The 57,671-nt window shown below is 55.0% G+C and carries 41 protein-coding genes, 1 tRNA gene and 5 pseudogenes (1 of these 47 running past the window's edge); 20 read left to right on the forward strand and 27 right to left on the reverse strand.

Annotation, left to right across the window (positions count from 1 at the left end):
• Nucleotides 1-157 precede the first annotated feature (157 nt).
• The 4 genes from V8J81_RS10440 to V8J81_RS10455 form a co-directional block, all read right to left on the reverse strand.
• Complete coding sequence (locus V8J81_RS10440; RefSeq protein ID WP_368475692.1) at nucleotides 158-3,442, reverse strand: PAS domain-containing protein; 3,285 nt, start codon at nucleotides 3,440-3,442, stop codon at nucleotides 158-160.
• Between the two features lie 488 nt (nucleotides 3,443-3,930).
• Nucleotides 3,931-4,563 carry a tyrosine-type recombinase/integrase gene (locus tag V8J81_RS10445; protein ID WP_093037018.1) on the reverse strand — a complete coding sequence of 211 codons (633 nt, stop codon included), beginning with the start codon at nucleotides 4,561-4,563 and terminating at the stop codon, nucleotides 3,931-3,933.
• A 250-nt stretch (nucleotides 4,564-4,813) separates the two neighbouring features.
• Nucleotides 4,814-5,674, reverse strand: coding sequence for a CPBP family intramembrane glutamic endopeptidase (locus tag V8J81_RS10450; protein ID WP_368475693.1), 861 nt, complete (start codon nucleotides 5,672-5,674; stop codon nucleotides 4,814-4,816).
• Between the two features lie 254 nt (nucleotides 5,675-5,928).
• The gene (locus tag V8J81_RS10455; protein WP_368475694.1) at nucleotides 5,929-6,561 is read right to left on the reverse strand and encodes a tyrosine-type recombinase/integrase; all 633 of its coding nucleotides are present in this window, start codon (nucleotides 6,559-6,561) and stop codon (nucleotides 5,929-5,931) included.
• Nucleotides 6,562-7,136: 575 nt separating this feature from the next.
• On the opposite strand from V8J81_RS10455, the gene V8J81_RS10460 reads away from it, so the two are divergent.
• From V8J81_RS10460 to V8J81_RS10470, 3 genes are all read left to right on the forward strand, one after another.
• Nucleotides 7,137-7,496, forward strand: coding sequence for a YciI family protein (locus V8J81_RS10460; RefSeq protein WP_368475695.1), 360 nt, complete (start codon nucleotides 7,137-7,139; stop codon nucleotides 7,494-7,496).
• 93 nt (nucleotides 7,497-7,589) lie between these two features.
• Entirely contained in the window at nucleotides 7,590-7,976 is a 387-nt protein-coding gene (locus V8J81_RS10465; protein WP_368475696.1) for a YciI family protein, read from the forward strand.
• Nucleotides 7,976-9,205: an RNA polymerase sigma factor gene (locus V8J81_RS10470; RefSeq protein ID WP_368475697.1), complete on the forward strand. Its 1,230-nt coding sequence runs from the start codon at nucleotides 7,976-7,978 to the stop codon at nucleotides 9,203-9,205. The genes V8J81_RS10465 and V8J81_RS10470 overlap by 1 nt, the downstream gene beginning before the upstream one ends.
• Nucleotides 9,206-9,290: 85 nt before the next feature.
• On the opposite strand, the gene V8J81_RS10475 is transcribed toward V8J81_RS10470, so the two are convergent.
• Entirely contained in the window at nucleotides 9,291-9,926 is a 636-nt protein-coding gene (locus tag V8J81_RS10475) for a TetR/AcrR family transcriptional regulator (RefSeq protein ID WP_368475698.1), read from the reverse strand.
• Nucleotides 9,927-10,054: 128 nt separating this feature from the next.
• Between V8J81_RS10475 and V8J81_RS10480 the strand changes: the two genes are divergently transcribed.
• Nucleotides 10,055-11,638 (forward strand): FAD-dependent monooxygenase, encoded by a 1,584-nt coding sequence (locus V8J81_RS10480; RefSeq protein WP_368475699.1) that lies wholly within the window; start codon nucleotides 10,055-10,057, stop codon nucleotides 11,636-11,638.
• 43 nt (nucleotides 11,639-11,681) lie between these two features.
• Here the strand turns inward: V8J81_RS10480 and V8J81_RS10485 are convergent, their stop codons facing one another.
• On the reverse strand, nucleotides 11,682-12,137 hold the full coding sequence (locus tag V8J81_RS10485) for a MarR family winged helix-turn-helix transcriptional regulator (protein WP_368475700.1): 456 nt from the start codon (nucleotides 12,135-12,137) through the stop codon (nucleotides 11,682-11,684).
• Between the two features lie 89 nt (nucleotides 12,138-12,226).
• Between V8J81_RS10485 and V8J81_RS10490 the strand changes: the two genes are divergently transcribed.
• On the forward strand, nucleotides 12,227-12,826 hold the full coding sequence (locus V8J81_RS10490; protein ID WP_368475701.1) for an SRPBCC family protein: 600 nt from the start codon (nucleotides 12,227-12,229) through the stop codon (nucleotides 12,824-12,826).
• Between the two features lie 379 nt (nucleotides 12,827-13,205).
• Entirely contained in the window at nucleotides 13,206-14,561 is a 1,356-nt protein-coding gene (locus tag V8J81_RS10495; protein WP_368475702.1) for a two-component system sensor histidine kinase NtrB, read from the forward strand.
• Nucleotides 14,562-14,972: 411 nt separating this feature from the next.
• Here V8J81_RS10495 and V8J81_RS10500 read toward each other — a convergent pair whose 3' ends face one another.
• Nucleotides 14,973-15,992 carry an IS110 family RNA-guided transposase gene (locus V8J81_RS10500; protein ID WP_368475703.1) on the reverse strand — a complete coding sequence of 340 codons (1,020 nt, stop codon included), beginning with the start codon at nucleotides 15,990-15,992 and terminating at the stop codon, nucleotides 14,973-14,975.
• A gap of 219 nt (nucleotides 15,993-16,211) precedes the next feature.
• A pseudogene (locus tag V8J81_RS10505) lies at nucleotides 16,212-17,189 on the reverse strand (phytanoyl-CoA dioxygenase family protein); the annotation flags it as partial.
• Nucleotides 17,190-17,207: 18 nt separating this feature from the next.
• Between V8J81_RS10505 and V8J81_RS10510 the strand changes: the two are divergent.
• Nucleotides 17,208-17,732, forward strand: coding sequence for an enoyl-CoA hydratase (locus V8J81_RS10510; protein ID WP_368475704.1), 525 nt, complete (start codon nucleotides 17,208-17,210; stop codon nucleotides 17,730-17,732).
• A gap of 74 nt (nucleotides 17,733-17,806) precedes the next feature.
• Here the strand turns inward: V8J81_RS10510 and V8J81_RS10515 are convergent.
• Nucleotides 17,807-18,469 (reverse strand): annotated as a pseudogene (locus V8J81_RS10515) (IS6 family transposase).
• A gap of 235 nt (nucleotides 18,470-18,704) precedes the next feature.
• Here V8J81_RS10515 and V8J81_RS10520 point away from each other — a divergent pair.
• A complete protein-coding gene (locus V8J81_RS10520) occupies nucleotides 18,705-20,012 on the forward strand; it encodes a sensor histidine kinase (RefSeq protein WP_368475705.1) in 1,308 nt (435 codons plus the stop codon).
• A gap of 54 nt (nucleotides 20,013-20,066) precedes the next feature.
• Here the strand turns inward: V8J81_RS10520 and V8J81_RS10525 are convergent, their stop codons facing one another.
• Nucleotides 20,067-20,831, reverse strand: a complete 765-nt coding sequence (locus tag V8J81_RS10525; RefSeq protein ID WP_368475706.1) for an EAL domain-containing protein — start codon at nucleotides 20,829-20,831, stop codon at nucleotides 20,067-20,069.
• Nucleotides 20,832-20,993: 162 nt separating this feature from the next.
• On the opposite strand from V8J81_RS10525, the gene V8J81_RS10530 reads away from it, so the two are divergent.
• On the forward strand, nucleotides 20,994-21,908 hold the full coding sequence (locus tag V8J81_RS10530) for a LysR family transcriptional regulator (RefSeq protein WP_368475707.1): 915 nt from the start codon (nucleotides 20,994-20,996) through the stop codon (nucleotides 21,906-21,908).
• A gap of 109 nt (nucleotides 21,909-22,017) precedes the next feature.
• On the opposite strand, the pseudogene V8J81_RS20520 reads toward V8J81_RS10530, so the two are convergent.
• From V8J81_RS20520 to V8J81_RS10545, 3 genes and pseudogenes are all read right to left on the reverse strand, one after another.
• Nucleotides 22,018-22,627: pseudogene (locus V8J81_RS20520) on the reverse strand (IS6 family transposase); the annotation flags it as partial.
• Nucleotides 22,628-22,705: 78 nt separating this feature from the next.
• On the reverse strand, nucleotides 22,706-24,010 hold the full coding sequence (locus V8J81_RS10540) for an HlyD family type I secretion periplasmic adaptor subunit (protein WP_368475708.1): 1,305 nt from the start codon (nucleotides 24,008-24,010) through the stop codon (nucleotides 22,706-22,708).
• Nucleotides 24,007-25,767 (reverse strand): type I secretion system permease/ATPase, encoded by a 1,761-nt coding sequence (locus V8J81_RS10545; RefSeq protein WP_368475709.1) that lies wholly within the window; start codon nucleotides 25,765-25,767, stop codon nucleotides 24,007-24,009. Before V8J81_RS10545 ends, V8J81_RS10540 begins: the two co-directional genes overlap by 4 nt.
• A gap of 1,293 nt (nucleotides 25,768-27,060) precedes the next feature.
• Between V8J81_RS10545 and V8J81_RS10550 the strand changes: the two are divergent.
• Nucleotides 27,061-28,189 (forward strand): annotated as a pseudogene (locus V8J81_RS10550) (IS3 family transposase).
• Between the two features lie 455 nt (nucleotides 28,190-28,644).
• On the opposite strand, the gene V8J81_RS10555 reads toward V8J81_RS10550, so the two are convergent.
• Nucleotides 28,645-29,520, reverse strand: coding sequence for a calcium-binding protein (locus V8J81_RS10555; RefSeq protein ID WP_368475710.1), 876 nt, complete (start codon nucleotides 29,518-29,520; stop codon nucleotides 28,645-28,647).
• 1,608 nt (nucleotides 29,521-31,128) lie between these two features.
• Between V8J81_RS10555 and V8J81_RS10560 the strand changes: the two genes are divergently transcribed.
• A complete protein-coding gene (locus V8J81_RS10560; RefSeq protein ID WP_368475711.1) occupies nucleotides 31,129-31,797 on the forward strand; it encodes a hypothetical protein in 669 nt (222 codons plus the stop codon).
• A 119-nt stretch (nucleotides 31,798-31,916) separates the two neighbouring features.
• On the opposite strand, the gene V8J81_RS10565 is transcribed toward V8J81_RS10560, so the two are convergent.
• Nucleotides 31,917-34,301: a calcium-binding protein gene (locus V8J81_RS10565; RefSeq protein ID WP_368475712.1), complete on the reverse strand. Its 2,385-nt coding sequence runs from the start codon at nucleotides 34,299-34,301 to the stop codon at nucleotides 31,917-31,919.
• A 2,143-nt stretch (nucleotides 34,302-36,444) separates the two neighbouring features.
• On the opposite strand from V8J81_RS10565, the gene V8J81_RS10570 reads away from it, so the two are divergent.
• Nucleotides 36,445-36,717 carry a thermonuclease family protein gene (locus V8J81_RS10570; protein WP_368475713.1) on the forward strand — a complete coding sequence of 91 codons (273 nt, stop codon included), beginning with the start codon at nucleotides 36,445-36,447 and terminating at the stop codon, nucleotides 36,715-36,717.
• Between the two features lie 421 nt (nucleotides 36,718-37,138).
• Here V8J81_RS10570 and V8J81_RS10575 read toward each other — a convergent pair whose 3' ends face one another.
• Nucleotides 37,139-37,354 carry a hypothetical protein gene (locus tag V8J81_RS10575; protein ID WP_368475714.1) on the reverse strand — a complete coding sequence of 72 codons (216 nt, stop codon included), beginning with the start codon at nucleotides 37,352-37,354 and terminating at the stop codon, nucleotides 37,139-37,141.
• Nucleotides 37,355-37,768: 414 nt separating this feature from the next.
• Here V8J81_RS10575 and V8J81_RS10580 point away from each other — a divergent pair, with 414 nt between their 5' ends.
• The 5 genes from V8J81_RS10580 to V8J81_RS10600 all read left to right on the forward strand — a co-directional run bounded on the left by V8J81_RS10580 (nucleotide 37,769) and on the right by V8J81_RS10600 (nucleotide 44,295).
• The gene (locus V8J81_RS10580) at nucleotides 37,769-38,515 is read left to right on the forward strand and encodes a hypothetical protein (protein ID WP_439649885.1); all 747 of its coding nucleotides are present in this window, start codon (nucleotides 37,769-37,771) and stop codon (nucleotides 38,513-38,515) included.
• 76 nt (nucleotides 38,516-38,591) lie between these two features.
• Entirely contained in the window at nucleotides 38,592-39,737 is a 1,146-nt protein-coding gene (locus V8J81_RS10585; protein ID WP_368475716.1) for an MFS transporter, read from the forward strand.
• 114 nt (nucleotides 39,738-39,851) lie between these two features.
• Nucleotides 39,852-41,705 (forward strand): EAL domain-containing protein, encoded by a 1,854-nt coding sequence (locus V8J81_RS10590; RefSeq protein WP_368475717.1) that lies wholly within the window; start codon nucleotides 39,852-39,854, stop codon nucleotides 41,703-41,705.
• 469 nt (nucleotides 41,706-42,174) lie between these two features.
• Nucleotides 42,175-43,173 carry a Hint domain-containing protein gene (locus V8J81_RS10595; protein ID WP_368475718.1) on the forward strand — a complete coding sequence of 333 codons (999 nt, stop codon included), beginning with the start codon at nucleotides 42,175-42,177 and terminating at the stop codon, nucleotides 43,171-43,173.
• 789 nt (nucleotides 43,174-43,962) lie between these two features.
• A complete protein-coding gene (locus tag V8J81_RS10600) occupies nucleotides 43,963-44,295 on the forward strand; it encodes a hypothetical protein (RefSeq protein WP_368475719.1) in 333 nt (110 codons plus the stop codon).
• A gap of 1,032 nt (nucleotides 44,296-45,327) precedes the next feature.
• Here V8J81_RS10600 and V8J81_RS10605 read toward each other — a convergent pair.
• The 3 genes and pseudogenes from V8J81_RS10605 to V8J81_RS10615 form a co-directional block, all read right to left on the reverse strand.
• A pseudogene (locus V8J81_RS10605) lies at nucleotides 45,328-46,031 on the reverse strand (IS6 family transposase).
• 515 nt (nucleotides 46,032-46,546) lie between these two features.
• On the reverse strand, nucleotides 46,547-47,932 hold the full coding sequence (locus V8J81_RS10610; protein WP_368475720.1) for a transposase: 1,386 nt from the start codon (nucleotides 47,930-47,932) through the stop codon (nucleotides 46,547-46,549).
• Nucleotides 47,933-48,319: 387 nt separating this feature from the next.
• Nucleotides 48,320-48,404: transfer RNA gene (locus V8J81_RS10615), tRNA-Leu, on the reverse strand.
• A 276-nt stretch (nucleotides 48,405-48,680) separates the two neighbouring features.
• Between V8J81_RS10615 and V8J81_RS10620 the strand changes: the two genes are divergently transcribed.
• Nucleotides 48,681-49,175 (forward strand): Hint domain-containing protein, encoded by a 495-nt coding sequence (locus tag V8J81_RS10620; protein ID WP_368475721.1) that lies wholly within the window; start codon nucleotides 48,681-48,683, stop codon nucleotides 49,173-49,175.
• Nucleotides 49,176-49,336: 161 nt separating this feature from the next.
• Here the strand turns inward: V8J81_RS10620 and V8J81_RS10625 are convergent, their stop codons facing one another.
• Nucleotides 49,337-50,953 (reverse strand): NAD(P)H-hydrate dehydratase, encoded by a 1,617-nt coding sequence (locus V8J81_RS10625; protein ID WP_368475722.1) that lies wholly within the window; start codon nucleotides 50,951-50,953, stop codon nucleotides 49,337-49,339.
• Nucleotides 50,954-51,110: 157 nt separating this feature from the next.
• On the opposite strand from V8J81_RS10625, the gene V8J81_RS10630 reads away from it, so the two are divergent.
• Together V8J81_RS10630 and glnA are read left to right on the forward strand one after the other, a co-directional pair.
• Nucleotides 51,111-51,449, forward strand: a complete 339-nt coding sequence (locus V8J81_RS10630) for a P-II family nitrogen regulator (protein WP_368475723.1) — start codon at nucleotides 51,111-51,113, stop codon at nucleotides 51,447-51,449.
• A gap of 56 nt (nucleotides 51,450-51,505) precedes the next feature.
• Nucleotides 51,506-52,912 carry a type I glutamate--ammonia ligase gene (glnA, locus tag V8J81_RS10635; protein ID WP_368475724.1) on the forward strand — a complete coding sequence of 469 codons (1,407 nt, stop codon included), beginning with the start codon at nucleotides 51,506-51,508 and terminating at the stop codon, nucleotides 52,910-52,912.
• A 154-nt stretch (nucleotides 52,913-53,066) separates the two neighbouring features.
• Here the strand turns inward: glnA and V8J81_RS10640 are convergent, their stop codons facing one another.
• The 7 genes from V8J81_RS10640 to V8J81_RS10670 all read right to left on the reverse strand — a co-directional run.
• Entirely contained in the window at nucleotides 53,067-53,681 is a 615-nt protein-coding gene (locus V8J81_RS10640) for an MliC family protein (RefSeq protein ID WP_368475725.1), read from the reverse strand.
• A 105-nt stretch (nucleotides 53,682-53,786) separates the two neighbouring features.
• Nucleotides 53,787-53,978 (reverse strand): hypothetical protein, encoded by a 192-nt coding sequence (locus tag V8J81_RS10645; protein ID WP_368475726.1) that lies wholly within the window; start codon nucleotides 53,976-53,978, stop codon nucleotides 53,787-53,789.
• 144 nt (nucleotides 53,979-54,122) lie between these two features.
• On the reverse strand, nucleotides 54,123-55,100 hold the full coding sequence (locus tag V8J81_RS10650) for an SH3 domain-containing protein (protein ID WP_368475727.1): 978 nt from the start codon (nucleotides 55,098-55,100) through the stop codon (nucleotides 54,123-54,125).
• An 82-nt stretch (nucleotides 55,101-55,182) separates the two neighbouring features.
• Nucleotides 55,183-55,374, reverse strand: a complete 192-nt coding sequence (locus V8J81_RS10655; protein ID WP_368475728.1) for a hypothetical protein — start codon at nucleotides 55,372-55,374, stop codon at nucleotides 55,183-55,185.
• Between the two features lie 97 nt (nucleotides 55,375-55,471).
• Nucleotides 55,472-56,161: an SMC-Scp complex subunit ScpB gene (scpB, locus tag V8J81_RS10660; protein WP_368475729.1), complete on the reverse strand. Its 690-nt coding sequence runs from the start codon at nucleotides 56,159-56,161 to the stop codon at nucleotides 55,472-55,474.
• Nucleotides 56,158-56,952: a segregation and condensation protein A gene (locus V8J81_RS10665; RefSeq protein ID WP_368475730.1), complete on the reverse strand. Its 795-nt coding sequence runs from the start codon at nucleotides 56,950-56,952 to the stop codon at nucleotides 56,158-56,160. The genes scpB and V8J81_RS10665 overlap by 4 nt, the downstream gene beginning before the upstream one ends.
• A protein-coding gene (locus V8J81_RS10670; protein ID WP_368475731.1) for a glycoside hydrolase family 3 N-terminal domain-containing protein crosses the window boundary here: on the reverse strand, nucleotides 56,945-57,671 show its 3' portion. Its footprint extends 278 nt past the window's final position; only the last 727 of its 1,005 coding nucleotides appear in the window; its start codon lies off the right edge, out of view; its stop codon occupies nucleotides 56,945-56,947. Before V8J81_RS10670 ends, V8J81_RS10665 begins: the two co-directional genes overlap by 8 nt.

The following is a 57,671-nucleotide window of genomic DNA, read 5'->3' on the forward strand; positions in this document are numbered from 1 at the left end:
TACCTTGTGTTTGCGTCGGTCATAGAATCACTCGCCATAGTCGGCAGTGGAGAGCCCGCGATACCGCAACCAAGGTTCTGCCAACCTTTGCTTTGCGCTGACGTTTAGGTTTATTCGTCTCAAAAGAACACAGTTCTTTTGACTTTGATAGCACGCTTTAGGCGGCAAATGCCGCGACTTTAGGTCGTTCGATTGCGAACCCCTGCAAGTAGTCAATTCCAAGGCTTGTCAATGCCTCAATCATTTCCTCACTCTCGACGTGCTCTGCGACCGTTTGCAATCCGGCCACATGAGCCATTTTGATAAAGCATTCAAGGCTCGCGAAAGACACTGGGTCATGGTAGTTACGTATGAAGCTTCCGTCGATTTTTAGGTAGTCCGCAGGAAGATTACTGAAGTAACGAAATGATGACGCTCCTGCACCGAAGTCATCAATCGCTACTGACAAACCGTACTCCCGAAGTGTCGAAAGAAATGACGACATCTGCTCCATGTTCTCGACGATAGAAGTTTCAGTAACCTCGATGCAGACGCGGCCCAATTGATGAGAAGTGCCCGTTTGAAGGATAGCAAGAAAGTCCTTTTGGAAGCTTCGCGACGACAAAGAAGCGGGAGACAGATTTACGGAGTAAGTAACGCCTGGTTCTGCCGCCGCAGCAATTTCCAAGCATCGCCGGAACATCCAAAGGTCAATGTTGGGCATCAAGCCGTATCGCTCAGCCGCACCCAAGAATTGCTCGGGGGCTATGAGCTTTCCGTCCGGACCAGGGAGGCGGATGAGTAACTCACGCAACTCTCCTAAGCCTCCAACGCTGGCCACTGGTACAATTCTCTGTTCATGAATTTCCCAGCTGCCATTTTGGTTCGCTCGCTCAATAACATCGATCAGAGATAACTGCATAGCCACATCGCGCATAGCGTCGTCGTCGGTTGACCATACACATATTTGATTTCGACCAGCTGCTTTTGCTGAGTAGGCGGCGATGTCTGCTCTTCGCATATGCTCCGAACCATCAGGTGCAGGTATACTGATATCGGTTACGCCGATACTTGCTCCAATCCTTGCACAACCATCGGCAACATGAATTGAGTTTATCGCCGACAGCATCGTACCGGCGAACTCTTCGGCCTTAGCCGAAGTGGGGAAATGTCCAATGACAACAAATTCATCTCCACCTTGGCGTGCAGCATGGATTTTCGAGTCAGTGAACCCGCTTAGTACCTCAGCAATCTGACGAAGTAAGTGATCACCAGTATCGTGACCATGTGTGTCATTTACTCGTTTAAAGTGGTCGAGATCGATAAAGAATAGGAAACTAGAGTTTCTGGCGATCGGGTCGATCAAACATGCGTTTAACCTTTGCTGGAACTCGTTTCGATTGAGAAGACCTGTCAGGAGGTCATGTGTCGCCCGGTACTCAATGTCACGAGATAGTTTTCTTTGCTCAGTTACATCGCGGAATACGATAACAGCACCTGCTGTCCGACCATCTGGACCGATTATTGGCGCTGCTGAGTCGTCGACAGGGGTTTCCTCGCCCGAGCGTTGCCTTAGAACCGAATTTGGCTCCAAGGTCACCGTCTCGCCAACCTTGAGGCATTTTGCAATTGGGTCGGTGACGGGCGCACCGGTGGTTTCGTTGTAGACTGCGAAGACTTCGGAAGAAGGACGACCAATTGCTTCTTCAACAGTCCAACCGGACAGATCCGCAGCAACTTGGTTTAGCCAAGTTACTCGACTGTCGCGATCAGTGGTGATGACGCCATCGCCGATTGATGACATCGTAACGGAGAGTTTAGAGGTTTGTTCCTGCAACTCGACCAAAAGGCTTCGTTCCGGAGTAAGGTCGAAACACGCTCCGTGTATCCTGTCCAACTGGCCATCGTGGTCTTTGTAGGCCTCTCCCATGAGCTTCAAAGAGTGTGACAAGCCCTTACCGTCGTCGAAATCGATTTCTATATCGATCCTTGGACTCCCTGAAATTAGTCTTTTTACCTGGCTCTTGAATTTGGCAGCTTCTGCGTGCGGCAGAAGCGCCAACCATGCAGCCAGCGTGTGGGGCTTGCTTGCATCGGTCACCGCGAAGTGTTCGATCATGGTGTCGTCCCATGTGACGGTGCCGTCCACAATGTCCAGACTCCAAAGGCCTACTCCGCCGCTGCTGCTGGCAAGCTGCATCCAGTCTCTGGTTGCACGCAGCTCTTCATCTTTGACAACCCGCTCAGAAATATCCTGAAAGGCGCCAAAAAGCCTGGCCGGCTTGTTCCTTTCATCAAATTCCGCTTGACCGACCGCCCGCACCCAGATGCGTTCACCGTTCATCCGGTCAAATGGCAACTCGAGATCCCACGGCGTCCCATCGTCCATCGCTTGATTGACTGCGTCCGCAACGGTTTGGCGGGCCTCTGGTGCATAAAAGCTGATGCCATCTGCAACGCTTGGCAAAAAGTCTTCACTGACGCCATGAATGCGACGCGTTTCAGCAGTCCAAAAAAGTTCATTCGTTTGCAGATCCAGCTCCCAACCGCCAACTCCAGCCACTTGACCCGTGCGTTCAAAAAGCTGCTTAAGTCGATTTTCTGTTTCTTGTGATTGTTTAAGTTGATCTATTGCAAAATGGGTTCCATACATCCATTCCGGTGCGCCATCGGCCGTTCGTGTGAAAACGCGGCCACGATCGTGAACCCAAACCCAGTGGCCGTCCTTGTGCTTCATGCGCGCCTCAATGTCGTAGAACGCTGTTTCCCCAGACCAATGAGCGTTCAAAGCAGCCTCGGACTTTTCGAGGTCGTCAGGGTGCGCAAAATCCAGCCATGTTTGGATGGTGGTGGGCCCGAGCTCGTCCAAGGTATAGCCAACGATCTCAGCCCATCGCAGATTGAATCGTGTCTCGCCCGTCTGCACGTTCCATTCCCATGTGCCAGCGTTAGTACCTTCCAGGTAGGACTGTAGCCTGAACGACTTTTTTCGAAGCCGCTCGACAATAACGTTTTCGTCATCTGGCAGGGTGATGAAGGCAACAGCGCCAGCGTGCTCTCCGTCTTCATCGAAAAGCTTCGATGCCGAAAGGCAGCAGGAAACTATGGCACCGTCTTTTGCAACGAACTCTAGTCCAAGATCGTCGACATGGCCGGTTTTGAGTACCTCTTCGTATCGAGGGCGAACCTTTGTCTGCGCATCTTCCGCAAGAAAGTCAAAACTGCGGCGCCCGATCACTTCGTGACGTTCGTATCCAAACACTTGAAGCCAACGGTTGCTGACACGAACAATCAATCCGTGGGGATCCGAAACGTGGAAGATGGCCGGAAGATCTTCGGGCAGCTCAAATACGGAACCAAGTGGTTTCTGTTTAATCGCTTCCATTTCACAACCCTTCAAGCTCACGTTTAGTAAGATTTCGCCAAAGATTCTTAAGAAAGTGTTTCTCCGCTCATTAAACATGGATAGGTCCGCCGCTCCTTCGATGGAGCTCGGATAATCCGTCGCCCATCTAGGCTATGTTGTTCTGAGCTGAAGTGGCGTTTGGCCATGAAAACGGATTACTTCGAACCCTGGCACCAAAGCACGAAATCGGCGCTGCTACTGCGCTGGACTGCGAGTGAAACCTTCGCATTGAGCAACTCATTTCTTCGGCGGCAGTGCATCCCAGGCTGCATCGGATGGGCCGATTTTGAATAGACTGGTTCGCGTGACACATCAAAGCTCCCGATCCCACTACATGTACAGATCGAATTTGGTCACACGTCGACACATACAGGGCTAATTTGGAGCCAAGTATTCTCAAGCCAGTCGAAGGGCGCTCAATTCGGAGAAGTCACTGCAGCAAACTGAGTAAATCGGAACGGCGGCTTCGGGAACGCTGCAGTGCAGTACATGATCATATAGCCAACGACAGCTTTGGGCCGCTCCTTATAAACCGCCCAACTTCACTAGATTTCAATGGCTTCAGCTATGGCTAGGGCATCCTCGAGTTCGACGCCGAGGTATCTGACCGTACTGTCCATCTTGGTGTGGCCAAGAAGGAGCTGAACCGCCCGAAGGTTTCCTGTCTTCTTGTAGATCTGGGTGACCTTGGTTCTGCGCATTGAATGCGTGCCATAGGCGCTTGCCTCTAGACCAATCGACGTGACCCAGTCGCGGACGATCCGAGCATACTGACGGGTCGAAATGTGCAGCCGCTCATGAAAGCGGCCTGGCCAAAGGTACTCGGAGCCAACCATGAGCTCGTCTTCCATCCACTTCTCGACTGATGCGCGTGTGCCTTCGGATATCTCAAATCGCACTGGTTTCTGCGTTTTGCTTTGTAGGACGGAGGCGCGCTCCTTGATCTGACCTGATGCCATCACATCGACGACTTTCATCTTCACCAGGTCACAGCCGCGGAGCTTGCTGTCGATCGCCATATTGAACAGCGCCAGATCGCGATGGTTCTCGGCGAGTTCGAGCCTAACCCGGATCGCCCAGACGTGTTTTGGCTTCAGGGGGCGCTTTTGGCCAACAATACGTCCTTTGTTCCAGGCGGGGCGAAGCGCACGAATGGCAGGTAAGTTTGGTGTTTCCATGACTGATCCTCCGATCCGCCATGCCCTCCCACAACGACAACCCGACGTTGACGAGGCAACATATCACAGGATGCTGCGCCGCATTCGAGGTCTGGAACGAGCCCTCTCAAGACATTGATGGACTGGAAGTCCCAAAATAATTACCGAACTCTCAACCGCGTGAACTACAGATCAGGGTCAATATCAATTGCGCTGTAGCACCAAGCCTCTGAGCTGATCTTGCCCGACATTTATCAGGGCGGATTGCGGGCTAGACGGCTGACCGCCTTTTGTTCCACCACGCCCACAGTGCAAGTAAAATCAGGCCATAGATCGTCTCGGGCGAGAGCACGAGCGCAAGCAGTGGATCATAAGCGCTTTCGGCCCCTACAAGGGCTGTTTCCTCAGAAGCTACCTCGCCACCATTTGCGATGGTTATCGTTTGATCCAGTGTTACCGCCGCATCCCACAGTCCATGCATGATGATTGATGGCCACAGTGATCCCGTCCAAAGTACGAGCGCACCGAAGAAAACACCGCCGCCAATCGCGCCTGAAACCTGGAATAAGGTGATTTCGAATGGTTGCCCGCCCATCCAGTTCACAAAGTGGAACAGTCCAAAGATGACGGCGGCAACCAAGACAGCGGCAATGGCGGACAAATTTGACCGCAAACCGTGCAATAGCACTCCGCGAAACAACAGCTCTTCAAAGAAGCCGACGATGAGGGCTGCGAAACTTGCGACCCCTACTGTCCCCCATTGCGCGGGCGTTAGCGCAAAGTCATCATTCTCTAAAAGGGCGGCACCGTAGGTGACAAAAACCAGCGCAAGAACAAACGCAATGTAGGGCAAAGTGAAAAGCGTCGCGCGCCACTGGGGCATGCTGAGTAGTCCCGTCTCCCGACCCCAGCCGATCAGAAAAACGGCACCAACAAGAACGCTTGTCATTGCAGCCTCGGTCCAAAGGCCATCGGCGAATTCGGATGCACCCTGTTGCTGTCGTCCATGTCCGAACAGATCAGAGGTATCTGCAAAAAGAATTGGCGCAACGAAGTAAACTGCGGCAATCACCAGAACTGCGAGAGCGACAAAAAGGGGCTGCGATTCAGCGAAATTACGAATTCTGTTCATGCGATTGAGCCTAAGTTTGTCTGGAAGAAATTCAATGCAAGGCATTTAAGCAGCGGATTCGCCGATGTAAACGATCGGTGCCGTGTTGGAAGTTTGGCTGTTCACTAAAGGCAGCTATGTCCCGCAGACTGTTAATTCGAGTGGTGTCAGATCTTGCATTTGCAGCGAATGGCGGCTCTGACGGGCCGCGATGCAGCACCTTGACCCACTGGCCAAGGTCCGCAATGGGCCGTTCGTACGAACGGCCCAAGTGTTTAGATTTCGATAGCTTCAGCGATGGCTAGAGCGTCCTCAAGTTCGACGCCCAGATATCGAACGGTGCTGTCCATCTTCGTATGTCCAAGAAGCAACTGTACGGCGCGCAGGTTGCCAGTCTTCTTGTAGATTTGGGTGACTTTCGTGCGTCGCATCGAATGTGTGCCGTATGCGCCTGCTTCTAGGCCGATGGAAGAAACCCAGTCCCTGACGATCCGTGCGTATTGGCGTGTGGAGATGTGCAAACGCTCATGGAAGCGGCCTGGCCAAAGATACTCTGAGCCAACCATGAGTTCATCCTCCATCCACTTCTCAACCGAGGCCCGGGTGCCTTCCGAAACCTCGAAGCGGACTGGTTTCTGAGTTTTGCTTTGCAGTACGGAGGCGCGCTCCTTGATTTGACCTGACGCCATCACGTCGACGACCTTCATCTTCACAAGATCACAACCGCGCAGCTTGCTGTCGATTGCCATATTGAACAGCGCGAGGTCGCGATGGTTCTCGGCCAGTTCAAGTCGGACACGGATTGCCCAGACATGCTTTGGCTTCAGCGGCCGTTTTTGGCCGACGATACGTCCTTTGTTCCAAGCGGGGCGTAGTGCGCGGATTGCTGGTAGGTTTGGTGTTTCCATGACTGATCCTCCGATCCGCCATGCCCTCCGCAACGACAACCCGACGTTGACGAGGCACTATATCACGGGATTTCTGCGCTGCCTCCGACGTCCGCTGTGAGCCCAAACCTACCAAGATGACGAAGTATCGCGAATGGCCGGTCTTACGAAGGTGGAGAAGAACCATTCAAAACTCCCCCGACGTTTTTGGCTAAAAGTTTGTGACGTAGGAAATCTTAACGATCACAGTGTAGTGCTCAAGGTGAACAAGACGGAGACTTTTCCTAAAGGTTGCGGAGAAGGGTTTCTTTTTTTGTTAAGCAATGAGCCGCGAGTCAGATTACGAGAGCTGGCTCCGAGCCAAATGTTGGCTGACGTAGGCTCGCTGCGCCCTGCTTGTCATGCAGGCTGATCAACACTCCTAAAGCTTCCCCCGAACCCGACCGTATACGGAAAAAATCGGTAAAACCTTAGCCGGGACCCTAGGCCTGTCGAAATGTGCCGACCTCGCCGCACAGGATAATGAGCGGATATGAACACGCTCATCTATCAAAAGGTTCCAGGACGACTTTGTCCTGACGGGAAAGGAAATTCCGATGAGATACATGTTGCAGTTCCGCGAAGTCGCCGAGGAATGGGGCAAGCACAAAGACCCCTCTCAGCACGAGGCCTATTTTGGTGCCTGGGGCGCGTTCATTGGCGAGATCGCGCAATCCGGGGTCATGGTCAGTGGCGAAGGGCTGCTTTCGCCGGAAACAGCGACGACGCTGCGTATTGAGAATGGGACGCGTCAGGTCTCCGAAGGCCCGTTTGCCGACACCAAGGAGGCACTCGGAGGTTATCTCATCATCGACGTGCCCGACCTCGATGCCGCGCTCGACTGGGCCGCAAAGGCGCCCTGTGTGGCCGTCGGATCGGTCGAGGTCCGTCCGGTGCTGCCATCGTCTGACGCCTGAGGAATGGTGCGTGCAGCGACGCCGCGACGATTGCGGCACGCACTTTCAAACTGCGCAAAAGCTTATCTGTCGACAGGCCGTCGGCAAACGATCATGATCAAACGAAAGGAGCTTACGATGAACTACATGTTGCAATTCTATGAAACTGCCGATGAACGCGGCAAGAGACAGGATCCGGCACAGTCTGACGCCTATTGGGGCGGATGGAACGACTTTATCGGTGCGCTCGCGCAATCCGGAGCAATGGTAAGCGGCAACGTGCTGCAGACGCCCGATTCAGCGACGACGATGCGCGTCGAAAACGGAACGAGGCACGTTGTCGATGGCCCATTCGCCGACACCAAAGAGATGCTGGCTGGCTATGTCATCATCGATGTGCCTGATCTAGACGCTGCTCTCGAATGGGCCGCTCGGGTTCCTTGCGTGACGGGTGGGTCTGTCGAAATCCGCCCGGTTCTGCCGCAGTCGTCCGACGACTGATGGACCCATCGCGCCGCGAAGTAGACGCGCAGGCAACACTCGCGGCGCGCGAATCCTACGGTAAGCTCATTGCGATCCTCGCCGCGCGCACGCGCGATGTCACGGCCGCCGAGGACGCGCTGGCCGACGCCTTCGCTGCGGCGATCGCGCAGTGGCCGCGGGACGGCGTGCCGAATAACCCGACAGGCTGGCTTGTGACTGTTGCGAGGCGCAGCGCTGGCCACGCAGCTGCGCGACGCGAGACCGCAGACCGGGGGACGGCGATGATCCAAATGCTGGAGGATGAACGGAGAGATGCGGATTTGAACGACTTTGGCGACGACCGGCTGAAGTTGATGTTTGCCTGCACCCATCCGGCGATCGCGGTGGACGCACAGGCACCCTTGATGCTCCAGACAGTCCTCGGCCTTGATGCTGCGCGGATCGCGAGTAGCTTTCTTGTTGCGCCAGCTTCGATGGGTCAGCGGCTGGTGCGCGCCAAACGTCGCATCCGCGATGCGGGCATCGCTTTCGCAATCCCCCAGCCTGACGATATTCCTGATCGTTTATCGGCTGTTCTGTCTGCGATCTACGCGGCCTATGGGACGGCTTGGGACGATATTGCTGGTGCCGACCAGAGGCTGGCTGGCCTCGCCGATGAAGCGATTTGGCTCGCGCGGCTGACGGTGCAGCTTGCGCCGGGCGAGCCAGAAGCCCTTGGCCTTCTGGCCATGATGTTGCACTGCGACGCGCGGCGGGCTGCACGGCGAGGACCCGATGGCGCCTTCATCGCGCTGCACAACCAGGACGCAAGCTTATGGTCTCGGGAGATGATGGCTGAGGCCGAAGCGGCCCTGCGCGCCGCCGCTCGTGCGGCAAAGCCGGGGCGGTTCCAGACAGAGGCCGCGATTCAATCACTCCACGTGCAGAGCCGAATGACTGGCGAGCGCCTGAACGGCCCACTCGCACAGCTTTACGACGTGTTGGCTCGGTTCGCGCCGACCACGGGTATCTTGGTGGCGCGGGCAGTTGCGCACGCGGAAAATGGAGAGGCCGACGCTGCGCTGTCACAGCTAGATGGGATCAATGGTGCCGAGACCTACCAGCCGTGGTGGGCCGCGCGCGCCCGCATTCTTTGGCTTTGCGGTCAGGAGGTTGCCGCCCGCAACGCCGCGTCCCACGCGGCCGGTCTCACCAGCGATCCTGGCATCCGGCGCTTTCTGTTGACCGATGGGTATCGCGACGTTTGATGCAGGGCTGCAGGATCCTGGGTTGGTTCAAAAGTTACATCATTTTGCGTTTCGACGAAATTCCGGTCTCGTAGTGAGCTCGTAGCTATTCAACTTTTCCCAGTTGCCACACAAGCCATTCGACCGAAATCTCGATCTGCTCATCAAGTTCGGCCTTCGTCCTTTGCGTTGTCGTCCCTGCGAGAAGCCGATCATACGCATCACCTGGTAGCATTGTCAGAAACATGCGCGCCAAAGTCATCGCGCGGTCTTTCGTCAGACCCGGCGTGACCGCACGCAAATAGCCGGATAGTTGCGCATACCCTTCTTCATACCCCCGATCGAAGAAAACATCGGCGATTTCCGGATTACGCCCGCCCTCGGTATAGACGATCCGGGAGAGGGCAAGGACATCTTCACCCCAAAGCATCTCAAGAAAGCGGCGCGCAATTTCTGTTAGCAGGTCTTTTGGCGTCCCGTTTTTCGGGAAGCCTTCGGACAACGGACCGAATGCGGCCTGACACAGCTCTATGACGACCGTGTTGAACAAGCCTGCTTTGTCACGAAACTGGGCATAAAGCGTTGATTTCGACCCGCCCGCCCGCTCGATGATCTGCGCGAGCGACGTTCGCTCATACCCCTGCTCCAAAAACAATTCAGCACTGGCCTTAAGCACAGCAGCGCGCCGCGCGGACCCCTTGTTTGTCAGTGGCGTGTCTTCGGGTTTGTCTGTTTTGGACATCTAGTCTCTTAGTACTTGTCTTTGCTTCAAACTCATTTATGTACCGTACCGTACATTACAGTGAGGTGCAGCGGATTGATGTTCCCTATCACTGATACAACGGAAACGTAAGAAGACTGGACTTTGGAATGAACGAGTTTACCGCTGATGTCTTGATCGTGGGGGCGGGCCCGACCGGTCTGGCGACGGCAATGGCCTTGTCTCATCTCGGCACATCTTTTGTCCTGATCGAAGCCAAACCAACGACCTCGGTTCATACCAAAGCCACGAACCTGATGCCCGGCACGCTTGAGCAGCTCGATATCTTCGGACTGACAGAGCGGATGTACGACACCGGCGGCATCATGACCCGCTACATGATGCATATGTATGGGTCCAACGTGGGGCCACGACCGATGCACATGGAAGGTAGTCCGCATCCGAATGTTCTGTTTCTGGGTCAGGATTTGATCGAGAAGAACCTTATGGCCAGTCTTCCAAATGAGGGTGCTGATATTCGGTTTGGCCATCGGCTTGTGTCGTTGGATCAGGATCTCGACGGTGTCACCGCGACGGTATCCGAAGGCGAGGCCGAGACGCAGATGCGGTTCAGGTACGTCGTCGGGTGCGACGGGCCGCGCAGTGTCGTGCGGCGCGGGACCGCCTGTGACTTTGAGCCCGTGAGAACCGGAAAATACGTCTGGCAGGCCGATGCGAAACTGTCATGGGCCGGGCTGCAAACGATGAAGCAGATGTGGCTTTACTACTACGATGAAGGATTTGGGGCCGTCATACATCTGCCCGGTGGCATCACAAAAGTCATGGTCTTTGAGGAAAAGGGCCGACTTCCAAACCGCGAACCCACCCTTGCGGAAATACAAGACCGATTGCGGATGATGACCGGGGATCAAACTGCGACGCTCACAGATCCAGTCTGGCTAAGCCACGGTGAACTGCTGACCGGTGTGGCTCCGTCGCTGATCGACGGTCGCATCCTGCTCGCTGGAGATGCGTGCAATCCGATCCTGCCCAACGGCGGCCAAGGACTGAATATCGGGATTCAGGATGGGATCAATCTCGCCTGGAAACTGCACGATGTCGTTCAGCGCTACGCCTCGCCTGCGCTTTTGCAGACCTACGACGATGAACGCCGTGCACTGCGGCTGGCTTTAGAGAATGTCCAAATCAATACCCTGAAATACACGCTGCCTGCGCCCAAAATGAACCGTTTCATTTTGCGCAAGTTTGGCGACCGCCTCCTTAATCGGTTTTGGCCGCTCATGGCGCGTGCCTTTAGCCAGCTTGGCCAGAAATACGACAAGAGCCCGCTGACCGAAGAGGGTGGGAGAAGGAAGGGCATTCGCGCCGGGCAACGTGCAGTGGATGCGGATGTTCAGTTGTGCTCCGACGGCACTGAGCTCTCGCTGCTCGAAACTCTCTGCAAGCCGCGTTGGAAGATTGTCGTTTTTGATGCTGGCAACGACGTCGCTTTGTCCGAGCTATTTGACGATGCAGCCTATCCATTTGCTGACAAGCTGGTCATCCGCTCGCATGCGTCAGTCCGCGGCCCCAGGACGCACATCGACCTCGATCAGTTGGCGCATAAGGCTTATGGCATCAAAACGCCGACAGTTCTGTTGATAAGACCCGACAATTATGTGGGTGCGCGTTTCACGGACGACATGGAAAAAAGTGTGAAGGCCTATTTCAAGACTTGGTACCCCGACGTCTGATTGGTTGAAAGATTAAGCCTCCGGCTTTTTCTTTGCCCCGTCCTTAGGTGCCATCTGTGGCGGTCATGACCTCATATGCCGATGATGCATCATTCAGGTGTCGTACTGCCGCTTCTCTTTCTTGAGGCGAGTATGCTGCTGCAATCCGTTCGATCTCTGCCGCGACACCGGCATAGATTGGCCCAAGTGTCTTAAATAGGAAGGGCGTCGGATAAACAATGATCCCTCGCCGATCGTCCGGATCACGTTCGCGCTTCGCCAGGTTTGCCTTCTCCAGTCGGTCCAATAGGGTCGTAACGGACCCGGTGGTTAAGCCCAATTCTGCTGCGATCGTGCTCGGCTTGACCGGCGCTTCGGCAAGCATGTTCAAACACCGCAAATCATTCCGGCTTACCCCCACAGTGTTGGCGGCCTTCGTGTCCAGTCGATCAATGCTCGCATACAGCCTGCGGCAAGCTGCGACGAGGTCTTGAGGCGTCGTTTCGTCAGGAGACGGCATTTCCAAAACCCATTTAGCTTGACAATCAAGTTACTTGATATAGATCATCGCCCAAGTAAAACCTGAACGCAAGAACCGTGGAGATTTAGATGGAAATCGCGCTTTATGTCCTGCTGGGGCTGGCTGCCCTTATTGCCCTTTTGTCCGCGCTCGCGCCCATAAAGGTGGAGTACACCGAAGAGATCACGGTCGATGCACCTGTCGCAGACGTCTACGACGACATTCGCCTTCAAGAGCACCTGATGCGTTGGTCGGCTTGGCCGAAAGAGACCAAATCAACCTGTACTGTCGAAGGCACGGACGGTGAAACAGGCGCCAAAACGGTGTTCTTCACCAAAGGCAAACGGGTCGGACATCAGGAAGTTGTGCGTCTGAAAGAGAACGAAGAAGTCGTCCTCACTCTTGTTGGTCCTGGACCTCCACATAGGCCGAAACTTACGTTCGAACTGCGTGCCATGGGCGAGGGATGCACCCGCGTTCTTGCCCACTTCGTCAATGAACTGCCGCGCCCTTTCAACGCGATTTGGAAGTTCGCGGGTTTGACCAAATGGACGCGGGAGATGCATCGAAAGGACCTTGCAGGTCTCAAGGCATTTTCCGAGCCGCCGCACCGCGATATGAACGGTGACGTTGTTGGGCGCCCACCGAAGGGCGATAACCCGTACGAGCACAACAAACGGGCGGCGTGATTGACACATAAATTGCTTCGGAATCGGTTCTGATAAATCGACATTCGCGAAATAGCATTGAAATTTCGCTGTTTTTATCCGAATGGGTCTGGAGTTCGCGCTTGCAGCGAATGACTGCAAAGCGGGCTGCGGCCGCAGCATCCGAATTGGCTGCTGGATGTCGGCTATGGGCCGACTGCCGCCGCAACACTGGTGGTTCGCCCCTCATAAGAGGACTATCGTACCTTAGGCGACTTGATCAGCACGTTCTGCGTCGCTGCCTTGGCATTGGCGTGGCAATTTCGATTTCTGCCAATTGCAACAATGTGCCGATTTAGACAACTTTCGCCTCGCTCCGTCTTTCGCTCTTTAGGTAAGGCAACTACGGAACTGCTTGACAATGAACTACAATCAGGAGCTCGACGCACTCTTCGTCGTTGACTTCGGTACTCCGCTGGAAACCGCCTTCCGAGTGCTCGGAATGTCCGTCGGTTCAGCATTGGTCTTCAAATACGTTGGATGGATAGCTGCGCCAGTTTGGGCCGTCGGGTTCTTTATGATGTTGGCGATTTATTGGCTGTTCCTGACCTATTGGCGGGGTCGAGCCAATCTGTGCGTTGTTCGAATGGCGCAGGTAGGTTTCCTGATTCAGGCGGCTTGGTTTTTGTGGTTCCCTGTCTTGATGGTGGTTTCGGGTGATGTCCCCCTCGCCGCAGCCGGGCTCACAATCATGGCGTGCATATATTTTTTCTTCATGCGCCAGTTCGACTATGAATTCTGGCTCGTTGTTGCGCGGATACTTTTGGTTGGCCTGTCTAGCGCCGTTGCGATCGGCGGTTTGGTTTTGCAGCTCGATGATGCACTCGCAATCGCTGGCTTGGGCTTCGCTTGGGTCGTGATGACTGCTTACTACGCCCAAGTGATGTTGGTTATTCGAACCGACAGACAGCAGGTCAAGCTTTCAGTGGAGAGGGCGGCGCAAAGCCAAAAGATGGAGGCACTAGGCCAAATGGCCGGAGGCGTCGCCCATGATTTTAACAACATTTTGGCTGCTGCTATGGGACACTTGGAGCTGGCACAGATCGAAGAAGACGAAGCTTCTCGCAATGACAGCCTAAAGCAAGCAAACGCCTCACTCGGTCGAGCTGCAATTGTGATCAAGGACTTGTTACAATTCGCGCGCCCCAGTCTGCAAAGTAAGTCACAGCTGCCAGTCAACACTCTACTGACAAGGATCGAAGCGCTTTGTCGGTCTGCTCTACCAAGTTCCGTAACAATCGGTGTTTTTCCTTCGTCAACGCATCTCAGCGTCGAGGTCGAGGAAGACCATTTTCTCGCCGCGGCCATGAATTTGGTGATCAACGCGCACCAAGCGATGAATGGCTCAGGACGCATCGAATTGCGGGCGGAGGTAACTAGCCTATCCGACGATCAACGTGACCTTTCAGGTGACCTATTGGAACCCGGATCTTATGTGGCCGTAACGGTCCGCGACAATGGGCCTGGAATCCCCATGGAGATTGCCGACAAGGTCGGCGCACCTTTCTTTACAACGAAGTTGGAGGGCAAAGGCACTGGACTTGGACTCCCCATGGTAGCTGCCTTCGCTCGACGGGTTGGCGGCGGATTGATTTTGCGGAGCAAGCCAGGAGACACTCGCTTTACACTGCTGATCCCGCAAAGAGATCGACACGAAGTCCAACGGAAACCCTCGGAGGGACCAAAGCCTCGGCTACACAACAAGGGGCGCGGCTAGCTAATACCACAAGCGAGTTGATATGAGCCGAGCCGAGTTTGCAAGAGACCCCAACTCTGGAGTACGGGGGAGCATTGCAAGCAAGCTGACCTCTAAGCGTCTGTGTTGCTGCAAGGGTGTTTAAGTGACCGCTTCTGGGAAGCTGCATCGCAGCGATGTTGACTGTCACGAACGTCATGTGTGGATGGCTCCTGCATTGCAAGAGGTTTTTTGCGATTGCGATGGTCTGTCAGTACAGTCGTGTGTCCGGCCTTTTTGCGTGGCGGTTGCCACTGGCCCTGATGAGTTCCGCGAGTAAGGTTCCTATCGGCTAAACGACCTCGAAGGCCGCGACATTCGTCGGAGTGTCCTTACTCTTGGTTGACTTCGTTTCGCATCATCACAGCAAGCGTCTTGCATCTCTTGGCAGGATCAAGCGATCGGCTGCCGGTATTCCTCCCCCTTGGTCAAGATTGCCCAGATGATCCGGGCGGATTTGTTGGCCATGGCGACGGTGGCGAGCCTGAAGGGCTTCTGGTCGAGCAACTTCGCGGTCCAAATGTCAGCCTTCTCTGGCTTGTTCCTCGCCATGAGAGCCCGTGATGTCATCCCGACGATCAGCAGCTTTCGGATGTAGCGGTCGCCTTTCTTTGTGATGCGCCCCAGACGTTCCTTGCCGCCGCTGGATTTATTGAGCGGCGTAAGGCCCAGCCACGCAGCAAAGTCGCGACCAGTCTCGAACTGTTTTGCATCGCCGATGGTGGCAACGACAGCTGAGGCTGTGATCGGGCCGATCCCTGGCAAGCGCATCAACCGCCTTGCATCGGCATCGAGCCAGGCGTGCTGCTCGATCAGCTTGGTCAGCCCATCGACACGTGCGTTGAGTCCATTCAGCTGATGGCACATCACGCCGAGGATACCGTCCGCGATCTCGGGCATTTCCAACTGCTCTCCGGTTCCATGCTCTCCGGCGAACTTGGACACGGCCTCGATGCCGGTCGGCAGGATGTGACCAAACTCGCGAAGGATGCTTCGGATCATGTTGACGACCTGGGTGCGCTGGCGGACAACCAGATCCCGGGCGCGGTGTATGGCAAGGACGGCCTGCTGGTCTTCCGATTTGATTTCGACGAAGCGCATCGTGGGGCGACGCACCGCTTCGCAAATCGCCTCGGCATCCGCCGCGTCGGTTTTGCCGCGCTTCACATAGGGTTTGACATAGGCTGCTGGCATGAGCCTAACGTCATGGCCAAGCTTGCACAACTCGCGCGCCCAGTGATGGGATGAACCACAGGCCTCCATCCCAACAACGCAAGGCGGCAATGTCTCGAAGAAGCTAATCAGCTTCGCGCGTTTGATTTTCTTGTTGATGATCTTGCGCCCCGTTGCAGAAACACAGTGCACCTGAAAAACGTCCTTGGCCAAATCCAGGCCCACGGTCTTTACTGTCATTGGGTGGCTCCTTTCCTAGCAGTCGATGACAACTGCACTTTGGCACGTTCGATGCCGGTGGAGCAGGAGCCATCCACCTCATCCGCTTTGGACCGTCATCGAGTGAACTAACCAGACTACAAGCAGCGAATATATTCCGTCGGCCTCACCAATGCCAAGGAGCCCGAAGCCGTCGAAGGTAGGTTTTGGCAACGCCTAGAGTTTCCGAGTTCGACGGTTCTAAGCCCCGCGTGCTTCACCCATTTTGTCGAGCCGCTCGGCGAAGGTATGCTCTTCAATGCCCTCTGCTAAAGCGCGTCGAAAGAAGGCTGCTTGGGTTTCTGGAGCAAGACCGTTTTTCGGCGGATCACGATCAAGGTTGGTAGGGAACGAGTATCCTTCGGCAGTCGCGGAAATTGCGGCGGATAACTCAGCTGCATTGAGCGCGTCTTCCTGTTTGGCCCGAACCGCGTGTGGATAAAGCAGCTTGCACATCTTATCCCGGTCAACCGTTTCCATTGCGCGACCGAAAGCCGATGACATCTGCAAAAGGTTGGCGAAACGATGAATGTCTTGGCTCGTGTTCGCACCCGCCGCGTGAAACAGCGCGGGCGAGAAGAAAACCGCTTATAGTGCGCGGAAATCCTCGCGGCGCCATGCGGCATAACCTGGACGATAGGCTTGCGAGAAAGGCAGCAGTTTGGTCGGGCCGCTTTCCAAAGGCATGTCGCAATGTGCAACAGCTCCCTGAAGCGTCAGAATAGGCGAGACGTCGTGGACATGCGCAGGATAAGACGCGCTGACGGCTGGGGTTTGAAATCCCAGATGGTAGTCGCGATGCGCCTGCTGAGCTGCGCCGCCTGGGTGCACGAGGTTTACCTGCGCCGTCATCTGATAATTCGGCCCGAGCCAAGCTTCGCAGACTCCCGCGATAGAAGTGTTTGCGAAGTAGTTCAGAAAAACCTCGGGCGAGGCTTCGCAGAGCTTTTGAAGCGAATTCCAAATCCGATGGTTCGCTCCCGACGCTGCAAAATGATCGCCTCCGCCTCCGGTTCTCTGCTTCTCTTCCGCAATTATGGCTTCGTAGATGCGGGTTGCCTCATCCAGAACTTCTGTATCGGCAAAGGCTCCTTTCAAGGCCATAACCCCCGCACCGGAGCGCAGGACCTGCGCCCATTCCGCCATGATCGCTCGACGGGTTGGGGCATCTACAATCGCATGACAAAGCGCTGACCCATGCGGAAGCTCCTCCATTTCGTGCATGAAATCGGGACCATCATGTATGTGGGCGGCATCCTGTCCCAAATCGTGATTGGCATCCTGTTTACCCATGCCGCGCCCGAGGTGACGGTCACGGTCTACACCTACAAGCTGCAAAGTGCCTACATCCTGATCCTTCCTGGCCTGGGGCTGAAGATCGCGACTGACCTGATCCAATGGTTTGCTTGCCGGGAGAGGGCGTGTTCGATGCGGATCAAGTTGGCTTGCACCGCGTTCCTGACGATCAACGCCTTCGTGTTCCTCGTTCCGATGATGCCGGACCTTCTGGCACTGGCCGAGGCTTCCATCCCTGATGGCCATTTGAGTGATGCGTTTCTGAGCCTGGAGGGACGTGAACAACTGGTGGGGATGTCAAACGTTATTCCCTTGGCAGTGGAGATGATCATGGGGTCGTTCCGGCCCGCGATTTCCAGGTCCGAGCGGGTCGCAACCCATGCGGTCCGAACACCGCCATCAGCGCGAAAACGCCGATATTATTAATACTATCAGTCCTTTAAATGGAGATGGCTTGAGATAATTGGCGGTGCTGTCAGACGAATTCGAACTAATCTCAGCTAGGACAGTGGACCTGCCGCCCATTCAGCGAAAGGAGTCCGCCACTCGGAAAGAGTGGCGGTTCGGCTATGTTTGAAGTGGCTTTGACTTGATAGACTGCGGTCATGGTTGAAGTGGTTGGAGACAGATGCGTGAACGGAGGCGAACTTCTGCAGGCATCGCATTCGTCGGAACCGGAGCATTGCTCGCTCTCTTCGTCGAAACGGCAAGTGAGAATTCTCCTCTCGATTGTTGACCCAGCGACCAGTCTCTCGCATATTTGCGCCGCCTAGTTCCTTGAGAGCTGCGCCGTAAGAGCGGAGCCTATCAGTCACGACCACCTTGGGCCGGCCGTGCTTGCGCATCGCTTTTCTGCGGAATTTCAGTGCTGCCTTCTTGTCGCGGCGCTTGGTGACATAGCTTTCCAGCACCTCGCAATCGTGATCCACGGCTCGCCAGAGATAGTGCGTCCTGCCCGCGATCTTCACGAAAACCTCGTCCAAGTGCCAACGCCACTTGCTTGATTTCAAGCCCTCGATCCGCCGTTTCTTAATCTCCGACGCAAACATCGGGCCAAACCTCTGTCACCAATACCGCACCGTTTCATGGCAGACATCGATGCCGCGCTCATGGAGCAGATCCTCCACGGTTCTGAGCGAAAGTGGGAACCGCACGTAGTACATCACCGCGAGGCGGATGATCTCAGGGCTGGTTTTGAAGTAGCGAAATGCGGATGGGCTGGTCGTCTAGAAAGGCTACGAAACCACCCTGCCCTCTCCTAGCGATGCTCATCTGACAGGGCAATGCTTCTGCTATGACAGCGCACCAATCGATCCCGCTTATCTAGAAATTGCTTGCTTACCGCAGATGGAAGTGCACATCTAAGCTGCCAATGAGTATAGCAAAAACGCAACAGCCGTGCATCCCGTAGACTTTATCGATCCGCGTGACGAACTGGAAGAATTGTACCAGGCTGAATACGGCAATCCTGTTGACATTCTATTGCGCGGACTCGGTGTGCCTTTGGGTGCACTACTACTCCAACTGTACACAGGTTGGCTTGCCCCAGTTCTTTGGGTACTGATCTTTGCAGGTTTCCACGCAGTACAATGGCCCTTTCTTACTCTACGCAGGAAAGCGGCATCTCAGCTTGATGCAGTTGTCGGAGGCTTGCTCTTCATTGCCGTGCAAATCTCATTCCTATGGCTTCCAACAGTGTTGGCCGCAAACGACGACTCGAGTCTGATGCTCATCGGAATGATGGTTTTTGTGATTACAGCGATGTACCACGTTCGCCGGGCTGACCGGTCGAGGTGGCTCGTGCTAACACAAGTTGCCATATTTGCAACTTCGCTTGCCTACATTTCATATGCATGCATTGAAAGAAGCGACGATCCAATTGTCCATGCGGGCGTCGTCATGGTCACATTGTTTGCCATCATCTTCATTTCCGTAACAATGCTTGGTGCCCATCATCGGCGCCTTGAAATCATCCAAGCATCTGCAAACCTTGCACACGAACAAAAAATGTCTGCCATCGGCAAGCTGGCTGGTGGCGTTGCCCACGATTTCAACAATTCACTTACAGTCATCAAGGGAAATCTTGAGCTATTTGACGAAATCCATGAGGCAAGCGAGCGGAGAGAGGTGATGTCTGAAGCTCTACGTGCCGCTGAGCGCGCCGAAGGCGTAATTGAACAGCTACTGATCTACGCTCGCAAGGCACCTTCAAAATCGTCCAAAATAGATGCCAACAAAGCACTGGAGGATTTAGAGGCGTTTGGCCAAACGATGGTACCCGAACGAATCCAGCTTGATGTCACCAAACTACCGCACCCGGTGATGATTGAAGTCGATCACCGTCAGTTGTCGGCTGCGCTCCTGAACCTTGTGAAGAATTCAGTAGATGCCATTGAAGCTAACGGCACAATCGTCGCCAGCCTAGCGGTAAGTAACACAACCGCTTCTCGGAAAAAAGAGAGTGAAAGTGTGCCGGGCGACGGTAGATTTGTTACTTTCAGCGTGTTCGATACAGGGTCAGGCATTCCTCCTGAAATTCTAGGTAATGTCTCTGACCCTTTCTTCACGACGAAGGAACCTGGGAAGGGGACTGGCCTTGGACTTTCCATGGCCAGTGGGTTCGCAACGGAAAGTGGAGGGAAGATGGAAATCGAAAGCACAAAATCCGGGACGTTAGTTTCGCTCATACTTCCGCTATACTTATGACGCCTCCCCGAGGGCGGCCGCAAACCCAACGAGGTAGGTCCAGTGGCTGAACGGCTATGGCAGAGCATTGAGCCCCTCAAGATGGTTCCTTCTTTTCAAACTGTCTAGTAAGTTAGGCACCCTAGAACCTGGTACTGCTTCGAAAAAGAAGTGGCCTTGGACAAGGTCACATCCGAGGTCACTGATTGCTTCGAATTGAGTCTCGGATTCCACACACTCAGCTACCACCAGAACGCCCAGCGAATGGGCAACCCCAACAATACCCTCAACTATCGCGGCCACTCGCCAGTTCACTAGAACGTCGTCGACGAACTCTCCGGCAATCTTGATCGCCGTGCATGGAACGTCACGGAGAATGGAGAGAGACGATCCACCTGTCCCGAAGTCATCTAGCGCTATTTTGCAACCGAACGCCCGAGCGGCTTCAATGTTGGACAACTTCTTTTCGTAGGAATGGCCTGACAGAGCTGCCTCAGTTATCTCAATGGCCAGTGCCTTCGGATCCATATCGATACTTGTCAAACAGCAACTTAGTTTTTCTACGAAAGAGTCTGAGCCCAGACAGCCACTTCCAACATTCCAGCCGACGCTCTCAAACGACACGCCGTCCGCAATCCATTCCCTACAATTCTCGACCACCCTCTTAAGCATCAACCAATCAAATGCTGCCTCTCGTTCTGGGTTGCCTTTCATGCCATTCATGAATTTCGCTGGAGCATAAACACGTCCACCGCGGTTGTACCTCGCTAGCGCTTCCAATCCCTCAAAGCTTCCGGTCTGAACTCGGATCAACGGTTGAAAGTATGGCACAACCGGCATGGCAAAAATCCCAGTTAAGGTTTCATGGTGTTTCTAACGTGCATGAGCCAGCTGCGTCTTTGCAAAGTGGAACCCTACTCACTCGCGAGCTGGCTTTGTGTTGATGCTAGTGACACTAACAGCTACGGAACAGCCAATCCATCGATGGGAGGGCAATTTCGTATGCGAGAAATCGATATATATCGGCTGGACGCCCATTCGCTACGTGTATTCGTGACGGTTTTTGAACTGAACTCGGTGAGTCGAGCGGCAGGATCATTGAACCTTAATCAATCAACCGTGAGCCATACCTTGGACAAGCTTCGTTCGGCGCTCAGCGACCAGCTTTTCGTTAGAGCGGGTCGAGGGATCACTCCAACCGAAAAGGCAATTTCCATCATGCCAAGGATTCAGAGGATAGTAGCTGAATTTGAAGGATTGGAGGCACCTGAAGAATTCGACCCAACATTGGAAACGAGACCGCTAAGGATCGCTATCTCGACGCCTGCTTTGATTGAAGACATGCGGGCACTACGGGCGGAGCTCAGATTTGTTGCGCCTAGATCAAGTCTTCACATTCGAAGGTTAGCCCCTCGTAGTGAAGTCAAAGCAATGTTGACGGAAGGCGAAGTCGATCTGGCGATTGCGGTTGCTGGTCTTCAATACTCGCCGGCCCTGAACAGCTGCCGGTATGGTCACGATGAGCTCGTGATCTTCTTTGACCCAACGGTGAGACCACCCATTACGAGCATTGAACAGTATTTTGATGCGTCGCACGCTGCGGTTGATTTCGGCGGCCACGCCAAAAGTGTTGTAGAGACCGCATTCGAAGAGAGGGGTTTCAAACGTAGCTATAGTTTGCTGGCCCCAACTACCTCGATGCTGGGTGATTTGATGGTCGGCACGGAATTGGTAGCTACTATGCCAAAGCGACTCCGCGAAGCGGCGTTTGCCGGACTGGATTTTTGTCCAACTCCCTTCACATTGCCGAAACTCCAGTACGAGCTCGTTTGGCATAGGAGGTTGGATCATTCGGGACGCAACGTGTGGTTTCGCAGATTATTATTGAAAGTGAGTGCGCGCCTTCACAAACGCTAGCTCCCCACGGCCGCAAGAAGGTCCTCTGGTTCCGAAACGCACGGTCAATTGATGGTCATGGCTTTGCATACCTACCGAAGAGTTATTGCACGCTTCAAAAGATGTTAGGGACAGTGGCAAACTTCTGCAAACTTCGCATTTTTCGGAGCCGAAGCACTGCGCGCTCTCTTCGTCTGAACGGAAGATGCGAGTGCACTGCCCGATTGTTGACCCAACGACCGGTCATTTGGCGTTCAGTGCCATCAATCTTCAAGAGTGCCGCGCCATAGGAACAAAGCACGTCGGTCACCAACTCTTCCAGCCGCCCATGCTTTCGCATTGCTTTTCTTAAAAATCTCGGCGCTGCCTTCTTGACGCGGAGCTTGGCGACATAGCTCACCAACACCTCGCCCTCGTGATCCACGGCTCGCCAGAGATCGTGAGTCCTGCCGGCGATCCTCAAAAAAGCCTCGCCCAAGTGCTAGCGCCACTTGCTTGTTTTCAAACCCTCGATCCGCCGCATCTTGATCTCGCACGCAAACATCAAGCCGAACCTCTGTCACCAGTATCGGATGGACTCTTGGCTCACTTCCACACCACGTTCATGCAGCAGATCTTCGACGCGCCAGAGCGAAGGTGAAATTGAATATAGAAAATAACGTGAGACGGACGATCTCCGGGCTCGTCTTAAAGTATTTGAACGGGGATCGTTTAGTCGCGACACAAGTCCATAAAGGCAGCCTGTCTATCTCAATAAAGCTTCGTCTGAAAGCACTACAGGTTTTGTCAGGTTGACACCAGATGTAAGGACTTCGCCGTCAGCTCTCCCGCAGCGCCCGTCCAAAATACGCCGTGAAGGGCTCAATCAAATACGTCATTGGCGTACGCTCCTCAGTCCTGATAAAGGCATCTACAGGCATACCAGGCACAAGTGCTCGTTCCCCTAGCAATGCCGCTTGATCCTCTGGGAGAGTAATCTCCACGCGGTAGAAGCTGCTGCCGCTGACGTCGTCTACAAACGCATCCGCTGAGACCTGGCTGACCAGACCCCTGATCTCAGGCAGCTCATTTTGGTTGAAAGCCGGAAACACCACTATGACTTCTTGGCCTGCGAAGACCTGGTCAACGTCGATGGCTGGCACGCGCGCTGAGATCACGAGCGGGCGCCCTTCGGGCACCAGATAGGCAAACGGATCAGCTGGACGCAGAACCGACCCTTCGCCAAAGATCGTCAGACCATGAATGCGTCCAGCAACCGGGGCGCGAAGTTCCATACGCGAGATGCGTGTGGCCAGGTTATTGGCCCGCTCCGTCAGCTCCTGTTCGGTGACACGGATTTCCCGGAGCTCAGTGATCGCTTGTTCCCGTCGCTCGGTTTGCAGCTGCAAGATGGCCAGTTCGTTTTCAATTATCCGTTCCGCAGCCTCTGCCTGACCAGCCGCCACTTCTCCCGCCGACCCCTGGAGTTGAACAAGTTCCTGCTGCAAGTGGACCACTGGTTCACGCGTGCCGCCCCCGCTGTCCAGCAGCGCTTGCCGCCGCTCTAGCTCTTCCTCTACGAGCGCGACTTGGCCTGCCAACGCATCTTGCTGTGCTTCAAGTGCACGGACTTGCGCATTGATTTGCGTGACACGCCCACGCAGTTGTTCCATCTCTCGTGCAGTCGTTTCTGCACGCGCAGCAAAGAGGTTTTGTTGACCAGTCAAGAGATCCGCCATCTCCGGATCGACATCGGCGAATGCAATGAGGTCTTGCGCAAAGATGACCGTTTCACTGCCATCTCGCTCGGCCTCTAGCCGCGCCCTACGGGCCTGCACTTCGGCAAGATTGGCTAGGACAATTGTGAGTTCAGTCTGCAATTCTGAGGGGTCGAGACGGACCAAGACTTGCCTTGCGGCTACACGTTCCCCTTCATCGACGAGAAGCTCTGCCACCAATCCGCCATCAGGGTGCTGGATTGCCTGTCGATTAAGATCGACTTCAATTTGCCCAGAGGCCAGAACGGCTCCTGACAGAGTTGTTGTAACAGCCCAAGTTCCAAAGCCGCCAACAAGTACGAAGAGCGATAGAATGCCAAGCCGCATTGGACCGGCGACCGACCAGCTGTGGTCACTCTCGCTCATGTTAGGCCTCCTTTGCCGGGATTGTCTGAAACCAACCGTACATCCGCCGTATTTTTCAAGACGCGCGCCAGCACTTCATCCCGTGGCCCAAAGGCCTGGGCCACGCCATCCCGTAGAACAAGGAGCTTGTCACATTGCTGAATGGCATTGGGTCTGTGCGCCATGATGATCACTCCTAGGCCTCGTTCCTTCATGCCCTGTACTGCTTTGTTGAGGGCGTCCGAGCCTGCGCTGTCCAATGCGGAGTTCGGCTCATCCAAAACTAGGAGGACCGGATCGCCATAGAGTGCACGGGCGAGGCCGACGCGTTGGACCTGTCCGCCCGACAGCATGGGCCCGATCCCAGAGACCTGCGTCTGATACCCATCCGGAAGGGCGCGGATCATGGTATCGGCATCCGCCGCCACGGCTGCCATCGAAATGGCATCGGCATTAGGAGAGGCCTCAAGCCTAGCAATGTTCTGCGCAATCGTCCCGTCAAAAAGCGAGACGCTTTGTGGGAGATATCCGATCAGCTTTCCAAGCCGATCTGGCTCGTATTGGTCGAGGGTCGCCCGGTCGAGGCGGATAGACCCGCCTGAAGGTTGCCAAAGACCCGTGATCGCACGAGCTAAGCTGGACTTGCCGGAGCCGGACGGACCAATCACGCCAACCGCTTCTCCAGGCTCTACCCGAAACGAAATACCCCGCAGCGTCGGCGCGCTCGCCCCGGGCGGTACGACCGATAGGCTTGCCACTTCGAGCGCTGCTTTCGGTCGCGGCAGGTCCAGCTTTGGGGACGGCACAGGCTCGTCCGCCAGTAGTCCGTTCAATCGCCCCCATCCACGTGCGGCCTCTGAGATCATCGACCATTGGCCGATGGCGAGATCAATCGGCGCCAAAGCGCGGCCCATCAGAATGGATCCTGCAATCATCGCTCCAGCCCGAAGCTCTCCACGCAAGACCAGCAATGCTGCCAGACCAAGGATCGCGGATTGCAGGAACAGCCGAAGCGTTTTGGACAAGGTGGAGAAGCCGCCGACCTTGTCCGCTGCTCGCATAGAGACACTCAGTGCACGCTTTCGCTGACTATGCCATCGCGAGAAGGCCGCATCCTGCATGCCGAGGGATCGTATGACCTCCGCCTGCGACTGCATCTCACCTGCCATGCGGTCGGCAAGACGCACAGTCTCAGCCGCTTCACTTAGCGGCTTTGCCGTTGTCTGACGGTTGAGGATTGTGACGACAACCAACAACACCGCGCCGCCGAGCGCGAGCCAGCCAAGCCATGGGTGAAAGATAAAGATGACAGCGATTAAAAGCGGCGTGAAAGGAAGGTCGAACACAGCCATGAAAATGGGCGATGAGGTAAGACGCTGGACAGAAGCCAAATCAGACAAAGCTGTTTGCGCCTGACCCGTGCGTTGCGCCCGCGAGAGCGCCGCGCGGAATACCCGTGCATCGAATGACTGTTGCAACTTCGCCCCATAACGCGCAGCCACGCGAACGCGTGCGAAATCTAAAAGGCCCATCATGATGAACAAGAAACCGACGAGGACAGTGAGAGCCAGAAGCGTTTCTTCACTGCCAGATCCCAATACACGTTCGTATACCTGTAGCATGTACAGCGGACCGGTGAGGATCAGCACGTTTACGAACAGGCTGAAAAGAAGCACGGACCACAAAAGCCACGCATTGCGGCGCCGAAAAGTATCGAGTTCGTCTGTGTGGTTCGACTTTCCTATAGGCAATATCTGAACCCATTCACTCCAAGACATATGTAGCAACAGGCATCCATCAGCTCCGGGACTGTGCTTGAAAGAACTAACTAGCCTAACATCACTCAAACTCGTTTAGAGAAGGTGAAATCATCATAATCGAGTCTGCTTTGGCAGTTTTTAGACTGTGAACATGCGTGCGCAACCGATAGATTTCGTTGCCTTCGCGTAGCGCCATCCCCGTGAAAACCGCCATGAAATCGGCTTGTTTTGTCCACGGAGAGCAGTTTTTTCTTTCACATCGATGGCGCAGATGTCCGTGAGCGCGAAACTCATTAGGCTAACTTGTTTGATCGCGTGGGCCTCTAAACTAGTTTCTTCGAGCAGTTTTCGAAGCAAAACGGCGGAATGGCGTTTCGCCTCAGTCGTAAGAGACATTGACTGTGCATCTCAAGCGAGAGACACATGCTACGGAGGCGAAGACGACCCTTGCGTCACATTGTTTTCGGCCATGAGCTCGTAAGCTCCCGCTACGCTGGACCCTCACAGGGGTCAGGGCATAAGAGTCCCCAAAACGAGGCGCGCCAGAGAGCAAACACCCCCTTCAACCACTTACACTAGAGCATTCAAGACTGGCCGGGGACGTTCGAAAAGCCCCAAAAGCTGGAACGGCTTGATTGATCCACCCCCACGCTCCCTCATTCACAACGAGAGCTTAGTAGATAGTTAATTCCGTTTAGGTACCATTCTCATCCTGCACTTTGGAGTTCAGTATGCAAGGTAAACAAGAAGACGTAGCAGAGAAGAGGCTAAAACTTATGGCGCTTTGGAGGATGGAGCCCCCTGCACGCGACAACCGATTGGACATATGTTTTTCGAATAGCCAAGAAACCAGCATGGATGCAAGAAAAGGCTATGACCTTTCCCCTTCGCTCCCAACGCTCAGGCGGTCATCCACCGCTCGTTCGTTTGACCAACGTTTTGACGCTTCTGATGAGTTTAGGTTTGCTTGGTTGTAGTCACAACTATGCTGTAGACCTCTCCCCTTCTCCGCGGCGCGCGCGCCGTTAATGATCCTGTATTTGGATTCCAATACATGGTGATACAAGGACCTCAAAAAGTCCGTAGAGAGATTTTCAAAGTAGACCTAGAACAACTTCAAATTGCGAGCCTCTGCGCTCAGCATTGATCTACGATGCACGCACTAGGGGCAGCGTTCCATTGCTGGCTGTTTTCTCATTGCTGCTTCTAAGCTTTGCTGTTTCGCTTGTTTTTGTCGGAGACGACAATGATGAAACTGAGTTGACCTGCTCCACTGAAAAGTCCTCGGTTTGAGGTTGGTCTGTTCTTCAACTGAGGAGACAGACGAAGAAGAGAAGCCGTTTCAGCAAAGCGCAAATCATTGGCTTTTTTAAAGAACACGAGGCTGGCGTGTCGGCGCAGGATCTGTGCCGCAGGCACGGGATCAGCGACGCGTCGTTCTACAACTGGCGACGCAAATTCGGCGGCATGGAGGTCGCCGATGCCAAAAGGCTGAAGGCGTTGGAAGCTAAGAACGCAAAACTGAAGAAGATGCTGGCCGAACAGATGCTGGTTGTGTCCACGCTGAAAGAGATGCTCGGAAAAAAAGCTTTTAAGGCCCGGTTCGAGGAGGAAGGCTGTGGACTAGGCCATGAAAGAGAAGAGCTTCTCCCAGCAGTGGGCCTGTGCGCTAGCCGGGATCGATCCGCGTGTCTATCGGCGCAAGTCGAGACGTCCCGCTGACACGGAACTGCCGGTTAGGATGAAAGAGTTGGCCTCAGAGCGACGGCGGTTCGGCTACCGGCGGCGGCATATCCTACGGACGCGGGAGGGCTGGGCCGTGAACTGGAAAAAGCTCTACCGGCTCTACCGCGAAGAAGGGTTAACCGTCCGTAAACGGGGCGGACGTAAGCGCGGGATCAGGACCAGGGCGCCGATGACGATCCCGCGGGGACCAAACCAGAGATAGTCGCTCGACTTCGTGTCGGATGCGCTGGCCGATGGTCGCCGGTTCCGCATCTTTTGCGTCATCGAAGACTTCGGCAGGGAGTGCCTGACCTCTATGGTCGATACATCGCTGTCCGGACATCGCGTTGCCCGTGAACTGGACTGGATCGCCGAGATGCGTGGCTTTCCCTGCCTTGTGGTCAGCGACAACGGCAGCGAGCTGTCCAGCAACGCCATGCTCAAATGGCACAAGGATCGCCAAGTGGAATGGCACTACATCGCGCCGTGCAAGCCAATGCAGAACGGCTTCATGGAACGCTTCAATGGCCGCCTGCGGGACGAATGCCTGAACGAGCACCTGTTTCCGACCCTGCACCATGCCCGCCATTTAATCCACGCATGGCGCGACGACTACAATCACCACCGCCAGCATTCGAGCCTCGACAAGCGCACCCCGTGGCAGTATCACCAACGGTCAAAAAAGGACCAAACCCTAAACAGGGTTAGCCCATAAACGCCGACTCTAAGGGGAGCAGGTCAGCGTGAAAAAAAGAGACCTTTTTCAGAGACCGTCAGAGCAGCTTCACGAAATCGTTGTCCAAGCGGCGCTACCTGCCATCCAATGAGATCCTCAAGGTGGGTGTCTGCAATCGATCTGTCGAGGCAAAAGACGTCACTGGCTGTCCTGAACGGTATACATGATCGCGCGATGGGGCGCTGGCCACAATCACCAACGCCCATAATCAAGCCTCGAAAGGCTAAACACGTGGGAGTATTTTTGACGGTCAAAAAAATGGATCAAACCGCGAATTGCGCTCACAAAAAAACGTCTACTAGAAGTGGGGCCGGTCAGTCGAAGTGTTCAAACGCCGCCACTTTTTCAAACCGGAGGTGGGTTTCTGGAGCTAGATGGCGCCCACAAACAGGAGAAACTTGAAGCAGCTTGGCCATTCAAGAAAAAGCTGTGTGTTAAGCTACGCTTGCCACTCTAATGTCCAACTCAGCAGTCTGAGAAACGCCCTCCAAAAGGACAACTGGCACTCCGTTCACGACCACTTCGACGCCGTGCTCTACTGGCCGAACATCGAGATGAAGCTCGCCTCCAGTTTGGTCATCCCTCATTTCTATCAGCAGAGACTCAGCTGAAGCGTCAAAATCAGAAACTCTTGCAGTCTTGGGAGTGGCTCCATCGTCAGAAAAAATATAGAAAAAATCGGTTCCATTCCCCCCGACTAAGAGGTCGTCGTTCTCGCCAATGAGCGTGTCATCTCCATCGCCTCCGTATAACTCAGAGGCAGGGGCTTCGTCTTCAAGATATGGGTTTGAGACCGCCACAATAAGATCGTTACCGTCTCCTCCAAGAATAGTATCGGACCCTTCCCCACCGTATAGGTAGTCATCACCAGAACAGCCAACGACTGTATCAGAAACACCCCCTCCTACGAGCAGGTCGCTTCCACTTGTACCAATGATCTCATTGTCGGTGTCTTGAGCGAACTCGACAGACTCAAAGGCGTCAAGATCGAAGTCATTTTCGTAGGGAGCATTCGATGCGCCGGTTCGGTTGTTATCTGCTTCGCTCTCGTCAGCAACAACAACTTCCGCCGCCTCTGGCCCCGAGATGAAATCAACGCATGTATCGTCAATCGCCACATCACGAGAACCTGACGGCAAAAGATCAAGTAACTCAGTCTGATCAGGCGACACTGCGCTTGCATCTGTTTCTACAGAAGGCTCATCCGAGGCGACATCGCCTCCGAAATCTGAACTGCCGTCCTCAGAGCCGTCCGGCAACATCAGAGAAATTCCCACACCCAGCAGCAACAATCCAAGAATGCCAATCATGATAAGGGTCTCGCAAGTTGAACCTCATAAGACACTTAGCATACTACACCGCATGAATTCGTAATTCTTTGGACATTGGTTAACGCGCTACTGATTTGCGCCGCCAAATCGAAAACCCAAGTTAGAAGCGGCGGGTGCTTGATAGACGACAGAGCGTCAGACGAGTGTTGTTTCAATTGCACTGACCGCAAGAATAAGTGTCGTTACACCAAAAGGCTTCACTCAAAAGTAGTTCCGCGTTTATGCCCACAGGGTTCTTATGCACGTCGAACAACTGTGTCGCATGCATCGTCACCGAAGCTGACGACGCCGTTGCGGTTGCCTAAGTGCTATCGTGAGGCATGAAAAACGGCATTATCCAACACCGGCAAGTTCTTGGAGCTTCTCCCCATTAGTAGCGGTCGATGATCAGCTCTTTGTAGTAACGGCAGAGGCGTTGCTTCTCGCATGCGAAAAGAAAAACAGTCCGATGGAAGTTGCAGTTGAAACAACTTTTTGTGCGCACTTGTCTCATTCCAACGGTGGTTCCTTCGAGCTTTTGGCCGTGCCGGAAGTTACGACACAAGACGACATTCTGCGATGCTTTTCGGCCAAAATATCAGTTCATCGCACCAGTTCTGAAACACTCGCGACAAAGAGACAAAGATGATGTCCCCCATTTTCTTCCAGAAGGTGGCGCCATTGGCTCGGTTTACAAATCAACTTCGACCAACAACTCTTGGATCAACCCTCCAAAATCGAGCTGCAATGAGGATTTGTTGGCCCGCCGAAAGATAGTCACTCTCGGAGTTGGCCTTGGAGAACGCGACAAGCTGGGAAGGGACATTAAGCCAACCGCACTGCAGCAGCGCGGGTAGCAGTCGCGGCATTGCACCCAGTGATTTGTGACCGTGTCGCGAGTTGCCTGCAAACGACACGGAAGCAAACACCGGGTGGAGGCAGAATGGAGCCCTTGAAAGTTCGGGCATCTCACGAACACATGACTGCTATACATTCAACTCTGCCATGCGGGGTTTTGCTGAGTGGCTAAGGCCGACACCGTCCCTTGTTGCCCTTGGAAAATCGGTAGTAAGCCGCCGAGGCATAGGGGTTATGACGCATCTTTTACCTGTTTCCTGCACCCTGACACTATCCGTAAACAGCACGCGCGTGACGGGTGGTCGACGCACCGTTGCGGACCACACCATATTTCAACCTCCTTCTGGCTTGGTATGGCGACCATACTCTCTCAGTTTCATTGGCGGGAAAATAGCGCAATTACATGCAGCTGCACTCTGTGCCACTACAGAGCTAAATTTGTCCGAAACATTTGCTCTTCTTTAATGATTTGACGCCATCAAGTAATTGAGCAGTCACTAAACCTATCAACTCACTGAAACTAAAACTATAGCAAAGACTTGCCAGATGAGCCCTTGGCTCACTGGCGATCTTGCGTACTTTTGCAAGGACGGCGATCTGCGATGTAACGGGTCCTGTAGGACTGGTGACTTCCCAATCCTCTTAATCTTCGCTGCGTACACCAATCAAACTGCGCCAGGCCTCCACAGTTCCAGATGATCGCGTTAACACTATTTTTACTATGCCTGACATTATCTAAGAAAAAAGTGGGTGAAAGACATGACTAACTGGGACGACAGAGCACTGCGAACGGCAAACGTAGTATGGTCTCCAGCTGCAAACAGCTCACGAAGAGAGCTAATCAACGAGCTGATCAACGAGCACGCTGGGTTGCGACTCAGGTATGTGGAGGAAACCAAAAAAGTAACGGACGCGTACGCATGCATCGCCAAGCGTCATCAGAGAGTCGGCCGAGTCGCTACAAGCGAAAGCGGAGACTGCCCGGTTCTGGTAAGTAATCCGGTCACGCCCAATGGTGTTGAACAGGCCATCTCTTCGCCGCAAAATATGACCCTACCTCAGCAAATCGAAAAAGGCGAATATGCGGTTGACTTTTCCGCAAGCACATCTCGAAAATCGAAGCCTAACCGCCCCTCGGTCGCAAATATGGGCATCAGTGAAAACGAATTTGAGCAACTTGAGTTGTCGGAGCTGCGAATTCACAGTTACCTTCATCAACTAGAGGAACTAGAAACTGAGATTGCGGGAAGCACCCCTAATACTCCAAAAGGACTGATAGAAAAGCTTCGTTTCTTTGCAAGGCTGGCATCTGAAGGCTCTGAATTTGCATTGGAGGTCTTGCCATTTGTTTTGGATGCATCCTTGGATCACCTCGAAGAGGTGCTCTGGCTCAAGGGAAAAGGAAGCGATAGAAGTTGAATCTACCACTTTATACAGGGGCAAGCAACCTGCCCGTATGGTAGCATACTAGAAAATAGCAAAAAACCTTAACGAAGCAGTACTGAAAAAATCGCGACGTCAAAGACCTCCAATTAGATTCAGAAGACTAGAAGATCACTTGCGCTAATACCATTATGATCGACACCATCTAGTATAATTCCGCCAAGGGATTTATCAACTATTTCATTGGAATTAAGGAACCGTACGACAGTGGACTCGCCACCATCATAAGCGATAAACTCCACCCCGTTGAAGTCCCCTCCAAATCCCCCTGTATTGAACACGAGTAGGTCTTCACCAACTTGGAAATCTGTCACCCGGTCAAGGCGATCGTCGAAATTGTCGAAGTAAAACAAATCCTCTCCAAGTCCACCAGTCAAAACGTCAGCACCCGACCCGCCGTTGAGGGTGTCACTTCCAGCACCACCGTCCAACGTGTCAAACCCCCAATCACCGATAAGTTCGTCTGCTCCATCTCCTCCACGCAGGGAGTCGCTATTTCCGCCGCCAATTAACAAATCCTGACCGGCATCTCCTTGAAGGAAGTCGAACCCATTGTCGCCGAAAATAGTGTCGTTGCCGACTCCTCCCATGAGAGAATCGTTATCCTCTTGGCCGTGTATCCGGTCGTCGCCGTTTCCACCTAGAATCGTGTCCTCACCAACGCCGCCGACCAGAAAATCTTGGCCCGCGCCACCTTCCAATTCATCTCGGCCGCCGTAGCCAAGTATGGTGTCAGAACCGTCACCACCTATCGCTGTATCGCTGCCCTCGCCTCCGTCCAGCACATCTGCGCCATGTCCACCACGAATGCGATCGTCGCCCAAGCTGCCGAGGATAGTATCATCGCCGTCGCCACCCTGAATAAAGTCGTTGCCACCTTCACCAATCAAAACATCATCTCCGTCTTCGCCAGAAATGGAGTCTGCTCCTTCTAGGCCAAGGAAAAAGTCATCGGCCGCAGTACCAGGGATTTCGTTGACGGTTTCCACGGGGGAAGTACTTGGCTCGACAGACGTAATGTGCAGCACCTCGTAAGGGTTCAGAAAGACTTCGAGAGTGCCGTCAATCCAAGCTGAACCCAGGTCAACTGTGCGCAGCTCGGCGTTACGGTGATTACCTCCGGTTTGCGCATACCCGACGATATATGCAAACAATTCTGCATTTTTATCTATAACCGAAGAAAGATCTACCGTGAAGGCGTCGGCTTCTGAAGTTCTAGAGCTGATAAAGATCTCGCTTCTCTGCGGCATCTCCTCAGACTGCAACGGGCTGCTGAAAACAGTAATTTCAAGATCCCCTGCACCCTCAGTCGCAGTCCAATCAGTATTCAAAAGCTCCAGGCCAACGGTTACCTCTCCAAGAATGTCGAACATTGCCGCGCGCGTGCTGTTAACTACGACGTCGTAGCCATTCACAGTTTCGATGACTATATCCTCATGGCGGTTGAGATACGCATTTTGGGTACTATGGATGATCGGCCAAGCGAACGAGAAATCTACTTCTGCTTCCACCAGGTTTGTATAGTGCTCCAATAAAAAGGATGCTCCATGAATTCCGATATCAACTTCATCACCTCTTAGGGCCATATTGCGATTAATATTGAATTCGCCGACAACTCGCAAAAGCTCGGTTCCAACCCAATCTTCCCAATTTGCCGCTGCACCTCCGTCGAAATTCTCACTAAGCCCGCGATCTTCGGCAAAGATTCCACTATCATCCTGGAAGCCACCCTGGCCGGAATCCCGCCAATAAAAGTTTCTAACAACGCCGTCGATCAAACCATTCGGATCAGCAACTTTCTCAAAAGCGTTTTGAATTGCTGCATTCGCTGTGCCGATATCATTTCCATAGCTTCCCCCAAGGTTTCCACAGGCTTGAATTAGGATAGCTGCGCTGTCGCCCGAAGCGTCCATGCCAGACTTTAACGCGACTGCAGCCTGAGCGGCACCAGCACCATAGTCTACTTCACGCGTCTCGTCGCCCGGCTCTCTCTTGATCCAGTATTCATTGCCGAGTTCATATGACGCCACAGTGCCGGGATACTGTTCACCGATCAGTTGCGACATCGCTGCCAGTTGGTCGTAAAGCTCTGCTGCGCCAACGCCTCCGTATGGCTCCAGTGTTTCAACTGGAACGACCAGGCTTACCTTCATGCCATGCTCATGAGCATGCGAAAGGTATTCATCTAGAAAATCACTTAATTGTCCGTTGATTACGATACCGTAATTTGAGAACGCTTCTTTTTCTTGACCAGCCGGAAACCTCGTGTAATCGACCCTGAACTCAGATAGAGCATTCAGGGTTTCCTGTGTTGGCGCGCCAAGCGGATTGCCATCGTTCCCTCCCCATGGGGTTTCACCTGTATTTGCACCAGGCAAAACATTCACGTTGAAATGGCCGTCAGTAGAAAAAGTACCGGTCGACTCAATTGTGGTGATCTCATAAACAGTCATCATCACACCCTCAGTTTCGCTGACCAAGGGCTAGTCCTTCTACAGGTTGTACCGGATGTTCAAAATTGGGCAAAGCGATGGAGGATGGAAACCTGTTGAAGGGGTTTCTGAAGGCTTTTGTAAACCATATCCTCTCATCTAGATACATTGCCTGGCGAGCGGACGACGTATCGTTATAGGCACTATCAGTGTCACTAGGCGAAAATGTTGGTTAGAATCCGATGCGTGAATGCCTCGTTGGCAAATTCTATGCTCGCGGCCCGCATTGGTGGATCGTAGTACTCGGTCTACCAGGCTATCTTTTGACAGCTGAATGCGATCGCCCAAGGTCATTCCCACTCTGGGGAGCCGTCTCGTTGAAGAAGTTGTGGAAGTAGCGCATCATGTTTACAGCGGTGTTAACAAGCTCAGTACGTTCGCCCTGGGCACTACTATCCAGTATATCGGGGTGCGGATGCGTACCGCCTTCGTTGTGATGGGCATCGGGTCAAACGTGATCCATTTTGTCCAGCCTGCTGTAACCTAGTGGTCCGATGATGCAGAAGCCGTCGCTCGATTTCGTTACCGCGGTCTCATCAGATTTCGCGTCGCAGAAATAGCCGCACGTTTATGCCACAAGAGCAAAAAAACTGGCTTGGGACTGGCTTTCTCACGTTTACCTTTTTCTATGGAAATTGGCTGGTTTTGAAGCTCCAAGGAGAAGCGCATGCATCATTTGGCGGACGCAACAAAAAACTCATCGCCGCTTGCGCTCCAGTACTCAGCCAACTGCCATGCCAATACGTGACTCTGTTGTGAGGTCTGAAGAAAGCAAACATCAGCGGCTATGGTGGTAGCTGTCCGATAGATGGCAAGCGGCAATGGCACTCCTAGTTTGGGGTGATTGATGACTGGCGCTTCAAGGTTCGCTGCGACCGTGCAAAGTGCAAAGCAGATCTCCAAAGCTGACGCGTCTGGAAAGCGACTTGCTACTACTGCTGCTGTGGCGTGTGCCGTGTTGCCATTCTCAAGGAGTTCATGGGCCGCTAGAGCCTCCATTTCCCTAATTTGCCTCAAAAAGAACTACTCTTACCTTGCCTTCCAAGTGCAAATAATAACTACAAGTCTTGCCTCTTCGAAAGCTATCTTAACGGACAGAAAGAAGTTTGAGCAAATTCAACGTGATTTTTTGCGCGTCTGAAGCTGTCCAAGCGAACACCAACGCCGCGCGCTTCAGCAGCCGTTCATGCTTTTCTTAGCTTGGACGGAGCAATCCTAAATCCTTGTACGCGCGCTATGCCCGTGCCCTCACGCGTGCCCTACGGCTAGCACAAGACTAGACTCAATCAAATAGCTTATCATTTTTAACCATATGAATGATTTTTGACGGTTGCTTGCTAAATCACCCGATCGAATACTGTGCTCACCGCCGGCGTGCCTGACCAGCATATCTCGGAGTGCACAGAGTCGCGAAAACACCAACTGAAGATACTTCCTATCCTGTTCAGATCATCAAAAAGCAATTCTTTCATGCACGCACTCACAACCGATCGCAGAACGGTTGGCCTACCGCAACACGGATCAGAGTGCATGGTGGACTGGTCGAGATAAAACTGTGCAGATCGCAGCCACTTTACAGGCGTCTCTCGAATCAAAGGGATAAGGACCATAACCTCGTGCCGATCAAATGGATTCAGAACTGTATTTTCTATGCGACCGCGGGCAAGCCGTATTCTTTCGGAGGGAACTGGTTGAAGGGTACATTTTGCTTCATAGGTGTTTCGCTGCTGCGCTTCACCACCTGCGGAAGAGCAAAAAGCGGAAGTATTTTAGAATGAGACCCTGTCTTCACTTAGAGGTTTTGCGTACGTGTAGTCATATAAGAGATCACCGAAGCACAGAACACGTTTCTAAGAATTAAGGCGTCTCAAAACTAAGGCAAACGTGACCTTCAATCATCGACAATTGCGACCCTGCGATCTTGGTATGAAGTTCAAAGTGTGACAATTCTCGAGGCTAGCGACAGTGCAACTGGCCCAGGAGTCTCCCTAAGCATCCAGGATGAAGGCAGCTTTTGCCGCGATCCTGCTTTTTTGCAGCATCCGGTTATGGAGCGGCTGCTATTGAACCGTGCCCCAGAACAGATCGGTACACTTGCGTTGTAGATGGAGACACTATTTGGCTGAACGGCGTGAACTACCGTCTTGCCGGGTGCGACACACCGGAGGAATACACGAACGTCTGTGGCGGCTTCACCGAGATTGATTTGGCCCGCGCGGCTTCCAGACGCTTGGTTGAATTGCTGAACACCAGCGACTGGCAGATCCAGTCGTTAGGAGAAGCCGACCGCTACGGCAGAGTGCTGGCAAATCTATATGTGAACGGCGACGACGTTGGTGACATTCTCGTTCGTGAGGGCCTTGCACGGTACTGGCCTGACGGGCCTGAATTTTGGTGCCAGTAGCTGGTGGAGGGGGCAACAGCGGGCGTTCCCATGAGCGAGTAGAACACGGCTCCTCGAACCGCCCGCGCTGGCAGGTCAAACAAGGCCCTTTCGTCTGCTTGTAGGCCTAGTGGAGGTTCCTCAGGAAATCGTGCGCTGTTTGGCCAGCTTGGCCCGATTTCGGGAGCGGACTGCAAGCAACGACGTATGATGGATTCAGCACCTCTATCTGCCGTCGCAGCCGCGACCGAAGCAAATGAAGATTCACTCCGGAGTCTTCGCTCAAACCCTTCAGTACGGGTTCCAGTCTTCTCAATGAATTGTCTATTCCGTGTTCGCTTGAACATTCGAGCGCGAGTTCAGCGATTGCACGGAACACGTCGTCTGTGTTTCTCGTCATATCTCTTCCCCATACAATAGCGAAGAGGATGCCGGCGCTTGGTTAACAATCCCCTAACGACCTTTTCGAAATGGGGCGAAGCTGATTTGTGGTTCCGTTGGTGGGTGCAACATAGAAGCCCGCGCCACGAACCAAGAGGCTTCGCCGTTCAATCTCAATCATCTCAGTAAGTACCTGCTTAGTGTTCTCAAAGCCACGCCGCTCCGCTGCGGTTTCCGCGACAAGCAGCTTTTCTAGAATGGAAGTATCTGGGGTCATGGTCATTCTCCCTATTGGCAAAAGGAAGTGTCGGTAATGAGTGTTAATGAAGTCTTAAGTTAACCTTTGCGTAAGCGGTTTCTCGCCCAAATCTCGTATCTCTAGCTAATCAGCACGCTAATGGTGGACAGGTATACAGGGATGTAGCCGTTGTGGCGACGCGCCACGTGCGATGCACGAAAGAGCAATGGAACATCTTTCTTGAGCGGTCATCTCTCACGCACAGAGTTGCTGTGAAGCCTCGCGGCCGATGCAGCCTAAGCACATTCAGTGCGATTTTCCGTTAAACCTCGAAACCAACTCATGACTAACGGTATGTTAACCATATTGTCTTCGAATACGCCCAGTAAACTGGGACTGAGGAGCTGCTCAAGGATGACTTCGCCAAGTAGACTTTTTGAACTAACAACCCAATTGTCCCGAATTGCTAGAGACCTGGAAGAAACCGGCATTCGTATCGAGATTGGCGACGACTTCGCCAAATACCGGGCCTACCGAAGCAAGTTGTCTGATCGAGGGCCAATCTATCCGATGTTCGACGTAGCGGCTTCTTACATTGACCAAACGAACGGCTTTTGGATTTGCGGATTCAACGAAGACGGTGATCTGATCCATACGCAAGCCGTGCGGCTTCTTGACCTGTCGGGCACCTCGCTGAACACGCACCTGGTATGTCATCGCCACAAATACATCACGCCTGACTCGACGCCTGACCCGGATCAGACCTTTTATTCGGGACCCAACGCGCTTGATTTCATCACCGGACAGGTCTGCTATCAGGGCGAATTCTGGCTGCGCGCCCAAGGCCTTGGTGGCGCGCGCAGTCAAGGCGTGACCACCCTGCTCTCGCGTCTGATGCTCGAGGTTGCGGTGGCGGCTTGGAACCCCTCGTATGTCTTCGCGCTTGTGCCGCAGCGTGTCGCTGCCAAAGGTGCGCATCTGCGCTATTGCTTCAACCATTGCGAGCCTGGACGTTGGATCGGGCCGGACCAACAGGTGACCGAGGAAGACTATCTGATCTGGATGGAAGCCAGCGAATTGGCGCGTACACTGTCCAAAACACGACCCGCCGTCCAAGGCGCGACGGTGGCAGCAATGACAACGATGCCCGCATCGCTCGCGCGCGCCGCTCTACGGGTTGGAGTTCCTGCCAATGGCTGAGGAAACACTCTGGAAATTGACGCCGATATCCGCAAAAATTCGAAAGATTGCCGGAGGGCTCACCTTGCGCAGTGCCGTGATCCTCAGACCGATTTCGGCCTACGTCGCCTTCGTGATGGACCTTACCCTTTTGCCCCTCTTGTTGCCCGCCATACAGGCGCATTTTGCTTTGTCGGTTGGGGATCTTGCCTGGGTGTTCAATACCTACGGCGCCGCGGTCGCCCTTGGTGTGCTGTTTTGCGGATGCTTCGGCGACGCGCTCAACATCCGGAAAGTCTTTGGCGCGGGAGTAGCGTGTTTCGCGGCGGGCGCTTTGGTCGCTGCCACGGCGCCGACCTATGAAACCCTCATTTTCGGGCGCCTCGTGCAAGGGTTCGGGGGCGGCATTTTCTCCCCGCTGGTCCCAATTTACCTCACGCGTGCCTCCCCTGACATGCCAGGACGTGCGTTGATCTTGTGGGGGAGTCTCACCGGCTACATCGCAGCCTTCGCCCCGCTTCTTTATGGGCACTTCCTTGGGGGGCAAAGCTGGAGACTGGCTTTCGCCTTCATCGCAATTTCGGCTGCCAGCGCGTGGGTCTTGCTGACGAAATGTACTGAGTCGCAAGATACCGCACCCTCCACGGCACCCACACCAAACCACTGGGAAATCCTGCGCTGTCGGGACCTTCTATTGACACTCGCTTACGTCTTCTTCACCTACGGAAGCATCACCTATTATCTATTCCGCCTCCCGGTTTGGCTGTCCGACAATGACATCAGCGCCTCCGGAATCGGGCTCGTCTTGTCGTTGGCGTGGCTCACCTTTTCGTGCATCAGCACCGTTCTGAGGAACTTGGTCGATCGCGATCATGTCCAAGGGATCATGCTGACCGCGCCGCTATTTCTGGCGGTCGCAGTGCTGCTGTTGTTCAATCATCAAAGCTTCCTGCTCGTCGCACTTTCGTCCGTTCTGGTCGGCGCTGGACTGGCGTGTAGCAATGCACCCTCGACGCAGCTAATCCTAAGATTTGCGCCCGAAGGCTTAACGACCTTCTCGGCGAGCCTTGACATCACCTTTGCTCGGATCGGCGGTATTGCGACAGTCTCCGTCCTGGCAGGGATGGATATAGGGTACGCGAGCCTCGCGATATGCGGGTTGTGCCTCTTAGCATTGCTCTGCGCATTTGGCGCAAGCCGGCGCCCAGCCGAAGCAGGCCTGCCTCCCGCGAGCGGCCGCTAAATGCTTTGGCGGACGCCGCCAAACATACGGGGCTTCGACCGCAAACGCGCCGGGCTCCGTTAACCACTCGTTAACTTATGAGCGATACTCATTAGGCTCTTAGTGATTGGTTTCATGATATCGCCCCGCCTCCTCGAACAAGTGCCCTCCAAGTGCAAAGAAGGCTTGGGGCTGGCACTCGCAAGTGATGACGACGGTGCAGTGATGGTGTTCCATTGGTGCAACAAGTCGCTGGTTCGTATAATGGGATTCGACCAAGCCGACGTTATAGGCCAGCGTGCGACGATCTTTGTCAGCCCGGACATGGACCAAAGCGCCCACCTCCTTACCATCGATAAGCTGATGCGCTGGGAGCACTTCTCCGTTATGGTGCGGCTCTACAAGAAGAACGGTGACCCCGTCTGGGTTACGATGACGTGGACACCACTCACTGACCCAGAGGACGGCAGTCGCTGGTGGCTCTGCTCCTTGATCGAGCTTCAATCCCGCTCAACTCCGTTGAAGAACGTTATTGAGCTCGCAAACGACGCCTCCACCAACGATCTAGTTGCGAACTACACGGAACAAATCGCTTTCTTGGAAAGCGAGAACAGACGCCTACGCTCCATCGCCACAGCCGTCACACGCGACTCCAACGAGGATCCGTTAACCGGCCTGTCTAACCGGCGGCACTTTGAGGCGAACCTAAGCATCTGGATTTCCTCCCTAAGAAGGAGCGGCACCGCCTTCGCAATCCTGTACATCGATCTGGATCGCTTTAAGGCCATCAACGACACGCTTGGCCATGAAGCGGGGGACAGTTTACTTGTCGCCGTCGCCTCAATGCTGAAGCGGATCACTTCCGACTCGGACCTTGTGGCGCGCTTAGGGGGAGACGAGTTTGTGATTTTGAGGCCTCTCGGAGAGAGCGCTCTCGAAATCAGCGGCCTCGCAGACGTCATCATGCAGGAGATGTCCAAGCCATTTGAATACGGCGGAAAATTGGTTTCCTGTGGAGCCAGTGTCGGTTTGGCGATCGCGGACGAAAATACCAAGAACCCCGAAGAAATCGTCGGGGATGCAGACACGGCGCTCTATCACGCCAAGTCGGCGGGCCGTGGGCGTTGGTCCTTCTTTACGGCGGAAATGCATACCAAATCCTTAGCGACCAGGCATCTAGCGACAGAGCTACTAGTTGCGTGCGAGCGGGAAGAGTTCGTTCCTTATTTCCAGCCTTTGGTGAATGCTTCGACAGGTCAAATTACGGGTGTTGAAGTTCTTGTACGATGGTCTCATCCGACAAAGGGTCTCATGCCGCCCGCGGATTTCTTAGGAGTCGCGGCACAAATGGGGATCCTAGCAAAGATTGATGCGATCTTGTTCAGCCGCCTTGCGGAGGCGGTGACATATCTTGATAAAGCACATACCAAGCTCTCTAGGTTTGCGATCAACGTTTCTGCTGGTCGCCTCTCCGATACGACGCTCTTACATGAAATTAAAGTCTCAGGGATCGACCCGACACGTTTGACTGTTGAGCTTGTTGAATCAGTTTACCTGGAGCAGATCCATAGCACCACCAGTTGGACATTAGAGGAGTTGCGTGAAATCGGCGTAGAGATTGCAGTAGACGATTTCGGAACCGGTCATGCTTCAGTCCAGGGGCTGCTTCAGATAAACCCAGACATTCTCAAGATTGATCGTCAGTTCATTCAGCCAGCTGCAGAAAGCCAACGTTCCCGCGCACTGATCGAGTCGCTCATTGGAATTGGTAAGAGCCTAGGGCTGAAAGTGGTCGCAGAAGGGGTCGAGACTGAAGACCAGGCGCAACTCGCTCGCGAATTAGGTTGCGATATTTTGCAAGGGTTCTACTTTGGAAAGCCGATGGCCGGGTTCGACCTATTCAAAATGCTGAATCAGACGAGTGGGTGCCTTTGGCGTTCAATTTCGAAGCTCCCACAAGTGGAACTATCGATAGACAAACTGCCCTAGTGCCACTCGTCGTTGCGACCAACTAGCATTGAGGCCCATGGGTCGGAGTTTGTTTCTTTGGCATCTTGCATCAATCCCAGCTTAGGTGACTAAGTCAGTTGGCAGCCCCAAACTGGCTTTGGACCACTCAAGCGGGGCTGATCAGTTGCACATCCATGACGAACAGGCCCTCCGCCGTTTCTGCTCCTCAAATCTGTATCATATCGCTATAAGGTCGTCTCAGAGGGAACCAGTTTGATATTCTTTGCTGAATCTCCATTTAGCTTCGAGCTAACTTGGCATGACGCAGCGGACTGACAGTAGTCGCCACACCGCATACGGTTTTCCCGTATTCAACAAGAATACTATTTTGGCACGTCTTCTCGAGTTTTTCTTGAATCTGAAGAGAATTCTGTATTCTCTTTAACGTTAGTAATTCTTTGAATTTGGGAAGCTACGGCTCGGTCTACTCAACCAACAGGGTGACCAAATGCCGACCAGTTTTACTGATCAATTCTTCACGTTTGACCCAGCAAATCCGCCAGATCCTGGAACGGTAGTGACCGTACAGCAGTTCACTCTTACCGATCAGAATGATGACGGCGATATTGACGAGTTTGATGACGACGCTGTTGCCGGTCTGGATGTCACAGCTTCTTGGCCAGGCGATACAGTGACTATCATTGTACCCGGGGTCGGCGACGTGACTTACGTGGGCACGACAATCTACATCAGCGATGGCAGTGTCATTTTCACCCCGACAGATGGGCAAGTACTATCTGGAGGGGAATTTGTTTCCTCGACATATGTGACGACGCAAGGACCTCTCCTGACGAGCCAGCTCGGCCCACCGTGTTTTCTACCTGGAACATTGATTTCCACCCCAACTGGCTCCATTAAAGTTGAGGACCTTCGTGTTGGTGATCTTGTTTGCGTACTGGGTGGCAGTGCCATGCCGGTTGCCTACATTCGACATCGCAGAATCTCGGCACAGCATCTGCGAGCCAACCCGAGACATGCCCCGATTAGAATACCGGGGACGGCGTTCTCCCTTACTTCCAACCATGCCGATTTATTCGTTTCACCGCAGCACCGGATGCTGATCCGATCGAAAATTGCCCAAAGAATGTATGGGGAGCAGGAGATCCTTGCGCCCGCAGCGCAGTTAATCGGTTTCAAGGGAATACGCCGCGTGGAAACAGAGAAACCGTTCTCCTACATTCACTTGCTGCTAAGTGAACACTCGATCATTGAAGCGAATGGACTCGGAACGGAAAGCCTATTCTTGGGCCGAAGCGTTCTTGCGGACCTTAGTCGGTCAGAAATGAGGACCATCAGGAAGACACTCAACCCATCGGAAATCTTCGCCATGACGCCTGCGAGAGTTTTCGCCAATGGTAAGAAATTGAAGCAACTTCTGCTGCGCCACCAGAAGAATGGAACTCCGCTTTGCGGCGAACCGCGGGAATATATGCCGAATGTTGCGTAGGTTGGCGTGCATTCGGCTTCGCTTCGGAAAAACGCGGTTTGGTACGAATGATCGGGACCCTTGCAAGGCTAAGGCAGGGCTTCCCTTCTACCCTCGCTAAGTAGCCAGATTTCGCGTCGCACTTCGCGCCAGCCGCGACCCTTACTGATCCTTTTGTTGGTTCGCCCGTCGTTCAAACGCGCGAAATCCGACGACGACCACTGTTACTGCTATTAGAATAAAGTCCCATGCACTGCCCATCACCAAATTGATTGTTTCGCTCATTGTGTCCATTCCTCAGCCAGAGCAATGCTTGCGCTCGAAGATCCTCCAAACACTGTGACTCAACACCTAGGCTCTTGACCAGAACCTTATTGCGCAGGGTTTTCGGAGATTTATTCCGAGTGGGATTTTGGTTTGCGCCAGTTGTCAATGAATTGAGCTCACAGCGAACGCTGTTACAACCGGCCCAGTTACGAGACGTCGGCGATCATCAGCAAAGCCGATATTCGTTGCTTCGCAGAATGAAGGTATTTTGGCCTAGAAACTGCCCGACGCAGCATCATAGAAGGGTGTAATTTGCTTAGAGGTGTGTCTCGCGGCCCAAAGCTGTGGTTGGTCGGCGGTCAGCTCGCCGCAGCACAGCTTCTCCAAAACAGGCCTTGCTGGATATTGCACTAATTGGCGAAGCAAAGGGCTGTATAATTGGCGGAATCCGCGCAGAATGGAGTTATCAGACAGCTTAGACTAATTCTGCAGGCAGAGACAGCGCAAGTATGAGTACCAAGTTAAGCTACGTTAGGACGCGAAGTGTCGTTCGTTCAAATGTCTCAGGAAATCCAAGATTTCTTCTACGATAAGGCTTACGCCTATACGAAGGGTCAGTTGGAGTATCTTTCCCTTGTGTTTCTAATTCCTTTCCAGTTTTCAATCGGCAGCCAGTTCTTAAGTCTGGGCACAAGCCAAGAGGTCAAAGACCTGTTTGCTAACTACAGAAGTATCCTCCTCGACCAACGTAACACAAAAACGACGGCAGAAGTTTTGCAAATCGCGACGGTGGTAGATGGCACGCCACATTGCCTTGTCAACAATGCCAGTTTTGATCGTGCAAGGGACATGATGGGTGTCGAAAACGCGAGCTAAGTTCTGCGGCGCTCTGAAGAGGCATTCTTGAGAATTGATCTCGTAGAGTGCGTTGACGAAGCAAACCCAGCCTTGATTAAGGGCATAGGGACGTTACCAAAGAAACCGGCCTCGCGGAACCAGCGGACCTGGAATATTACGCGATAAAGGGTTTCCCAATCCAAGCCTCGCTGGCATCTTACCATCTGGCAGGGCACTCAACAAATTGATACTCAGGTAGACATCGGTGATCGGAGCGCTATACGATCAGTCGCCAGCGGGGAAATCCCAACGCCTTCGAATTTAGACATTTTGTTTGCTTAGCTGTGGAGCAGTGACCCGCATGTCCGGCATCCGATTATGCCATGTCCGCAAACCTCCGAGTAGAAGGCAGTCACGTGGTCGGCGTGTGCTGCTGTTTTCGTCCCTAAAACAGCTCGTCCAGCAAGCCGGTTTGCCTCGGCTAAGTGGAGTAGTGAGTCGACATCCGTTGGTGACATCCCCGTGTCGGCAGCAAGAGCCCTAATAAGGGTTCGTTTGAGCCCCGGATGATCATCGTGTCCCATCATTGATGCGAGCGTCAGAAGACTGGCGATTTCTGTGAATAACTTCTCTTCGTACATTCTCAATTTGCCCCACGTGAAAGCACTTACTTTCATTTGAGAACACTTAACAAACCATTAATCCTTGAGGTATTAGGATCGCCCCCTAGGCGCCGCAACATCAGCCGATGCCCCGCAGTTCACGAGCTGGGATGCATAATTCGTTTGTGGGTAGGGCGTTAGCAAACGCTCAAGTTCAGATCGCAATGCCTTGGCCGTGTGCAAAAAACCTTGACTTTCTGCCTCCAGCAACGCGGATTGCGTGCGCTCAATTAGTTCCATGTCACTCATGACTAACCACTCTGTTGCAGTTTTGCTCTACCTAGGCGTGTGTGGTTAACGAGAAGTTAACGCCCACGTCAAACTGCCGCAGTTCGGCAATAATTGGCCGATTGATTGGTACTGTCAGACTAATTTGAACCAGCCTCAGCTAGGACAGAAGCGCTGCCGCTTATGCGGCGCAAAGGGCGCGCCACTCAATTAGAGCGGCGGTGCGGTTCAGTTTGAAAATGGGGCCGACTTTATAAACTATTGGCGGTTGAGGTGGTTGCAGACCGAAGCGTGGACAGAGGCGAATTTCTGCATACTTCGCATGCGCCGGAACCGCTGCATCGCACGCTATCTTCGTCGGAACGGCAGGTGCGAATTCTCCGCTCGATGGTTTTCACATTGACCTGTCTCTTGCCGATCCGCACCGCCAAGTTCCTTGAGAGCGGCGCTATAGGAACGAAGCTTGTCGGTTACCAACACTTCAGGTCGACCGTGCTTGCGAATTGCTTTTCTTAGGAATTTGAGCGCGGCCCTCTTGTCGCGACGCTTCGTGACGTAGCTTTCGAGCACTTCGCCTTCGTGATTTACGGCCCGCCAAAGATCGTGCGTCTTGCCGCTGATCTGCACAAAAACCTCGTCCAAGTGCCAAAGCCACTTGCTTGATTTCAAGCCCTCGATCCGCCGTTTCTCAATCTCCGACGCAAACATCGGGCCGAACCTCTGCCACCAATACCGCACCGTTTCATGACAGACATCGATGCCGCGCTCATGGAGCAGATCTTCGACGTTCCAAAGCGACAGAGGAAAACGAACGTACATTATCACAGCAAGACGGATGATCTCGGGACTGGTTTTGAAGTATTTGAATAGGGCGCGTTTGGACATCCATGGAGGCTACGAGACCGCCCTGCCCCGCTCATGCGATGTTCCCCTGACAATACCGATGGGGCAAAACAAAAGCTACCGAACTCCAATTTCACTCGAGAAATGCTCTCATGGAACGTGGATTGGCACGTACCAAACAAACATTCTTTCACGATACACTATTGCGACGAATCCCTTTATCTCATCGGCGCTACTTGTGAAGTCGGCCACTGGTTCGCAGATGCTTTCGATATTGAATGCTCGAGGGCACCACGACTGGGTCCGAGAGCACCCTTCGCTGTCTCGGTGCAGAAAATCTCGGGAGTCATAGGCCACAGGCAAGAGTTTACGACCAACCGTCGCGAACGGCCCATTCCCGACCTTGGACGCAGGTTCGGGACGCTGCAGTCGCAGCTCGCTTAACGGACCTCTGTGCAAAGTGCAGCGAAGGTCCGGTTTCCGCCGATTCTGTGGAAAAACAACGTGTTTCTGGCGCAGAAAGCCGCGGTCTGAACGGGGTGCGAGTGCCTTTCTTGTCAGGCTTTTGGTGTTTGCTGCGGTGCAGGAAAGATCTTGGACAATTTGCGGAGGTTTTGGGCGGTGGCGGCAAGGAGAAATTCGTCATTTGCACCGCATGGCCCGCGTAGTCGGAGCCGACCTAAGCCAAGAATGCGTTTGAGATGGGCGAAGAGCATCTCGACCTTCTTCCGAAGCTTCATCGAGATGCCGTACTGGCGGGTTTTTGCGATGTTGCGGGCGACCTGCCGAGCGTCTTCGTGTTCTTCGCGGGTGATCTTGCGGGCATCGGCCCTGGGGCAGCATTCGGCTTTGGATGGGCAGACCTGGCAAACATCTTTCAAGGCTCGGTATCGAGCCGTGCCTTTGCCCGTTGGCCCCCTGGTTGGGTCTGAGTAGTTCCGGCGGAATTGTTTCAGGGCGTGGCCCTCGGGGCAGATGTACTGGTCGTTCTCGGCGTCCCACTCAAAGTCGGCACGCGTCCAAGTTCCATCGTTGCGACCGGACTTATCAAAGACTGGTATGTGCGGCGCGATTCTGCGATCGACCAGCCAGCCTAGAAGCGGCCCTGTGCCATAGGCCGTGTCCGCGATTAGACGTTCAGGATGCAGGTCGAACTTCGCCTTCACCCGCTTCAGCATGGTCTTGGTCGATCCAACCTCTGCCTGCCGGATGGAACGCGTCGCCTCGACATCTACGATCACGCCGTGGTCTGTGTCGATCAGGTAGTTGTCAGAATAGCTGAAGAACGCTGGCCCCTTACGAGCCGCGGTCCACTGGCTCGCCGGGTCGGAATGCGAGGTGAATTTGGGCTGCACCTCGCTGGCGGCACCAAATGCGGCCTCGTCCAGCGTGTCGAGATACTCGCGAACTGCGCGAGGCGCATCTGCCGGATCGATGGTCGATACGTCCCACTCTTCCTTCGGTGTCGAGTTCTGTTTGTTGGCATCCGCCTCGATCAGGCTGGCATCAATCGCCATCCGCTGGCCACTGACCAGCCCTTCTTCGATGCACCTTGCCACCGTCGTCTCGAACAGATGGCGCAGCAGCTCGCTCTCGCGGAAGCGGCCATGACGGTTCTTGGAAAAGGTGGAATGGTCGGGAACGCGATCGTTCAAATCAAGGCGGCAGAACCAGCGGTAGGCCAGGTTCAGATGCACCTCTTCACACAGACGCCGCTCGGAACGGATGCCGAAGCAGTAGCCAACCAGCAGCATGCGTATCAGCAGTTCAGGATCGATCGACGGACGCCCGGTGTGGCTGTAGAAATCCGCGAGGTACGACCTAATGCCGGTCAAATCGACAAAGCGATCAATCGACCGCAACAGGTGGTCTTGCGGAACATGGTCTTCCAGCGAGAACTCGTAGAACAGCGCCGCCTGCGCTTCCTGCCTCGGTCCCATCATCGCCAATGCCCCCGCTCGTTGAGGCAATTGAATCAGCGAATTACGTCTCAATCAACGATGAGTTTTTCAACGCAATACGCCCTTCATAAACTTCAGAGATCCGCTAGATGCAATTGAGGGGTACGCACTGAAGGCTGCCCCGCGTTGCATCGTTACAAGCGCCCATAGCAGATTTGGAGCACATCCAGGTAGCGTCCCGGACTCGGTACAATGTGCTGTTGTTGGGGGCGATAGTGCGAACAGCGTTGAAATTCCAGAACGCAAATTTGGGTCAGCTCAGTTCAAAGCGAGACCAACCGACGCAAAGAAGGAAGGTGGTCTGCAGGGTGGATGAAGCAAGATTATTTCATGTTAACTATTTGATCATAAAATACTTTTTTTGTGTTTTGGTGCGGGTGGAGGGACTTGAACCCCCACGCCTTGCGGCGCCAGAACCTAAATCTGGTGCGTCTACCAATTTCGCCACACCCGCATCGGCGGTGCGTTTAGCAGGACATGCCGGGCATTGCGAGGCCAAAAAACTCCTCAGCATTAACCTAAGCGTAACCACCTTTCGCCCAGATTATGCCCGAATCTCACGCGAGGTATCTCCCATCAACGGGCTGCCACCCGAAACCTGAGGGGAAGACACATGACCGACACCACGATCCACATCGAAGAAAAAACTCGCCCTATGGGTGAGGATGCCGTAACCTCGCGTTCACATAAACGAGGCACAAAGTGCCCGAACGAACGAGCAGGTATCAAAATGACAGATGCAACCCCGCGGCCGCAGGCCGGTGTGGGTGGCAAAGCTGGCGCATGTGAAGCTGGTCTTGCCCCCGGAACGCAGGTCCTGACTTTGGACGGCGCGATCCCCGTAGAATTCCTGAACCCCGGCGACCGCGTGATCACGCGGCGTGGTGTGCGCACTCTGAAAGCGGTGATGCGCCACAACTTGCCGGAAGGCACACCGCGCGTCCGCGTGTCGGCCGATGCACTGGGCGGCAAACCGTCCAATGATGTCATCCTGATGCCCGGCCAGCGCGTGCTGGTGCGTGATTGGCGCGCCAAGACCCTTTGGGGCAAGGACATCGCCGCAGTTCCCGCCGCCCGCCTTGTGGACGGCAACTTTATTCGCACCGAAACCGGCGGACGGCAGATCATGCTGTCGCTCTACTTCGGCGCACCAGAGATCCTCTATGCTGATGGGTTGGAGCTTGCCTCCGCAGACAAGCCGAAGGTGGCAGCCTCGGCGAAGTAACCCGGTCAGTCCGCACGGTGTTTGCGTGCGGGTGGCAGTGGCGACGCACAACACGCCACGGAGGAGAGGACGCGAAGTAGCGTCCGATACCGTGAACAAGGGCGTTGCAGACCGCCCCCCCTCTCACGGATTTCAAGCGGCGCCCCGGGACAGGGCGCCGCTTACTTTTTCAGGTCGGCGTCGATCTCAATCCGGCGCAAGACCTTGGGCAAAAGATCCGGCAAATCCTCGGCAACCAATCCCGGCCCAAAGCTGCGCGCCGCCTCAACATGCAGAAACACACCGGCCTGAGCGGCCAAGAAGGGCTCAAACCCACGCGCCAAAAGACCCGTGATGATCCCGGCCAAGACATCCCCCGATCCTGCGGTCGCAAGCCAAGGGGCCGCGCGCCCGTAAGCGGCAGCATGGACGGCGACCTCACCATCGGGTCCCGCAATCACAGTATCCGCGCCCTTGAACACCACCACACATTGCGCGCGCTCGGCCGCCTCCCGCGCGGCATCGACCTTAGAATAAGCCGGGCCGTGGGTCGCACGTTCTGCCATCCGGGCCGCCAAATCAGGGAATACCCGGGCGAACTCACCGCCATGGGGTGTGATGACACCGACGTCGGCCAGATGAGGGACAATTTCGTCAGGCTGACCAGAAAAATTCGATAGGGCGTCCGCGTCCAGAACCACAGACAAGCGCGCCCCTCGGTTCGCTGCAATCTCCAAAGCCGTCTGAACGATCGCGATCTGCGTCTCGCCAATCCCGAAGCCCGGCCCGATGCAAAGGGCATTGATACGGTCATCTTCGAGTGCTGCGCGTAAGCCGTCCGCATCCCCACATCGCCGCAACATCAGCCCGCTGATTTGCGCCGCGCACTCCATCATCGCGGACCCCGGCGCACCCAATGAGACGAGCCCCGCCCCAATGCGCAACGCTCCACGTGCCGCAAGGCGCGCGGCCCCGGTGCGCCCCATGCCCCCTGTCAGAACCAGCGCGTGCCCGTGGTCGAACTTGTGCGCCTCTAACACACCTTTCAGCAAAGACGGTTCCGCCAACAACGGGTCAGGCAGCCGCGCCAAAGGAATGCCTTGCGAACGGTCTTTTAGGCCGATGTCTACAACCTCAAGATCTCCACACTGCGCAGGCCCATCGGCAAGGACATGCCCCAGTTTGGGTTGCTGAAACGTGACTGTCAGATGTGCAGCGATATCCCCGCACCATTGGCTGTCAGTCCAAAGGACCTTTCCGCTATCCGCATCCAGCCCCGACGGCACGTCGACCGCGACGACATATGGGGCAAGTTCGCGGCCATGGCCCCAGAAACCATCCGCGAACAGGTTATGAAACAAGCCCCCAACGCGGTCAGGCGGCGCAAAACCGCGGCTGAGGCCTGTGCCGAATACTGCGTCGACAATCAGGTCCGCTCCATCGGCCGAGGCCTGTTCGAGCGGGGCAACCTCACCGATATCCTCCCAACGGCGTCGGTTCGCCACCGCATCCGGGGGCATGGCGTCGCCCTCTCCCATGCCGAACACGGAAACGTCCCAGTATTGCTGCGCCAGCAGCCGCGCGATGACGTATCCATCCCCTCCATTATTGCCCGGCCCGCACAAAACCACTGCGCGACGCGGGCCGTCCCTTAACTCTGGCCACCGCGACAGGACTGCCTGCACCACGCCTGCGCCGGCTTGTTCCATCATGTCCGGTCCCGTCGCCTCACCGGACGCAATGGCAGCAGTCTCCAAACCGCGCATCTCTGCAGCCGTCAGCAGGCGCATATCAGTCATTGATTCAGTTTCGCCTATTTTTTGATCGCTTTGCACAATAAGTGACCTGCCACCTCAGATTCCGCCCAAAGATTGACCACCGCTCCCCCTGACTCATGGACGCCCCCTGCCCAAGATGGTGTCAGAACATCGAAGAGATGGCGAGGGGAGTCGGCCCGTGAAAAAGATCGAAGCAATCATCAAACCGTTCAAGCTGGATGAGGTGAAGGAAGCCCTCCAAGAAATCGGCGTGCAAGGCCTTAGCGTGACCGAGGTGAAGGGCTTCGGTCGTCAGAAAGGCCATACGGAGCTCTACCGCGGCGCCGAATATGTCGTCGACTTCCTACCGAAGGTGAAGATCGAGGTCGTTCTGAGCGAAGATCAGGCCGACGCAGCGATCGAGACCATCATTAACGCCGCCAAGACCGACAAGATCGGCGACGGCAAAATTTTCGTGTCCGACATCTCCCAGGCGATCCGTATCCGGACCGGTGAGACGGGCGAAGACGCTATCTAATCCAAACTACGAAACACCCCCGACCGGGGCCTATTTGAACCAAAGGGAAGGTCAGAATGAGCACAGCAGACTTCTTGAAAATGGTGAAGGACGAGGACGCGGAATACGTCGATATCCGGTTCACCGATCCGCGCGGCAAGCTGCAGCACGTCACCGTGATGTCGGATCAGGTCGATGAGGACTTCCTTGAGGAAGGCTTCATGTTTGACGGCTCGTCCATCGCCGGTTGGAAAGGCATTGAAGCCTCCGACATGAAGCTGATGCCCGACACCGACAGCGCCTATGTCGATCCGTTCTACGCGGAAAAGACCATCTGCCTGCACTGCTCCATCGTTGAGCCGGACACCGGCGAAAGCTATGAGCGTGACCCGCGCGGCACCGCCGAGAAGGCCGAAGCCTATCTGAAGTCCTCGGGCATCGGCGACGTGTTCTATTGCGGCCCCGAAGCCGAATTCTTCGTCTTCGACGATGTCCGCATGTCGGTTGAGATCAACAAGGTCTCCTACGAGGTCGACGCCCAGGACGCGTCCTGGAACGGCGACACCGAGTACGAGATGGGCAACATGGGCCACCGTCCCGGCGTTAAGGGCGGCTACTTCCCGGTGAACCCAATCGATGCGGGCCAGGACCTGCGTTCTGAGATGCTCTCGACGATGAAGCGCATCGGCATGAAGGTTGATAAGCACCACCACGAAGTGGCGAGCTGCCAGCACGAGCTTGGCCTGATCTTCGATAGCCTGACAAAGCAGGCCGACGAGCTTCAGAAGTACAAGTACATCATCCACAACGTGGCCCACGCCTATGGCAAGTCGGCGACGTTCATGCCCAAGCCCATCGCGGGCGACAACGGCACGGGCATGCACGTGAACATGTCGATCTGGAAGGACGGCAAGCCGCTCTTCGCAGGCGACAAATACGCGGATCTGTCGGATGAGGCATTGTGGTTCATCGGCGGCATCCTGAAGCACGCCAAGGCGCTGAACGCATTCACGAACCCCTCGACCAACTCCTACAAGCGTCTGATCCCGGGTTTTGAGGCCCCCGTTCTGCGCGCTTACTCGGCTCGCAACCGCTCGGGCTGTGTGCGTATTCCGTGGACGGAAAGCCCGAAGGCCAAGCGCGTGGAGGCTCGCTTCCCCGATCCGGCGGCAAACCCCTACCTCTGCTTCGCGGCCCTGCTGATGGCTGGCCTCGACGGTATCCAGAACAAGATCAACCCCGGCGACCCGTCGGACAAGGACCTTTACGATCTTCCGCCGGAAGAGCTGGCTGGTATCCCGACCGTTTGCGCATCGCTTCGCGAAGCACTGGACGAGCTGGAAGCCGATCACGAGTTCCTGCTGAAAGGCGACGTGTTCACCCGCGACCAGATCGAAGGCTACTGCGCGCTCAAGTGGGAAGAGGTTTATGCCTACGAGCACACGCCGCACCCGATGGAATACAAAATGTACTACAGCTGCTGATCAGCCGCTGTCAGAGACAGGAAAGGGCGCCCGGCGGGGCGCCCTTTTTCTTGCTTTGTTGGCGCCGCTGCTCACGCGTGAGCAGCGGGGCTAATCATATGTTTTTTCGAGGTTTTCGAATTCTTGTTAACCAGAAATCAGACGATAATCCGCCTCAGCACCCCTCGTTGAAGATACCTGCAAGCTGGAGGCCCGGCGCACACAGCAATCCGCCCCATTGATAAGCGTCCTGCCCGTTCTGCAACTGCACAGCCCACCATGAATAGCCGTTAAAGAAGATGCCCGTGTCCGTCACCAAAGTGATCGGCTGCCCCTCGAACGTTGAGCCGACATCGGCAAAGTTGGTTCCCGGTCCACCGCGAAGATTACCGCCGAAAGAAAAGCCTGGAAAAGGCCCGACCTGCGGGTCGTAGCCACCGCCCGCCTGGCTGCCGCCGGGCTCGTCAATGCTTGTCACCACGCAGTTGAACTGCGCGCCCGAGGCCGTGGTGAGAAAGGCCTGCCCCTGATGTTCGACGAAATCGAGGCCTGTGGAAGGATCAAAGAACCGCGACCCACTGCCCGAGACGGCGGGGTTCAATACCGCTCGCGTCACTTGCCCGTTGGATTGGTTGCGTGCATCTACGCCAACGACGTCCTCCTCATCGAAGTAAGTGGCCGTGAATTCGATGCCGTTTAGCGCACCGCAGGCGTAACTCACGTTCGCAAACGAAACGCTTGGCACACCCGCCGTCATGGCCAAAACGACAAAAGCGGTTTTGTATTTCATGCTAATTCCCCAAAGCTGATGGGGGATGATTGCCGCACAAAGATCTCAGCACAAAGAAAAAAAGCGCCCCGGCTGGGGCGCTTGAATGCACGAGATGTGCGTCGCTTACTTTGCCGCGCGTTTGGACGCGAAGGTCGCGCCGTCCTGCTTGCTGGCGATCCGCGCCTGATCGGCTTTGAAGGCCGCGAGCGCCCGGTCATGGCTGCTGCCCATGGCGATCCGGTTGACGTGGATTTCGGTGCGCGGTGTGTCCACCGACTGGAAAAAGCGCAAAACGCTGCTGACGATCCGCTCCATTACTCTGCCTCATGATCTGTTTTTATTGATCTTGAGCCAGAGTTGGCGGCGAAATGTGGCGAAATCTGGGCAGAATGTGACGCGGGTCAGCAGAGGGCCGCGACCTGTGGCTTCAATACCACCGGCGCGCGGTCCAGACTCTGTTTACAGGCAGCTTTCCAGCACGCCGCTGACGCCGCCTGCAGGCACGCAGATCACCCCGCCCCACTGGAAGGCGATCTGGCCGTCGGCCAGCTCAATCTCCCACCAATCATAGCCATTGAAGGGAATGCCGCTGTTGGCAAGGAGCGTGATAGCCGTACCTTCTTCCAGTCCGCCAATATCCGGAAACGCCGTGCCGGGGCCGGAGCGTAGATTGCCGCCAAGCGAAATCGCGGCAATATCTGCCGCCCCGCTGGCATCCGCCGTTGCTTCGCCTACGCCGGTTTCAGCATCCACTGAGGGGCACAATTCTCCATCTTCGATCACACCGGACACGCCGCCACCAGGCACGCAGATTACGCCGCCCCATTGAAAGGCCTGCTCACCGCTTGGCAGGATGATCTCCCACCAGGAGTAGCCATTGAAGGTGACGCCGGTATCGGCTTGCAGGATGATCTCCGTGCCCTCGTCCAATCCACCGACATCGGCAAATTCTGTGCCCGGCCCGGCGCGCAAATTGCCGCCGAGGGATATGGCAGGGATGTTCGCGCCGCCTGCGGCATCGGGCGTGGCCTCACCCGCTCCGTCATCGATCGGGACCTCAACGATCTCAGTCTCTTCAACGGTTTCAACGGGTTGCTCGACTGGGGCTGACGTGGCCTCGGCCCCTTCCAGCGTGCAGTGAACCGAGACATCACCGGATGTCAGATCCGCGATGTCCCCAGTGCCCCGAAGCAACAGATCGCCGCCCGCATATGTGATGCCGTCGCCGCCCCTTTGCGACCGCATGGTAACGGGATCGCCCCCGCCAGACGGGTTGTCTGCCCCGGCGATGAACTCGGCCACTGCAGCGTCCGTGCCTTCGATCAAGGTGATGCGCACGTCCACATCACCGAAGCCGGGACACAGGTAAGCCTGCGCCTGCGCGGCCCCGGAAACGAGGAGAAATACCCCCGTGCTAAGGGTCAATCGGGTAATCATTGTGGTGTTGTCCTCTCAAATTGAGCACGCACACCCTGCCGTGGTTTGGCGGCAGACCCAAGGGTGGATTTGGCCGCTTGGCTTAGAAGCGCCCAATCCGCCGGGCCATGCGCAAAGCGCCTTTGGCGTTGCGTGCTGTCGCTTGCCCGCGTGCGCGATCTTCTGGGGAGTTTTCGCCACCGCGCCGGGTCGCGGCATTAATGCCGGCATCGACGCCACGGTTCACAACGCGCCCGATCACGCGGCGGATAATCATATTCAGGATGCGGTCCATGGGGTGCCTTTTCCCAGTCAGAATGTGTGTCTGCGGGACTTATCGTTGCATTTGGGAATAAATGTGGCGACCGGCCATTATGGGGTGCTGGAACGCCTTACTCATCCTCGAAGATATCGTCTTCATCCAAGGCCGCATCCGGGTCGTCGTCGAACATATCATCAGTATCTGCATCCCGCTGCGGCTCTGACGTATCTTCGCCTTCGGCGTCTGGCGGTCGGCTTTCCAGAAGACCCGCATCGCGGAGTTCCTTGAGGCCCGGCAAATCGCGCGCATTCTCCAGCCCGAAATGGTCGAGGAATTCGGGCGTGACCACGTAAGTCACTGGGCGACCCGGCGTCATGCGGCGACGGCCGAACTTGATCCACTCCAGCTCGATCAACTGATCGACTGTGCCCCGGCTGACGGAAACGCCGCGGATTTCTTCGATTTCGGCGCGGGTGACAGGCTGGTGATAGGCAACGATGGCGAGCGTTTCGATGGCAGCACGGCTGAGTTTGCGCTGCTCTACCTGCTCACGCGCCATGAGGAAGCCCAGATCGGCGGCAGTGCGGAAGGCATAGGCATCACCCACCTTGGCGACGTGCACACCCCTGCCCTCGTACCGCTTGCGCAGCAGCACCAACGCCTCCGCCGGGTCGGAGCCGTGGGGCATCCGCGCCTCCATCTCCGACAGGCTGACTGGCTCGGCAGAGGCGAAGAGAAGCGCTTCAAGCATCCGCTCCTGCTCCGCCAAAGGAGGGGCACGGAAAAGGCTTTCCTCGGTTTTCTCAGTCTGCTCGCTCATGTGTCTTTCCGGCGCAGTTGAATGGGCTCAAAGGTGTCGGATTGGCGGATCTCAACCTTTCCGGCCTTCGTCAACTCCAAAGCCGCAGCGAAATTGGCGGCGGTGGCGGAGCGGCGGGATTTGGGATCTTTCGTCCAGGTTTCCGGCAGGTAGCTCATCAGATCGGCCCATTCGCCCATATAGCCGACCATGCCGCGCAGGCGGTCGAGCGCCTCTTCCATCGTCAGGACCTTCTCACGGTCCATCACATAGGGGCGGAAATCGTCCTTGGTGCGGATGCGGGCATAGGCCTGCATGAGGTCCAAGAGGCCAGCGGTGTAGGTGATCTTGCGGTTCGTGGTCATGGCCTGTGGCGCACCGCGCACGAAACGGTCGCGGCCCAAACGGTCGCGCGCCATCAGCTTGGCTGCGCATTCGCGCATCGCGGCGAGGCGTTCGAGTTGGAATGCCAGATGGGCGGCGAGGTCTTCGCCGGACGGGCCTTCATCACCGGGTTCTGGCGGCAAAAGTAACTTCGACTTCAGGAAGGCGAGCCATGCGGCCATGACCAGGTAATCGGCGGCCAATTCGATGCGCAACTGACGCGCCTGTTCAATGAACGCGAGATATTGCTCGGTCAAAGCAAGGATGGAGATCTTGCGCAGATCGACCTTTTGAGTACGCGAGAGTGTCAGCAAAAGGTCCAGCGGGCCCTCGAACCCATCGACATCAACAATCAGCGCCTCGGCCTCACGCCGGGCGGTCACCTGATCCCAATCGTCGCTGTTTGCGGGTTGCCCGGCCTCAGACATAAACCTCTCCGCCCAGAAGGCTTGAGAGTTCCTCCTCGGCGGCTTGGATGTCAAGCGGTTGAGCCTCGGGTCGGCGGGCAATGACTGTGTCTGCGCGCGCCTGTGCGGCCCCGCTGAGTTGGCCGCAGTTTTCCAGCACCTCTTCCATCTCGGCCCGCTCACCATTGCAGTGCAGGATCATGTCGCATCCTGCGGCGCGGGCGGCAGCGGCGCGTTCCCCGATGGAGCCCGGAAGCGCGCCCATCGACAGGTCGTCGGTCATTAAAAGACCATCGAAATCAATGTCTTCGCGGATCACTTGCATGACCTTGCGCGACAGGGTGGCGGGCAGGTCGGGGTCAATCGCCTCGAACACAACATGGGCGGTCATGCCCATCATGATGTGATCCATCTGTTCAAACACGGCAAAGTCGGTTGCATCCAGCGCAGCTCGGTCAAGCGTCACGCGCGGTAAGTCATGGTGGCTGTCCACCGTCGCCGCGCCATGGCCGGGAATATGTTTAACGACCGGATGAATGCCGCCATCGGTCAGCCCCTCGGCCACGGCATGGGACAGGTCGGTGACCATTTCGGCATCGAAGGCGTATAGGCGGTTTTGCAGGAAGGGGTGCGTGCTGTCGCGGGCCACGTCGGCAGTGGGGCCGCATTGCACGTCGATGCCCACGGCACGCAACTCTTCCGCGATGAGGCGATAACGCAGGTAGAGCGCGCGGACGGGG

This window comes from Gymnodinialimonas sp. 202GB13-11 (assembly GCF_040932485.1).
GTDB lineage: Bacteria > Pseudomonadota > Alphaproteobacteria > Rhodobacterales > Rhodobacteraceae > Gymnodinialimonas > Gymnodinialimonas hymeniacidonis.

Bases quoted from the DNA above. Each gene is read 5' to 3' on its own strand.
- V8J81_RS10445 (WP_093037018.1), bottom strand. From the start codon at position 4,563: ATGGAAACACCAAACTTACCTGCCATTCGTGCGCTTCGCCCCGCCTGG.
- V8J81_RS10490 (WP_368475701.1), top strand. From the start codon at position 12,227: ATGGAAATCGCGCTTTATGTCCTGCTGGGGCTGGCTGCCCTTATTGCC.
- V8J81_RS10440 (WP_368475692.1), bottom strand. From the start codon at position 3,442: ATGTTTAATGAGCGGAGAAACACTTTCTTAAGAATCTTTGGCGAAATC.
- V8J81_RS10610 (WP_368475720.1), bottom strand. From the start codon at position 47,932: ATGATGGGACCGAGGCAGGAAGCGCAGGCGGCGCTGTTCTACGAGTTC.
- V8J81_RS10540 (WP_368475708.1), bottom strand. From the start codon at position 24,010: ATGAGCGAGAGTGACCACAGCTGGTCGGTCGCCGGTCCAATGCGGCTT.
- V8J81_RS10470 (WP_368475697.1), top strand. From the start codon at position 7,976: ATGGACCCATCGCGCCGCGAAGTAGACGCGCAGGCAACACTCGCGGCG.
- V8J81_RS10480 (WP_368475699.1), top strand. From the start codon at position 10,055: ATGAACGAGTTTACCGCTGATGTCTTGATCGTGGGGGCGGGCCCGACC.
- V8J81_RS10655 (WP_368475728.1), bottom strand. From the start codon at position 55,374: ATGGACCGCATCCTGAATATGATTATCCGCCGCGTGATCGGGCGCGTT.
- V8J81_RS10555 (WP_368475710.1), bottom strand. From the start codon at position 29,520: ATGATTGGCATTCTTGGATTGTTGCTGCTGGGTGTGGGAATTTCTCTG.
- V8J81_RS10530 (WP_368475707.1), top strand. From the start codon at position 20,994: ATGCGAGAAATCGATATATATCGGCTGGACGCCCATTCGCTACGTGTA.
- V8J81_RS10650 (WP_368475727.1), bottom strand. From the start codon at position 55,100: ATGATTACCCGATTGACCCTTAGCACGGGGGTATTTCTCCTCGTTTCC.
- V8J81_RS10465 (WP_368475696.1), top strand. From the start codon at position 7,590: ATGATCAAACGAAAGGAGCTTACGATGAACTACATGTTGCAATTCTAT.
- V8J81_RS10500 (WP_368475703.1), bottom strand. From the start codon at position 15,992: ATGACAGTAAAGACCGTGGGCCTGGATTTGGCCAAGGACGTTTTTCAG.
- V8J81_RS10450 (WP_368475693.1), bottom strand. From the start codon at position 5,674: ATGAACAGAATTCGTAATTTCGCTGAATCGCAGCCCCTTTTTGTCGCT.
- V8J81_RS10575 (WP_368475714.1), bottom strand. From the start codon at position 37,354: ATGACCCCAGATACTTCCATTCTAGAAAAGCTGCTTGTCGCGGAAACC.
- V8J81_RS10640 (WP_368475725.1), bottom strand. From the start codon at position 53,681: ATGAAATACAAAACCGCTTTTGTCGTTTTGGCCATGACGGCGGGTGTG.
- V8J81_RS10545 (WP_368475709.1), bottom strand. From the start codon at position 25,767: ATGTCTTGGAGTGAATGGGTTCAGATATTGCCTATAGGAAAGTCGAAC.
- glnA (WP_368475724.1), top strand. From the start codon at position 51,506: ATGAGCACAGCAGACTTCTTGAAAATGGTGAAGGACGAGGACGCGGAA.
- V8J81_RS10590 (WP_368475717.1), top strand. From the start codon at position 39,852: ATGATATCGCCCCGCCTCCTCGAACAAGTGCCCTCCAAGTGCAAAGAA.
- V8J81_RS10595 (WP_368475718.1), top strand. From the start codon at position 42,175: ATGCCGACCAGTTTTACTGATCAATTCTTCACGTTTGACCCAGCAAAT.
- V8J81_RS10620 (WP_368475721.1), top strand. From the start codon at position 48,681: ATGACAGATGCAACCCCGCGGCCGCAGGCCGGTGTGGGTGGCAAAGCT.
- V8J81_RS10485 (WP_368475700.1), bottom strand. From the start codon at position 12,137: ATGCCGTCTCCTGACGAAACGACGCCTCAAGACCTCGTCGCAGCTTGC.
- V8J81_RS10510 (WP_368475704.1), top strand. From the start codon at position 17,208: ATGCGGAAGCTCCTCCATTTCGTGCATGAAATCGGGACCATCATGTAT.
- V8J81_RS10495 (WP_368475702.1), top strand. From the start codon at position 13,206: ATGAACTACAATCAGGAGCTCGACGCACTCTTCGTCGTTGACTTCGGT.
- V8J81_RS10475 (WP_368475698.1), bottom strand. From the start codon at position 9,926: ATGTCCAAAACAGACAAACCCGAAGACACGCCACTGACAAACAAGGGG.
- V8J81_RS10645 (WP_368475726.1), bottom strand. From the start codon at position 53,978: ATGGAGCGGATCGTCAGCAGCGTTTTGCGCTTTTTCCAGTCGGTGGAC.
- V8J81_RS10665 (WP_368475730.1), bottom strand. From the start codon at position 56,952: ATGTCTGAGGCCGGGCAACCCGCAAACAGCGACGATTGGGATCAGGTG.
- V8J81_RS10625 (WP_368475722.1), bottom strand. From the start codon at position 50,953: ATGACTGATATGCGCCTGCTGACGGCTGCAGAGATGCGCGGTTTGGAG.
- V8J81_RS10460 (WP_368475695.1), top strand. From the start codon at position 7,137: ATGAGATACATGTTGCAGTTCCGCGAAGTCGCCGAGGAATGGGGCAAG.
- V8J81_RS10525 (WP_368475706.1), bottom strand. From the start codon at position 20,831: ATGCCGGTTGTGCCATACTTTCAACCGTTGATCCGAGTTCAGACCGGA.
- scpB (WP_368475729.1), bottom strand. From the start codon at position 56,161: ATGAGCGAGCAGACTGAGAAAACCGAGGAAAGCCTTTTCCGTGCCCCT.
- V8J81_RS10455 (WP_368475694.1), bottom strand. From the start codon at position 6,561: ATGGAAACACCAAACCTACCAGCAATCCGCGCACTACGCCCCGCTTGG.